General features: G+C 67.1%; 57 protein-coding genes and 2 pseudogenes (1 of these 59 running past the window's edge). 15 read left to right on the top strand and 44 right to left on the bottom strand.

Translation table 11 applies throughout. The features are described 5' to 3' along the window. Nucleotides 1-260: 260 nt before the first annotated feature. Entirely contained in the window at nt 261-1502 is a 1242-nt protein-coding gene (locus tag ACWEKR_RS31595; protein ID WP_452357581.1) for a radical SAM protein, read from the top strand. Then, nucleotides 1499-2875, top strand: coding sequence for a radical SAM protein (locus ACWEKR_RS31600; protein ID WP_452357582.1), 1377 nt, complete (start codon nt 1499-1501; stop codon nt 2873-2875). The genes ACWEKR_RS31595 and ACWEKR_RS31600 overlap by 4 nt, the downstream gene beginning before the upstream one ends. An 893-nt stretch (nt 2876-3768) precedes the next feature. Here the strand turns inward: ACWEKR_RS31600 and ACWEKR_RS31605 are convergent. The 11 genes from ACWEKR_RS31605 to ACWEKR_RS31655 form a co-directional block, all read right to left on the bottom strand. Continuing rightward, on the bottom strand, nt 3769-4641 hold the full coding sequence (locus ACWEKR_RS31605; protein ID WP_452357583.1) for a glycosyltransferase family 2 protein: 873 nt from the start codon (nt 4639-4641) through the stop codon (nt 3769-3771). A gap of 199 nt (nt 4642-4840) precedes the next feature. Next, nucleotides 4841-5710, bottom strand: a complete 870-nt coding sequence (locus ACWEKR_RS31610; RefSeq protein WP_452357584.1) for an SAM-dependent methyltransferase — start codon at nt 5708-5710, stop codon at nt 4841-4843. Between the two features lie 172 nt (nt 5711-5882). Continuing rightward, a complete protein-coding gene (locus ACWEKR_RS31615; protein WP_452357585.1) occupies nt 5883-6503 on the bottom strand; it encodes a TetR/AcrR family transcriptional regulator in 621 nt (206 codons plus the stop codon). Next, nucleotides 6500-6700, bottom strand: a complete 201-nt coding sequence (locus ACWEKR_RS31620; protein WP_452357586.1) for a cold-shock protein — start codon at nt 6698-6700, stop codon at nt 6500-6502. Before ACWEKR_RS31620 ends, ACWEKR_RS31615 begins: the two co-directional genes overlap by 4 nt. Before the next feature lie 88 nt (nt 6701-6788). Beyond that, complete coding sequence (locus ACWEKR_RS31625; RefSeq protein ID WP_452357587.1) at nt 6789-6956, bottom strand: hypothetical protein; 168 nt, start codon at nt 6954-6956, stop codon at nt 6789-6791. Nucleotides 6957-7005: 49 nt separating this feature from the next. After that, nucleotides 7006-7878: a nucleoside hydrolase gene (locus tag ACWEKR_RS31630; protein ID WP_452357588.1), complete on the bottom strand. Its 873-nt coding sequence runs from the start codon at nt 7876-7878 to the stop codon at nt 7006-7008. A 176-nt stretch (nt 7879-8054) separates the two neighbouring features. Further along, the gene (locus ACWEKR_RS31635; RefSeq protein WP_452357589.1) at nt 8055-8648 is read right to left on the bottom strand and encodes a hypothetical protein; all 594 of its coding nucleotides are present in this window, start codon (nt 8646-8648) and stop codon (nt 8055-8057) included. Then, nucleotides 8645-8962 (bottom strand): hypothetical protein, encoded by a 318-nt coding sequence (locus ACWEKR_RS31640; RefSeq protein WP_452357590.1) that lies wholly within the window; start codon nt 8960-8962, stop codon nt 8645-8647. The genes ACWEKR_RS31635 and ACWEKR_RS31640 overlap by 4 nt, the downstream gene beginning before the upstream one ends. A 118-nt stretch (nt 8963-9080) precedes the next feature. Next, a complete protein-coding gene (locus tag ACWEKR_RS31645; protein WP_452357591.1) occupies nt 9081-9599 on the bottom strand; it encodes a hypothetical protein in 519 nt (172 codons plus the stop codon). Nucleotides 9600-9625: 26 nt separating this feature from the next. Further along, complete coding sequence (locus tag ACWEKR_RS31650) at nt 9626-10087, bottom strand: hypothetical protein (RefSeq protein ID WP_452357592.1); 462 nt, start codon at nt 10085-10087, stop codon at nt 9626-9628. A 71-nt stretch (nt 10088-10158) separates the two neighbouring features. Then, nucleotides 10159-11013 carry a hypothetical protein gene (locus tag ACWEKR_RS31655; protein ID WP_452357593.1) on the bottom strand — a complete coding sequence of 285 codons (855 nt, stop codon included), beginning with the start codon at nt 11011-11013 and terminating at the stop codon, nt 10159-10161. A 380-nt stretch (nt 11014-11393) separates the two neighbouring features. On the opposite strand from ACWEKR_RS31655, the gene ACWEKR_RS31660 reads away from it, so the two are divergent. Continuing rightward, nucleotides 11394-12728 carry a serine hydrolase domain-containing protein gene (locus tag ACWEKR_RS31660; protein ID WP_452357594.1) on the top strand — a complete coding sequence of 445 codons (1335 nt, stop codon included), beginning with the start codon at nt 11394-11396 and terminating at the stop codon, nt 12726-12728. Here ACWEKR_RS31660 and ACWEKR_RS31665 read toward each other — a convergent pair. From ACWEKR_RS31665 to ACWEKR_RS31765, 21 genes are all read right to left on the bottom strand, one after another. Further along, nucleotides 12709-13896 carry a helix-turn-helix domain-containing protein gene (locus ACWEKR_RS31665; RefSeq protein ID WP_452357595.1) on the bottom strand — a complete coding sequence of 396 codons (1188 nt, stop codon included), beginning with the start codon at nt 13894-13896 and terminating at the stop codon, nt 12709-12711. The genes ACWEKR_RS31660 and ACWEKR_RS31665 overlap by 20 nt on opposite strands. 100 nt (nt 13897-13996) lie before the next feature. Beyond that, on the bottom strand, nt 13997-20020 hold the full coding sequence (mobF, locus tag ACWEKR_RS31670; protein WP_452357596.1) for a MobF family relaxase: 6024 nt from the start codon (nt 20018-20020) through the stop codon (nt 13997-13999). A 281-nt stretch (nt 20021-20301) separates the two neighbouring features. Beyond that, nucleotides 20302-20706 carry a DUF4326 domain-containing protein gene (locus ACWEKR_RS31675; RefSeq protein WP_452357597.1) on the bottom strand — a complete coding sequence of 135 codons (405 nt, stop codon included), beginning with the start codon at nt 20704-20706 and terminating at the stop codon, nt 20302-20304. A gap of 438 nt (nt 20707-21144) precedes the next feature. Beyond that, entirely contained in the window at nt 21145-22737 is a 1593-nt protein-coding gene (locus ACWEKR_RS31680) for a hypothetical protein (RefSeq protein WP_452357598.1), read from the bottom strand. A gap of 408 nt (nt 22738-23145) precedes the next feature. Continuing rightward, nucleotides 23146-23694 (bottom strand): single-stranded DNA-binding protein, encoded by a 549-nt coding sequence (locus ACWEKR_RS31685; protein ID WP_452357599.1) that lies wholly within the window; start codon nt 23692-23694, stop codon nt 23146-23148. A 130-nt stretch (nt 23695-23824) separates the two neighbouring features. Next, on the bottom strand, nt 23825-25519 hold the full coding sequence (locus tag ACWEKR_RS31690) for a ParB/RepB/Spo0J family partition protein (protein ID WP_452357600.1): 1695 nt from the start codon (nt 25517-25519) through the stop codon (nt 23825-23827). Nucleotides 25520-25634: 115 nt separating this feature from the next. Continuing rightward, nucleotides 25635-25874 carry a hypothetical protein gene (locus tag ACWEKR_RS31695; protein WP_452357601.1) on the bottom strand — a complete coding sequence of 80 codons (240 nt, stop codon included), beginning with the start codon at nt 25872-25874 and terminating at the stop codon, nt 25635-25637. Between the two features lie 110 nt (nt 25875-25984). Next, the gene (gene dprA / locus ACWEKR_RS31700) at nt 25985-26917 is read right to left on the bottom strand and encodes a DNA-processing protein DprA (RefSeq protein ID WP_452357602.1); all 933 of its coding nucleotides are present in this window, start codon (nt 26915-26917) and stop codon (nt 25985-25987) included. A gap of 34 nt (nt 26918-26951) precedes the next feature. Then, complete coding sequence (locus ACWEKR_RS31705) at nt 26952-27929, bottom strand: DUF4192 family protein (protein WP_452357603.1); 978 nt, start codon at nt 27927-27929, stop codon at nt 26952-26954. Between the two features lie 307 nt (nt 27930-28236). Beyond that, on the bottom strand, nt 28237-28872 hold the full coding sequence (locus tag ACWEKR_RS31710) for a hypothetical protein (protein ID WP_452357604.1): 636 nt from the start codon (nt 28870-28872) through the stop codon (nt 28237-28239). Nucleotides 28873-28984: 112 nt separating this feature from the next. Further along, complete coding sequence (locus tag ACWEKR_RS31715; RefSeq protein ID WP_452357605.1) at nt 28985-29194, bottom strand: hypothetical protein; 210 nt, start codon at nt 29192-29194, stop codon at nt 28985-28987. Further along, a complete protein-coding gene (locus ACWEKR_RS31720) occupies nt 29191-29688 on the bottom strand; it encodes a hypothetical protein (protein WP_452357606.1) in 498 nt (165 codons plus the stop codon). Before ACWEKR_RS31720 ends, ACWEKR_RS31715 begins: the two co-directional genes overlap by 4 nt. 5 nt (nt 29689-29693) lie before the next feature. Further along, a complete protein-coding gene (locus ACWEKR_RS31725) occupies nt 29694-30170 on the bottom strand; it encodes a DUF3085 domain-containing protein (RefSeq protein ID WP_452357607.1) in 477 nt (158 codons plus the stop codon). A 2-nt stretch (nt 30171-30172) separates the two neighbouring features. Continuing rightward, a complete protein-coding gene (locus ACWEKR_RS31730) occupies nt 30173-30625 on the bottom strand; it encodes a hypothetical protein (RefSeq protein ID WP_452357608.1) in 453 nt (150 codons plus the stop codon). Further along, the gene (locus ACWEKR_RS31735) at nt 30622-30879 is read right to left on the bottom strand and encodes a hypothetical protein (protein ID WP_452357609.1); all 258 of its coding nucleotides are present in this window, start codon (nt 30877-30879) and stop codon (nt 30622-30624) included. Before ACWEKR_RS31735 ends, ACWEKR_RS31730 begins: the two co-directional genes overlap by 4 nt. 68 nt (nt 30880-30947) lie before the next feature. Then, entirely contained in the window at nt 30948-31706 is a 759-nt protein-coding gene (locus ACWEKR_RS31740; protein WP_452357610.1) for a class II glutamine amidotransferase, read from the bottom strand. Continuing rightward, nucleotides 31694-32920 carry a hypothetical protein gene (locus ACWEKR_RS31745; RefSeq protein WP_452357611.1) on the bottom strand — a complete coding sequence of 409 codons (1227 nt, stop codon included), beginning with the start codon at nt 32918-32920 and terminating at the stop codon, nt 31694-31696. The genes ACWEKR_RS31740 and ACWEKR_RS31745 overlap by 13 nt, the downstream gene beginning before the upstream one ends. Nucleotides 32921-33033: 113 nt before the next feature. After that, nucleotides 33034-33822, bottom strand: a complete 789-nt coding sequence (locus ACWEKR_RS31750) for a class II glutamine amidotransferase (RefSeq protein WP_452357612.1) — start codon at nt 33820-33822, stop codon at nt 33034-33036. Beyond that, the gene (locus ACWEKR_RS31755) at nt 33810-34763 is read right to left on the bottom strand and encodes a hypothetical protein (protein WP_452357613.1); all 954 of its coding nucleotides are present in this window, start codon (nt 34761-34763) and stop codon (nt 33810-33812) included. Before ACWEKR_RS31755 ends, ACWEKR_RS31750 begins: the two co-directional genes overlap by 13 nt. A gap of 428 nt (nt 34764-35191) precedes the next feature. Continuing rightward, complete coding sequence (locus ACWEKR_RS31760; RefSeq protein WP_452357614.1) at nt 35192-36445, bottom strand: hypothetical protein; 1254 nt, start codon at nt 36443-36445, stop codon at nt 35192-35194. A 137-nt stretch (nt 36446-36582) separates the two neighbouring features. Beyond that, nucleotides 36583-37452, bottom strand: coding sequence for a phosphoadenosine phosphosulfate reductase domain-containing protein (locus ACWEKR_RS31765; protein ID WP_452357615.1), 870 nt, complete (start codon nt 37450-37452; stop codon nt 36583-36585). A gap of 232 nt (nt 37453-37684) precedes the next feature. On the opposite strand from ACWEKR_RS31765, the gene ACWEKR_RS31770 reads away from it, so the two are divergent. Next, complete coding sequence (locus ACWEKR_RS31770) at nt 37685-38254, top strand: hypothetical protein (RefSeq protein WP_452357616.1); 570 nt, start codon at nt 37685-37687, stop codon at nt 38252-38254. A 46-nt stretch (nt 38255-38300) separates the two neighbouring features. Here ACWEKR_RS31770 and ACWEKR_RS31775 read toward each other — a convergent pair whose 3' ends face one another. Further along, nucleotides 38301-38483 carry a hypothetical protein gene (locus ACWEKR_RS31775; RefSeq protein WP_452357617.1) on the bottom strand — a complete coding sequence of 61 codons (183 nt, stop codon included), beginning with the start codon at nt 38481-38483 and terminating at the stop codon, nt 38301-38303. 61 nt (nt 38484-38544) lie between these two features. Here ACWEKR_RS31775 and ACWEKR_RS31780 point away from each other — a divergent pair, with 61 nt between their 5' ends. From ACWEKR_RS31780 to ACWEKR_RS31805, 6 genes are all read left to right on the top strand, one after another. Beyond that, nucleotides 38545-39174, top strand: coding sequence for an ATP-dependent DNA ligase (locus ACWEKR_RS31780; protein WP_452357618.1), 630 nt, complete (start codon nt 38545-38547; stop codon nt 39172-39174). Next, nucleotides 39122-39433, top strand: a complete 312-nt coding sequence (locus tag ACWEKR_RS31785) for a hypothetical protein (protein WP_452357619.1) — start codon at nt 39122-39124, stop codon at nt 39431-39433. Before ACWEKR_RS31780 ends, ACWEKR_RS31785 begins: the two co-directional genes overlap by 53 nt. A gap of 168 nt (nt 39434-39601) precedes the next feature. Beyond that, the gene (locus ACWEKR_RS31790) at nt 39602-40615 is read left to right on the top strand and encodes a site-specific integrase (protein WP_452357620.1); all 1014 of its coding nucleotides are present in this window, start codon (nt 39602-39604) and stop codon (nt 40613-40615) included. 233 nt (nt 40616-40848) lie between these two features. After that, complete coding sequence (locus tag ACWEKR_RS31795) at nt 40849-42381, top strand: hypothetical protein (protein ID WP_452357621.1); 1533 nt, start codon at nt 40849-40851, stop codon at nt 42379-42381. Beyond that, nucleotides 42378-44483, top strand: coding sequence for an integrase (locus ACWEKR_RS31800; protein ID WP_452357622.1), 2106 nt, complete (start codon nt 42378-42380; stop codon nt 44481-44483). The genes ACWEKR_RS31795 and ACWEKR_RS31800 overlap by 4 nt, the downstream gene beginning before the upstream one ends. Before the next feature lie 15 nt (nt 44484-44498). Beyond that, a complete protein-coding gene (locus ACWEKR_RS31805; protein WP_452357623.1) occupies nt 44499-44927 on the top strand; it encodes a hypothetical protein in 429 nt (142 codons plus the stop codon). On the opposite strand, the gene ACWEKR_RS31810 is transcribed toward ACWEKR_RS31805, so the two are convergent. The 8 genes from ACWEKR_RS31810 to ACWEKR_RS31845 form a co-directional block, all read right to left on the bottom strand. Beyond that, nucleotides 44898-45164 (bottom strand): ATP dependent DNA ligase, encoded by a 267-nt coding sequence (locus ACWEKR_RS31810; protein ID WP_452357624.1) that lies wholly within the window; start codon nt 45162-45164, stop codon nt 44898-44900. The two genes, ACWEKR_RS31805 and ACWEKR_RS31810, sit on opposite strands and share 30 nt — an antisense overlap. A gap of 23 nt (nt 45165-45187) precedes the next feature. Continuing rightward, complete coding sequence (locus ACWEKR_RS31815; protein WP_452357647.1) at nt 45188-45853, bottom strand: ATP-dependent DNA ligase; 666 nt, start codon at nt 45851-45853, stop codon at nt 45188-45190. Nucleotides 45854-46087: 234 nt separating this feature from the next. After that, a complete protein-coding gene (locus tag ACWEKR_RS31820) occupies nt 46088-47311 on the bottom strand; it encodes a hypothetical protein (RefSeq protein ID WP_452357625.1) in 1224 nt (407 codons plus the stop codon). 254 nt (nt 47312-47565) lie between these two features. Continuing rightward, nucleotides 47566-48231 (bottom strand): maleylpyruvate isomerase family mycothiol-dependent enzyme, encoded by a 666-nt coding sequence (locus ACWEKR_RS31825; protein ID WP_452357626.1) that lies wholly within the window; start codon nt 48229-48231, stop codon nt 47566-47568. After that, nucleotides 48228-48713 (bottom strand): SRPBCC family protein, encoded by a 486-nt coding sequence (locus ACWEKR_RS31830; protein ID WP_452357627.1) that lies wholly within the window; start codon nt 48711-48713, stop codon nt 48228-48230. The genes ACWEKR_RS31825 and ACWEKR_RS31830 overlap by 4 nt, the downstream gene beginning before the upstream one ends. Next, on the bottom strand, nt 48710-49048 hold the full coding sequence (locus tag ACWEKR_RS31835; RefSeq protein ID WP_452357628.1) for an ArsR/SmtB family transcription factor: 339 nt from the start codon (nt 49046-49048) through the stop codon (nt 48710-48712). The genes ACWEKR_RS31830 and ACWEKR_RS31835 overlap by 4 nt, the downstream gene beginning before the upstream one ends. Nucleotides 49049-49190: 142 nt before the next feature. Continuing rightward, the gene (locus ACWEKR_RS31840; RefSeq protein ID WP_452357629.1) at nt 49191-50411 is read right to left on the bottom strand and encodes a cysteine desulfurase family protein; all 1221 of its coding nucleotides are present in this window, start codon (nt 50409-50411) and stop codon (nt 49191-49193) included. Next, nucleotides 50408-51082 (bottom strand): ArsR/SmtB family transcription factor, encoded by a 675-nt coding sequence (locus tag ACWEKR_RS31845; RefSeq protein ID WP_452357630.1) that lies wholly within the window; start codon nt 51080-51082, stop codon nt 50408-50410. Before ACWEKR_RS31845 ends, ACWEKR_RS31840 begins: the two co-directional genes overlap by 4 nt. A 213-nt stretch (nt 51083-51295) precedes the next feature. Here ACWEKR_RS31845 and ACWEKR_RS31850 point away from each other — a divergent pair, with 213 nt between their 5' ends. The 4 genes from ACWEKR_RS31850 (at nt 51296) to ACWEKR_RS31865 (ending at nt 55198) form a co-directional block, all read left to right on the top strand. After that, nucleotides 51296-52666: an MBL fold metallo-hydrolase gene (locus tag ACWEKR_RS31850; protein WP_452357631.1), complete on the top strand. Its 1371-nt coding sequence runs from the start codon at nt 51296-51298 to the stop codon at nt 52664-52666. After that, complete coding sequence (locus ACWEKR_RS31855; protein WP_452357632.1) at nt 52663-54081, top strand: MFS transporter; 1419 nt, start codon at nt 52663-52665, stop codon at nt 54079-54081. The genes ACWEKR_RS31850 and ACWEKR_RS31855 overlap by 4 nt, the downstream gene beginning before the upstream one ends. A 77-nt stretch (nt 54082-54158) precedes the next feature. After that, nucleotides 54159-54488, top strand: coding sequence for an ArsR/SmtB family transcription factor (locus ACWEKR_RS31860; protein ID WP_452357633.1), 330 nt, complete (start codon nt 54159-54161; stop codon nt 54486-54488). Further along, on the top strand, nt 54485-55198 hold the full coding sequence (locus ACWEKR_RS31865) for a cation transporter (protein ID WP_452357648.1): 714 nt from the start codon (nt 54485-54487) through the stop codon (nt 55196-55198). Before ACWEKR_RS31860 ends, ACWEKR_RS31865 begins: the two co-directional genes overlap by 4 nt. Nucleotides 55199-55643: 445 nt before the next feature. Here ACWEKR_RS31865 and ACWEKR_RS31870 read toward each other — a convergent pair whose 3' ends face one another. Together ACWEKR_RS31870 and ACWEKR_RS31875 are read right to left on the bottom strand one after the other, a co-directional pair. Beyond that, nucleotides 55644-56372 (bottom strand): hypothetical protein, encoded by a 729-nt coding sequence (locus tag ACWEKR_RS31870; RefSeq protein ID WP_452357634.1) that lies wholly within the window; start codon nt 56370-56372, stop codon nt 55644-55646. Between the two features lie 34 nt (nt 56373-56406). After that, nucleotides 56407-56505, bottom strand: a pseudogene (locus ACWEKR_RS31875) (hypothetical protein); the annotation flags it as partial. Between the two features lie 68 nt (nt 56506-56573). Here ACWEKR_RS31875 and ACWEKR_RS31880 point away from each other — a divergent pair. Beyond that, nucleotides 56574-57071, top strand: a pseudogene (locus ACWEKR_RS31880) (ATP dependent DNA ligase). Nucleotides 57072-57091: 20 nt separating this feature from the next. Here ACWEKR_RS31880 and ACWEKR_RS31885 read toward each other — a convergent pair. Continuing rightward, nucleotides 57092-57671: the 3' portion of a hypothetical protein gene (locus ACWEKR_RS31885; protein WP_452357635.1), read on the bottom strand. 29 nt of this gene lie beyond the right edge of the window; 580 of the gene's 609 nt are visible here — the last part of the coding sequence; its start codon lies off the right edge, out of view — the gene reads right to left on this strand; the stop codon is at nt 57092-57094.

Here is a 57671-nt window from a genome sequence, read left to right on the forward strand (position 1 = left end):
CAAAGCCACACACTTCCTCGCGTTCCTCACCCTCGCCGCGGCGCTGACCTGCTTCAAGAAGCTGACGAAACGCACCACATGAGACGTGGTCTAAGGGACCACGCTTTCGGTGAATCTATGCCATTGCTCCGCGCATTTCGTGAAACGACAGTGCCCAATCAAAATAGGAATCGACTGCTTTGGAAAAATGGAAATCTGCTTCGGTCATTTCCGTCGCTACGGGTCCGATCGAGCCTGTCGGTTGCCCCTTACGTCTGGTCGTGGATGCGGTCAACGAGTGCAACCTTCGATGCAACTACTGCCATCCTGGGAAAGTGTGGCTCGAGCAGCAACTCCCGGCTGCGGTGGTCATCGACGCGCTTGCTGCCGCCGAGGATGCGGGGATCCTCGAGATCGTCTTGACGGGTGGCGAAGTAACGCTGCATAAGAACCTGCCTGAGCTTCTCGACGCCACGCACGGGCTTGAGCGGTGCGCATCCACGCTGATTACGAACGCAACGAAGCTGACTGAGCAGATACTACGAAATCTCGCAGCATCGAATCTGACGCGCATATGCACCAGCGTCGACGGGATCACCAACGAACTGCATGGGTCCGCGCGAGGGAAAAACCTGCCGATTGTACTTGAAGGTCTGCAGCGCCTGCACGACACCGGTAAACCGATCACCGTGATCACGGTGGTCCACCAGGGCAACTGGCGGCGAGTGATCGAGTTGAGCGACTACCTAGCCGAATCGGGACTGGCGACCCAGCATCACCTGTGCGCTCCAAGCTTTTCCGGCCAAGCCCGGCGACACTATCCGCGGCTCGCTCTGCGAGAGAACGACTTCCATGAAGTACAAGCCCTCGTCGATCGCCACCACCATCGCCTGCTCCACCAGGGGCTGTACCTGACGTTCAACTCCATGTGGCCGGCCACTGGTATCCGGCCCCTAACGGTCAACCCGGGCCGGACCATCACCCTGCAGCAGCTGTCCGAACAGGTCAAAGACACCCTCTGCAACATCCGCCCGAACGGAGAGTTCCGGCTGCAGGCCGCGACATGGGGCCGCGAGATGGTTGGAAACGCCGTAATCGGCTCGATCCACGATCGACCGGTCTCAGACCTCTTGGCTGCTGCGCAGTCGCTGCTGACCGACGGCGACGCCTGGCAACTGCCACGCACCGTCGAGGCGCAGCACAAGTTCCAACTCGGCGTCGCCGCCGACGAAGACATCACCGATCAGCTCATCGGACGCACCGACAATGCGCCGCCGAACATCGAGATGACCCCGATCACGAGCGTCGACCAGCACTGGCTCATGAGTAACCCGCTGAATACCTCGGCAGTTGCAGCGCAGCTGCGCACCGACCCATCCAACAAGCGCATCGTGCAACACCCCACCGGCACCGTGCTCGTCTTCGACCGACAACGATCGCTGATCACGCTGCTCAGGCCCTCCGAATGGCAGGCGGTCCGCGACGAACTTGCGACGGCCATCACCGAAGCGAGCCCAGCATGACCACCCCTCTGCGAACGGCGTTCCAGGTGCTGCACGCCGATGAGCGACTCGCCCAACTCACCGACAACGCGATCAACTCGGCGCCCCGCGACGAAGCCGTTCGGGCAGCGATCCTGCGGCACCTCGCCGAACCCTCAACGCCGGCGGCCGCCGTAGCCGCAGGCGTGGACACCGGGTTGGACACAGTACGTGCGGCATACCGCTTCTGCCGGGAAGCGCCGGCCATCAGGCAGCTCGTCGACTCCATGTACTACCCGCACCGGCTGCGATGGGCCTTCGCTGCGGCAACGGTCAAGCAGTGGCGACAAGCCCCCGAACGTCCCGGCCTCATCCGTGCCAGGCAACCAGTCCTGTCGGACACTGTCGAAATTCACCCGACCCGGGGCACCTGCAACTACGGCTGCGTGATGTGCCTGTGGTCAGATCAACAGAAACTCACCTACGCCACGAAAAAACTCGACACCGACGGCCTGATGACCACCGCTGAGTGGAGCCGTGTGCTACGCGAATTGCGGGACAACAATGTGAGTCGACTTGTCGTCTCTGGCGGTGGCGAAGCACTGCTTAACCCCGATCTACCGCACCTTCTCGATAACGCAGCCGAGCTAGGATTCGAAATCCACGTTTACTCCACTGGATTCAGCATCCGACCGGGCACGCATCTCTTTCATGCGTTGCTGCGGTGCCAGCGTGTCCGGTTCAGCATCCATTCCCCAGACGCCGCCACATATGACCGCGTCGCCCGCATACGGCCCAAACTGCGCGCCCTCGAGCGCGTCACCGGTAATCTCGCAGCCCTACTTGGCGAGCGCGATAACCGCCTTGCTGTCGGAATCGGATTTGTGGTTCAGCCGATCAACCACCACCAGATCACCGCCATGGCTGAGTTCGCAGACGAACTCGGCGCCGACTGGCTGGACATACGCAAGGATGAGGTCGACGTCACTGACGGACTCACCATCGACCAACTCGCCAACGTCCGCGACCAGCTGCGCACGATCCGAAGCAACCCGCCACCACACACCCGAATCGACATCGCCGACGAACTTGTCGCCCTCGCGAACGGACAAATGCCCGACCGCACTCGCACCGACGAATGCCTCGCCCGCTACTTCCGACCCACCATTGGCGCCTACGGCCACCTCACACCCTGCGATCTCAAAGCCGAACCCCGCTTCGCGCAATCCGGCTATGACCTCGGGTCGGTTAAACGGACACGAATCCTGGATGTCGTATCGACATCAGCGCAACATCCAGTCCCCGACGACTGCGACCAATGCATGCCCTCTTCGCGAACCGGGAACCACATCTTGCACAAGCTGCTTGCCGACCTCGACACCGGAATTCAACTAATAGAGCAGGCATTCGCCTGACAAGCAGGTGCGAGATGTCAGAGCGGTCCACTTCAGTCTGATGGTTACGGCAACCCCATCACCCCGCAGCACACCTACCAGATGCTGGCTAAAGCGCCCGTCCGGGCGCGCCGCTAGCTGTATGCGGAGTGATGTTCCGGCCAAACCTGTGACTGGCCACTAGCGTCGAGAACGGCGTGGTCACCCACCGCAGGATGGTCGTGCTCGCCACACTCGCCGCGGTGCGGTCCTGTCGTGCGAACCACTGCTGGCCGGTCGACCTCGACCGATTCGTTCACTCGCACCTGCCCCGGCGGCCGCGGCCGCCGCTGGCGTGATGACGCGGACCGGTTCGAATGCGCATGCGGCGGCGAATGCGCCGACTGGCGACCCGAGACGACGATCGGCAGCGCCGCTACTCTCCCGCCGGAGTGTGCGACGGCCCCCGGGAGCATGCCGCCGGGGGCCGTGCTGGGGTGTTGGACTCGAAGGCTGCGGCTGCTCAGCGGTCGACGAGTGTTCGGTGGGGGTGGGAGCCCCGAACGATGCGGTGCAACAGGACCTGGGCGTGCTGCACCGGAACTTATTGCCGCCGTCATTTCTTCATCGACGGGACTTTATAGCCCGGCCGGGACCAGCCAGTGGTGGCTGGCGCGCTGACCGGCACACGCCATCGCCATGCAACCCGGAGTTTCTCAATCTGACCACGGTGCTGATGCGCTTCGGGACGGTGACTCTGGCCTGGTCCAGCGCATCCGACAGCGCACGCCGGTGGGCAGCCAGCGTGTTCTCCTATCACTACGGGTGGGTAGCCACCCTTGATAACCATCCCGAGGCGTTACGCGACGCGCTCGATGCGGCTGGGTTTGAGCGGGTCTTTCCGGACGATATTTGCGGCAAGCCTCGCGTCCGGCCTAGTGGGTCAGGCGCTGTGTGATCGCGGTCCGCAACACCGACAGCGCGCCCCGGACGATTAGTCCTGCTGCGACGACCGGAGCGAAGAGCAGCCAGGGAGAGCCTTGGTGGTAGTCGCAGTAGAAGCGCAGTGCGCTGCGGTGGTGGCTGCGGATCTTGCGGAATGGAGCGGAGCGCATGCTGCCGCCTTCGCGGTGCCGAATCTCGACGCTAGGGTCGAGTACGACTCGCCACCCGGCACGGTGCATGTCGAGCGCGACTTTGGTTTCTTCGAAGTAGAGGAAGTAGCGGGTGTCGAATCCGCCGATCGCGTCGAAGGCTTCGCGTCGAAACAGCATGCAGCAGCCGGAGATCCAGTCGACGTCACTGACCGCTGTTACCGGTTCACCGAAATACCTTCGGGTTGCTGGGTTTTCTGGCCACACTCCCCCCAGCAAGGCGTGCACGATTCCCATCGCGAGTGACGGGAATCGGCGGCCGGTCGGATAGGGAGTGCCGTCGAGCCGGGCTACCCTCGGTCCGATCATGCCGATCCGGTCGTCGGTCGCGGCCGTGTCGACGAGCGCGGCGACGGACCCCGGCGCCAAGCGGGTGTCGGGGTTGGCCACCAGGATCCAGCCTGCGTTGGTCGCGGCCGCGCCTTGGTTGATGGCGGCGGCCAAGCCGACATTTTTACTGTTGCGGATGACCGTGCCGCCGAATGCTTCGACGAGGTCGGCACTGCTGTCGGTGGAGGTGTTGTCGACACCGACGACATCGAGGGTGTAGGGCTCCACTGCCGCCGGTAGTGACTCCAGGAACGGCGGCAGGTCCTCCGCGCTCTGGTAGGTGACCAGTACGAGGCCGACGGTCTTGTCGTCGCGAGCAGGCATGCCCGCGAACTTAGCAGGTGCGCCACTGCCTCGCCGACTGCCGTCCAAATGTGGGTCGTGCAATGTTGTTATCCTCTCTGACCTGCGGAAATGTGACAAGCCGTGCGGTGTCGATGCTCTTCCCGCCGTCACGTCTTGGATTCGCCCATCGGGAGACCAGGTGCGCGGGCGCGGTAGGCCGGATGCCGGTCTTCCGGCTTTACCGGGTGACCATCCTGATGAGCTGGCGTGGGCGCGGTTTGTGCGCCAGACCGCCGAGGATGAGCCGCTCCTCGAGCAAGCGGGGCCGCTGCGCTGGCCCGGTGGGCCACCAGTCGTCGAGTTCGACCAGCCCCGGTTCGACGATTTCGAGGTTGGCGAAGTAGTCGAGGATCTGGCGGCGCGTGCGGGACCAGCCCGAGCCCAGCCCGGCCTCGGTATACCGGCGTTGCAGTTCGCGGGCCAGGTCGTGGGCTTCGGAGCCGTCGTCCGGGTCCCAGAAGTGGGTGATCGCCAGATACGAGCCGGGTGAGAGTGCGTCGATGTACTCGCGGGTGATGGCGGCCGGGCCGAGGGCGTCATCGACGTGGTGGAGGATGCCGCCGAGGATCAGAGCGATCGGCCGGTCGAGATCGAGGTGTTCGGTGATTTCCGGCTGCTGGAGCAGTGTCTTGGGCACGGTGAGGTCCGCGCGGACGTAACGGGTCCTGGGGTTGGTTTCGAGTAGCGCTTGGCCGCAGGCGTAGCAGACGGGGTCGTTGTCGACGTAGACGACGCGAGCGTCGGGATTCTCCGTTTGGACGATGGTATGGGTGGTGAGGGCGGCAGGGAGCCCGGCGCCAAGGTCGAGAAACTGATCGATGCCCACGGTGGTGAGGTAGCGGACGACCCTGTGCACCCAGCGACGATGCATACGAGCGGCGTCGGCGAGGTTGGGTGCGACTTCGCGCAGTTTGTCGAAGACGTAGCGGTCGACGGCGTAGTTGTCCGTGCCGCCGAGGCTGTAGTCGTAGACGCGAGCGATGCTCGCGCGGGTGGTGTCGATACCGGTCCGCGTGCGAACACCGGTGATCGGTAGGAGATCGGGCATATGGAACCTCCCCAGGAGGACTGCGGGCGTGTGGTCGGCAGCTCGTGCGTCTGTTCGAACGTGATTGCGTGTTGCTTTGTGGTGGTGACGGAGTCCGCATGGCGGTGATCGTTCGGTGGCGCGTCCCGGATGGGAGCCCATGCATGTGGGTGAACCCGGAGCTGGGATGGTTTCAGGCGATTCCGGCGGTACGCAGAACGAACTCGACCTTGTCTCGGCTTGTGGCCCGTGCCACCTGGAGGTCGCCGGTGTTTTCGGCAGCCATGCCGACGATCGCCGAGAGTAGAAACGGGATTGTGAGATCGAGATCGATGCATGGGTCAGGCTGGTGAGTGCTGCTGGCGAGTAGATCGCGGACTTCGTTGCGCAGCTGGTTGAGCCGCCAGATGACTTGGGCGCGACTGGCTGAGCTGAGGGCAGCGAGTTCGAGTTCCAGACGGATCCACCCCGGGCGGGTGATGAGGATGCACGCCCACAGGGCCAGTGTCGTGACGAGCTGGTCGTCGCTGCGTGGCTGGAAACATCCGATTCTTCGGATGGCGTGGCGGGTCAGCCGGTCTGCGGCGTCATGGCCGATCTGCTGCAGGTGATCGAAGTGGCCGAAGAATTCGCTGCGCGCGAATCCGGCGTGCTCGGCGATCCGGTCGATGGAGGTGGCGGTGTAGCCGTCGGTGAGCAATAGCTTCGTGGCTGACCGCAGCAACTGTTGACGGGTGTGGTGCTTGCGCACAGCGCGTGGTGGCGGCGTGATGGTGTCGGTGATGCCGGTGTGGGACGGGTTGGTGGCGGTCACAGCGGTTGAACCTGTTGCGCGGCGGGTCCTTTTCTGCCTTTGCCGATCGTGAATTGGACGCGCTGATCGGCGTCGAGGCTGCGGTAACCGTCTACGAGGATCGCCGAGTAGTGGACGAAGACGTCACTGCCACTGTCGCAGGCGATGAATCCATAGCCTTTTGATTTGTCGAACCATTTGACGGTTCCTTGTTCCATCGTCGGATTCCTTGTAGTTGAGTGTATTTGGAGGAAGCGTTGTTCTGAACTGGACCGGGGCAGTCGAGGTGCTCACGGGATTGCGGGCTCAGTTGTGGGTTGCGTCGGGGGTGGTGTCGTGGTCGGTGCCGTAGTGGGTGAGCACGTCGTGGGTGGTGGCAGCGGCGCGCCGATGCGCGAGGGTGGTGATGGCGTCGTAGAGGTAGAGCGCGGCGAGCGAGTAGAGGATGGTGGTGAGGGCGGTGCGGAGGGTCATGATGTGGAGATTCCTTCCGAAGCTGTCGTCGTGGTTCCAGGCGGGTGGGTCACTCTGCTGGTGGATGGAGGGGCAGGACTTCGGCCAGCCAGGTGCGGGCGGCGGGGTAGTCGATGCGGGTGGAGACTTCGATGCGGCGTCCGGCGGGGTCGCGAGTGATGCGGCCGTCGGCGGCGATCCGCACGGTTTCGGCACCGAATTCGACGGCCGGAACGCCGAGGGCAGCGGCGAGGGTGACCGGGTCGTTCATCCAACTGGAGGGCCGGTGGGTGAACCATTCGGTGGCGTTGGCGGCGACGAGTTGAGCCCATGGTGGCGCGTCGGGGCCGGTCAGCGACGCGTACAGGTGGGAGTCGGGGCCGACGGCCAGTTCGGGGGCGTTGGTGTGGGTGGACAGCACGCATCGGGGCCGGTGAGCGGTGCGCAGGACCAGCCCGAACGCGGCGGGGTCCATACGCGGGTTGTGTGACGCTTTGCTGGGGTTGCGGTAGCGGTCGAGCCAGCCGCCCTGCATGGTGAACTCGATTTGCTCGATGTGGTGGGGGCAGGTGATGAAGAACTCGGCGAGGTTGGAGACGGGCCCGCACCCGACCCAGATGATTTGGCGGGTGGAGGTCTCGCACACGCTGGAGAGGAAGTCGGTGACATCGGTGGGCACCGGCCGCGCCTCGGGCAGGTGGCCGTGCATGACGAACCGGTCGGCGGAACCGTCGAGTGTGCGGCCGGCGACGACGGGGACGTCCCGGCGGCCGATGCGGTCGAGAAAGGCGCGGGCGTAGCGGGCGCGGTCGTGGTTGGGGGTTTCGTCGTTGGTGACCACGATCAGGTTCGCGACGAGTTCGGCGGCGACCCATAGCGTCAGTGCGTCATCGAGGTCGTGACCGAGGTCGGTGTCCAATACAACGGTCTGGTGTTCGAACACGGCGGAACCAGACGGCCGCGCGACCGGCCAAGGCGATGGCGCGGCGGGCGCGCCGAGGGAGCCGTGGTGGGGTGGCGGATGCAAGAGAGAATCCCTTCGGGTGTGGTCGGGTTTGACTCAGCGGCGGTGCCTGCGCGACGTCGTTGAGTCGGGTGACGGGTTGCAGATGTGGTTGGTCAGTGCGAGTCAGGCGCGGGCGAACGCAACCCGCCTTGATCTCGGCCGCCGTCGCGGTGGGGCACGGCTATCAGCTCGATGCGCCGCGGTCGCTGGACAGGTGGCATGCCGTCGGCTCGGCGGCGGGGCTGGCGGCGACTACCCGTGAGAAGGCCGGTGATCAACGCGTCGTAGCGTCGACCGAACTCGGCGATGGCCGGTGTGAACGGGCAGTCACCCAGTTGGGGAGGCCATGTGGCGGAGATCGCGATCCACATGGAGAGTCGATCGATCAATTGCCCGGCGGTCACGATCTCGGGGAAGTCGTCATCGACAAAGACCACCGATCCCGGCCGGTTCCCCAGGTACCAGGTCACTTCGTCGTCGATCAGACGGATGACGGTGTGGTCCGGATCAGCCTCCACCCCTTTGAGGAGTCGGTCCTGGACGTCGCCGGGGTTGGAGAGTTCCACCCCGTCGAGACAGGTCATCCACAGCGTGACCGCGACTCGAGCGGCGTGTTCAAGATTCGTCACCGGGTTCGCTACGCCGTCCCAGAGCGCGACCAGTCGGTTCATGTCGGGCAACGGCGGCGTGGGCGGGTGTGTGGTCACAGGAGTCCTTCGAAGGTGTCCTCGCGTGTGGGGCCGGTGAGGAGGGCGAGTATGGAGCCACCGGGAACAGGGGTGGGGCGGTGCAGGGTGGCGCCGTCGTCGGTATCGGCGGTGACGATGCGGATGACCATGGTGCGGGTGGTCAGCAGCCGACGACCGCCGGGTAGATGGGTGGCGTCGGGGACGACGATCAGCCAGACATCGGGCTCGCGGCTGGCGTGCTGAGCCAGGGCGGCGATCGTGTGGCCGTGGGTGTGGTGGTCGAGATGTGTTCCGCCCCAGCGGTATCCCCAGCTCTGTGCGCGGTATCGCATGAGCGCACCGACACGGTCGGGTTCTGCCAGAAGCGGGACCTGCATGTAACCGAGGGCGATCGGCGCATCAGCAGACAACGGTGCGTCCGGGGGTCTCACAAAGCGCTCCCGGGATGGCTCACGACGCACCGCTGCGTGGGAGCGTCGAAAGCTGCTCGACCCGGGCGTTGTAGGCGCGCTGCGCGGCGAGTACCTCCACCAGCGTGGTTTCGTCTTGCGGATGGTGGGCGTAGGCCACCCACTGTTGCGCCATCGCGGACACCAGCTGACCCACCGCGATCTGCCCGGCGGGCACATCGAGCAGACCCGCGAGCTTCGCGTCGATCGTCCTCACACACCAGGTGATCTCGCTGTCGATCGCGTCGCGAGCCGCCCCGCTGGCCTGAGCCCGTCGGTGATGAGTGTCGATGATCGACACAGACAGCATCGCCACCCACTCGAAGCTGTGGCCCATTGCGGTAGCAGTGCCGGTGCGGGATGCGCGACCGCGCAACCATGTCTTCGCTCGCCAGCCCGGGGTTGTGAAGACGGCCCGCAGTTTCCGGTATTTGTGCTGGGCGGGTAGTTGTGCGGCGAAGTGAGTGATCCATTCCTTCGCCTGTGGCAGCCCGGCCAGGCTCGGCACACGCGAGTCCATGGGTCGTGTCGCTCCTGTTCTCGTTGTCATGGTGTGGGTCGGATGCCGCGCCATCCCAGGGGCAGCTCCACACGGCGGGCATGGATATCGGCCAGCAGATCGGCGTAGCCTTCCCGGACTTCAGCGAGGTGGAACCACGCATCGTGGCGCAGCTGCTCGTCGTCGCTGTGGCGAACGGTCCACCAAGCCGAGGCGTATGTCTGGGCGACATGATTGATCACCTCGCCGAAGGAATGGGTGTGCCTGCGTGCACCGTTTGGGCGTGGCAGGTGAAACACCGCCCACGAGTTGATCTCGCCCACGACCGCCATGACCTGCTCGTGCACGTCGACCGGGCTGAAACCGGCGGACTGATGCCGGCGATTGAGGCGCGAGGGCAGCAGCGTGGCGTGCAGATCGGCGAGGTCACGGGCGAACCCGATCAGCGGCGACGAGTTATCGGGGTCGAGGTGGCCGGAGATCGCGGCCAGCAGCTGCTCGGGCGTCAACAACGCTTCCGCGCCGACACTGCAGGCGACCGTGGGCTGTTTGTGGGCCGTTCGCTCCGACGGCGCGCGGTTCACGACAGCCTGCCCACGCGTTCGGCGGCCGGTATCGGTGGTGACGCAAGTTGTGAGGACAGTGTGCATCGGGTGAACGTGTGACCGCGCGCGGTGTAGCGGTCGATGTGCGCGCACAGCGCCGCCAGGGCTGCGGTCGGCGCGTCGTCACGGTGGCGAGACTCCTGCAACTCGACCATCAACTGGCCGTCGTCACACTGCAACAGGCGGATAACGCCTTGGTGGCCGAACGGACTGATACCGAGTTCACCGGCAGCCATCGCGGCGGCATTGGCGTCATCCGCCAACGCCATATACAACGCGTCCACCGGCTCGATCAACTCCGACCACTCCAGCCGAGTCAACTCCGCGATGATGTCGAACCGGGTCACCGTCGGAATCGCACCCACCTTCGACTCCGCCAACACGCGCACGTCCACCCGAGGTTCCACGGAACTCACGGACTCCGGCTCTGCCCTCCTCCCGCGGTCGCGATCGGTGGTGCTCTGCAGGTAGTAGATGTGTGCCTGCGGCATGCGCGTGAGCCGTTGGATAACCGCCTTACCGGACGGCCCGAGACCGGTCAGATGCTCGCGCGACGGCACGATGAGATGGCCACCGCCTTGGCCCTCGATCTCCTCCATCACCCGCCACAGCGACTGCGTGCGCGGCGAGCCGGGGTCGAACAGCCGCTCCAGATCCACGTTCCACGCTGCGGCGACGTACTCCAACCGCCGCATCACCGCGAGAGCAGGATCCTGACGATCGACCTCCGCGACAATTGCCCGCAGCATCCGCTCTGGCGTCATCGGCTCGATGACCACCTCGCCAGGGCCGAACGCGAACGAGACGGCGTACTCGTGTATCGCCCGCACGACGGCATCATGAGCCTGTGGAGTTGTCAGAAGTTCCTCTCGTGCGTATCCGAACCACATGGCATTGACTCCTCGGTAGTCATGGGACTTGGCTGGCGGAAGCGATACAGCCCGCCCTTTGCCACTGCGACGACGCACGGCATGAGGCTGCGGTGGCTCGCTTGATTGCGTGCTCTGCATCCCAGGCCCTCCTTGATCGGGGCACTCGGAGGACGGCTGACAAAATCTGGAAGCCAGCTCGCCCAGCCGTCGAGGTTAGGCGGAGGAAACCGGGACGGCGTGCTGAGTGCTGCTCCTACCCTGGCCTGCGGGAATGCGCTGTGGAAGGCTTTTGCTGTTGACAAAATGGTTGTCCACAAAGCGCGGTGATGACTTGTGGGATGCTGGTGCTCAATCGAGAGGAGTTCATGGATAGCGACTTCCAAGCGGCACTGTCGGCACGTGTAGTCGAGGCACAGTCCACTGCGCGGGTGCCCAGCTTGACGGTGTGTGTCGGCGCGAGGGGGGTTCAGTTGGCTGCCGCGTCCGTCGGTTACGCGGACGTCGAGAGTTCGATTCCCGCCACTGGTGAGAGCAGTTATCGCATCGGGTCGATCACGAAGACTTTCACTGCAGCCCTTGCTCTACTGCTCGTCGAACGGGGGGAGCTGGTTCTGGATAGTCCGGTAGGTCGGTATCTCCCGGGCACGCCCTTCGGTCATATTCCAGTTCGCATGTTGTTGTCGCATAGCAGCGGCCTGCAGCGCGAAGCGCCCTCCGACATGTGGCGGAGCATGCACGGACCGTCGCGAATCGAACTCCGCGATCTGTTCGAGCGTGTGGAATTGATCGCGGCCCCTGGAGAGCGCTGGCATTACTCCAACCTCGGCTATGCAGTTCTCGGCCAGATCATCGAAGAGATCACCCATCAGCCGTGCGACATCTCGATCACGGAAACTCTGCTCAACCCGTTGGGACTGAGTCAAACCAGCTGGGCTCCACCGTCGAATGCTGTGGTCGGCTACCGGCTCGACCCGCACGTCGATGCCGTGCAGCGCGAGCCAGTCATGGACCAGGGTGCGATTGGTGTCGGGGGCCAATTGTGGTCTACGCCTGGTGATTTGCTGCGTTGGGGTCAGGTATTAGGGGGCGGCGACGTGGCTGTGCTGCCCCTAGCGGTAGTTGAAAAGATGCACACGCTTCAGGTCATGGTCGATACGGTCGGCTGGACGAGAGGTTGGGGGCTGGGCTTGATATTGGAGCGGCGGGACGACCGCATCGTCGCTGGGCATACCGGCGCGATGCCCGGCTTCCAGTCTGCGCTGATGCTAGATCGTGCTACCGAGCTCACAGTGGTGGTCTTATCCAATGCCACCCGAGGAATCAGAGCCGCTGACCTGGCCCTCGAAATTCTGGAAAGGGCCGCAGAAGTACACCATCCGACACCAGCGCTGCCCTGGACCCCTGCAGCGCCTTGCCCGCAGCACATCCAACCGATTCTGGGTAGCTGGTGGTCGGAAGCTGACGAAGTCGTATTCCGCTGGGAGCGAGATGGGCTGCATGCGGCCCTTCTCAGCGACCCTGTAGCAGGTAGGACTCACTTCGTCGAAGAAGGACCAGGGCGGTTCCGTGCGGTCGAAGGCAGACTGCAGGGGGAGTTGCTGGAGGTTGATCGAAAATCAGGCGGGATTGAAATGCGCTGGGCGACCTACCCCCTCACTCGAACTCCGCGATGAAGGTCGCCAAGCGTTCCTTGACTGGCGATACCGTGGGACCTTGACAGGTGCGTAAACGCAGTTCGGCGGACCGAAACATGTGCAAGACCCGTGGCGTAACCGAACCGGCGGCTACCCCGCTGATCGCCTCTTCGATTGAAGATGCTGCGGCTTCCTGGTCGCCAATCCGCAGCTGGGCGTCGGCTCGCTCGAGCTGCCAGATAGTTCGGTTGCGCACGAAGACCGCCGGGCTAGCCGAATCCTGTTCCCGCAGGGAATTGATTGCGGACCGGAGTTGGCCCAGGTCCAACAGGGACGATCCTCGATGTCCAGCCAGGGCGGAATCATCGAACACCTCGAGCCAGACTGGGTCGGGCTCGGTCGGACGATGCCGCGACAACTCCGCCTCAGCGGTGACCAGCATTTGTGCGCACAGGTCGGCCTCACCCAACCTCGCGTGAGCGCGCGCTGCCATTGTGGAGACGAATGCGTTCAGTCGGTGATTGCCACTTCTCCGCGCCCAGGCCAGAGACGCATAGGCTCGCTCAGCACCGCGCGCGGGATCGCCAGTCCACGTGCTCATGAAGCTCGCGTTCGGCCCTCCGATGAATGCAAGCAGGTCCAACGCGCCGGCCTGTTCGGCGACGCGTTTAGCCGCAACGAAAGACTTGTCGGCCAGCGCGACACTACCGCGGTCAAACAGCATCCAACCCGCCAGTTGATGTGCCTCGGCGATGACGCGGAGCAAGGAACTTCGATGGGACTTGGCAAGCTGCGGAACGACCTTCTTCGCTGCGTCGGCGCAAGCGACTACCTCGTTAAGGTGTTCAGCGGCCATCGTGTGGTCCGCTGCGCGCACCCGCGTGATGAGATCGCGGAGCGTAGTCTCTGCCGAATCTGGCTCGACCACAAGGTGGCGTGTGGCCAGTACGCCAGATTCGGTGAACGGGGCCGCAAGACGACTCAACCGACCGCCTGCTTCCAGGACAGCGTCAAGCCGGACCACCAAATCAGCCTGCGCGCGTCGCTCCGCTTTCTCGATCCGCGCCAGCAGGTCATGGCTGACATGTACCAGCGGTGCCAGCTGTCGTAGCGATAACCCAGCAGCAACCCGCAGAGCACGAAGCTCGGCACCGAACAGTGTTTCCGCTGTGGCATGCGGTTTGAAGGAGCGAGGGGCTGGTCCCACCGGGCAATTATTGCGCGTGCCAAGCCCGGCGCACCAGCAAGGAAGGTGCTTCGTTCGTTACTCCGGCGTCGGGCGACGGTTTCGAAGGAGTTCGGGCACGTCATAAGCCCAGTTCGTCATCGTGCTGCCGATGATAGTCGGCAAGCGGACCGCTGAATTCTCGGTCGAAGTTGTTGTCTGGTGGAGCAGGTGGATGATGCTGTTCGTGCGCGAGTTGCGTCGCGTCAAAAGTGCGACGCCGGTGTTGTTCTGCACAGTATTCGTCTAGCTCCTGGTGAAGTTCGTTAATGCGCCGCATGTGAGCTTCGGCCGCGGTGCCGGTGTGCGTGTCGATCGGGCTTCGGCGATCGGAGAGAGCTGCTGGCTGGGTGCGCAGTAGGCGGTCCCAGTTGTCGGAGGTTCCCGCTAGGAGGATGGCTTCGCGGTTGGCTTGGCGTGCGGCATGGCGTGCAGTGGTGCGTTCGCGGCTGCGTTCGATTTGGTCGCTGACGAGTGTGTCGATTCGGGTTTGAAGTATGCGTCGTTGGCTGCGGCGGTAGCTGGGTGTGGCCTCGAGGGTGGCGCGTGCGTCGGCGAGTTCGGCTTCGGTGGCGTGGAAGGCTCTGGCGGTGGTGTGGAGCTGTTGGTCGGCGGTGCGGGCGTCGCGGATGGCTTGTTGCGCTGCGGTATGGCGTCGGATCAGTTCGTCGGTGTCTTGTGCGTGATCGGTAATCTGCTGGGCGGGGCCGTACAGGAAGTTGTCGGTGTCGGCGAGTGCGAGGCTCTGGCGAAGTTGTTCGGTGCGTTCATCGAGTTGGGCGTCGGTGAGCGCGAACAGTGGATTGTTCACGGCTGGGTCAGCGACGACTGCGTCGTCGGAGGGGGACCGCGACGCGGCGTCGGGTAGCGGGTGGTCACGCAGCCAGGCTTCGATCGCGGCGCGATGAGCTGGGTTTCGTGTCGCGCGCCAGTCGCGGCGAAGCATCGCGAGGGCGGCGGGTGCGGGGTTGGTGGTGGTGATGTGATGGCAGCGGGCGGTGATGTGGTGGGTGGGGTCGTGGTCAGGGATGCCGGGTTGGTTGTTGTCGCGGCATTCCCCGCACAGTCCGTCGTCCGCGCGGCGCGGTGGTACGGGGGTGGCGTCGGTGCGGGTGCGTTCCAGGCCGCAGGCCACACATCCGAGCCAGCGGGTGTTAGGGACGGCGGCGAGGTCGTAGTCCAGCGCATAATAGTTCGGGCGGTCGTCGGGTAGCGCCTCACGGTAGTAGTGATGCACGACGCCGTCGGGAATGATGCGGTCGTAGGGCTGGTCGTCGACATCGCCGCGGGTATCGACGTAGTCCTGCTCGGAGCGGCGGGCAACGATCTGTGGATCGGTGAGTGGGTCGCGGCGCTGTGCGGGGTTGATGTATTCGTGGTGATCGCGGGCTGCTTCGAGGCGTCGCTCGCGCCGATACGCCGGTGTGGTGGGTGTGGTGCTGGGTTGGTGGACGTGCGGGTCGGTGTCTGGTGTGCAGGCTTCGATGAGTGCGCGATGTTGGGGGTAACGCTCGCCGGCCCACCGAAGTCGCGCGCGGGCGACGGGGAAGCTGTTGCGGTAGAGCGTTTCTGCGATGTCGGCGAGGACGGCGCGTTGTTCGTCGGTGGCGATATCGCTGAAGTCGGCGAGCGCTTCGGCCGCGGCGGTGATCTGGCCGGTGTGCATCAGCTGCGCCACCGTGCGGAGGTGTTCGGGAAGCTCGGTCCCGGGTGCGTTCTCGGCGGCGGGCTCGGGACCCGGGGTTTGTGCCGCTTCGGCCTTGAGGCGTGGGTTGTCGTTCCGGGCGTGTTCGAGGTCGGAATCGTGCTGTGGGATGGGGTGATTGACGGGTTCGGGCATGGTCGCGGGGTGGGGTTGGTGGCTGGTGGTGCCGTTGGCTGGGGCAGGGTTGTGGTGGAGGAGGGCGTCGATGCGCCAGGCCAGGGCGTTGGCGAGCTGGTCCGGTCGCAGGCCGGTCGCGTTGTCCGGTTGGGCGCTGAGCAGTAGTTCGTGGGCGGTGGAGAGGATTTGGTGTGGTGCCCAGCCGGTGGCGGTGGCGCGGTCGATCGCGGCGACGACGCGGGGCCACGCAGAGTCGGTGAGGACGCGCGCGGCGGTCTCATCGCCGAGGACGGCGTGCAGATCGGTGATCCATTCGGGTCGCAGGTTGCGGTGGCCGGTGGCGGTGTCGAGTGCGGAGGGTTCCAGTTCCAGGCGTGACCACAGTGCGGCGGCGGGCATCTCGTCGGGCAGCGGCCGCAGTCTCGCGGCGTTGGTGAGGAGGGTTTCGATGTCGAGTCCGGCGCGGGCAGCGACGTCGATTTTGTCGGCGAGTACCGGCCAATACGGGTCCGCCACGATCCGGGCGTCGAGGTGTTGGAGGCTCGGCGCCCATCGGTTGACCGGTCGATGGACGTCACCGATCGCGTCGGTGACCCGCGCGTCGAGCAGCTGCTGGTACTCACGTTCGAGCACGCTGTATCGGGTTGGGCCGGTGGGACGTATGTCGCGGTCGTCGACGTGCAGGCTGGCGCGCCAGACTGCGAGTTCACCGAGCAGGTCGGGGTCGGCGCCGATGAGGGGCCGCGCCCAGTGCGGTGCCGTGCTCGGGGTCCACGACTGGGCGTCGGTGCGGATTTGTGTGGCGAGGTCGGTGATGATGCGGGCGCGGGCGGTGAGTTGAGTGGAGTCCAGCGCATCGCGCAGACCGCGGGGGATGCCGTGTGCCCACGGCAGCGGTCCGGTGCCGGTGGAGTGGGTGCCGGTGGGGTCAAGGCGCCAGTCCAAGACGGCGGCGACGTCGTCGGCGGTGTCGAGTTCCCGCGCTCCGGCGGCGGTATACAGGGCGGCGACCGGGTCGCGGCCGGACACGGCGAGCACGGCCAGATGCTGGCGCAGCACCGGGTAGGCGGGGCTATCGGTCAGGTGTGGACGCAACGCGTCGGCCGCCCCGTCGATGCGTTCGACCCCGTCGGGACCGAGAGTCGTTTCGGCTGCGACGCCGATCACGTCGAGGTAGATGTCGAGCGCGCGGCCGATTCGGGTGTGGGGATCGAGGACGTCGCGCAGTTGTGTGTGCGCGGACTTCTGCGCACCGTCGCGCCCGAGTATGCGCACCAACCCCTCAACCGCGGTGCGCGGGAACACCGCCGGTTCGCTCCAGAACGAGCCCTCGGAACCGTCCAGCGCGGTGGGGATGTAGGCGTGGTTGGCGTGCACACCGCGGGTCATCGCGACATACAACTGTTGGCGTGACTCGCCTCCGGTGAGCGCGACGTGGCACGTTTCGGCGGTGATTCCTTGCGCTGAATCGATCGTCGCCGCGTACCCGAGCCGTACATGCGCGGCAACGTAGTCGGCGGGCAACCGCACCCGGGCGCTCGGTTCTTGGTCCCTGGAGTGGACGCGGGTGGCGGTGAGACTGCCGTCGTCGTGGACGGCGGAGACGGTCCAGGTGTCGCCGTTGCGCACCCAATCGCGGGTGCCGACGCGCAGTCGCCTGTTGTTGCGGCGGGTGCGGATCGTGTCACCCACCGATGCGGCGAGACCGTCGGCAAGGGCGCATTCCGCTTCCACGGTGCTGCCCGCGCGGGCGAGCCTGTCGGCGCGGGCGCGGGCGTTCAACGCGGTGACGACCTCGTGGTTGGCGGCCAGCATGATCGCCGTGCGCCCGGCGAGGTGGTCGTTCATCCACGCGGTGAAGGCGTCATCGTGGGTGGCGCCGTGATGGCCGCCGTGCACGCGCCCGTTGTCCAGATACCAGCCCAGCGCTGCCGGATCACCCTCGCGCAGTTGCAAACTGGCGGTCGCTTCCGCTGCGGAGGCGAACCGCACCACGTGGGTGAGTGTCAGGGTTTGGTCGGGGGCGGCGGCGTGCATATCGGTGTCGGCGCCGCCGGCCTCGATCGCGGGCAGCTGGTGATCGTCGCCGATGCACCGCACCGTCGCGCCGCGTCCGGTCACGAACTGGAGCAGACGTAGGCGTTTGACGTTACCGAGTTTGACGTGCTCGTCGACGATCACCAACGTGCCGGAGTCGATCTGCAACACCCACTCCGGCAACGCGGGCGGCACCTCCCGCTCCAGGGCGGGGTCGTCTGGGTGCGGGGTGTGGCGGGACAAAATGTCGAGCAGTTTGTCGACGGTCTCCACGCGCGCGCCGATGGATGCGCCGAGTTCCGCGGCCGCCGCGGCGGTAGGCGCCAGGCCGAGGACCTGTCCGCCGCTGGCATGCCAGGCGTCGGTGAGTACCCGCATGGCGGTGGTTTTGCCGGAGCCGGCGGGGGAATTGGCGGTGTGCACCCGCAGACCGGAGGTGGCGAACCCCTCGACCGCGCTGACCTGCCCGGCATTCAACGGCCGCTCCGGGTGCGCGGCGTTGTAGGCGCGCACCGCATCTCCGACCGTTTCCGGCGAGAGCCGTCGGGCGCCGGACTGCACCGACAGCTCGATCAACGCGTGTTCCACCGACAGAACCCGCTTCGAGCTGTACAGCTGTGAATTCGCCGCGGTGTACACGCTCGCACCGTCACGGCGGCGCAAAAGCTCCGGCACATCGCCCAGTTCGGGCGCGTCGGCGATGTCGGGGTCACCGCGCGCGATCGAGTGGGCAGTCGAGAGCGCGTCAGCGACCACGGCCTCGGTCACCTGTTCCCACTCTCCGGCACGGACATGTCCGCGCACCTGCCGTTCGACTTCGGCACGGACATTGTTCGCCCGCCAGGTCGAGCGGTGCCCGGCGACCACCTCGAGCACCCGTTCGGCGGTGCGAGCGATCCACTGCGCCGAGACCGCAACCCGCGGCGTGCGCACAGGATTCAAGGCCGCGACGACTATCCGTGACAGCGCTTCCCGGCCACCCAGCATGCTCAGGGCCTCGGTTCGCCAGTCGGCGCGTTGCTGGGCCACTGAACGCAGGTGGTGTTTGGGCGCGCGGGTTTCCAGGGTGGCGCGCTGCGCCAACTCATACATCTCCGCCGGGACAGGTTCGCGCCCGAACCGCTGCTGGAAATCCGCTGCAAGCTCACCCACGCGCGCCTTGATCGCTGTTTCCCGCCGCGACCACGCTTCGATCAATCGTGCCGGAACGCCGACTATCTCGCGGACCGGGCGCTTGGCCGGATCCGCCGACGGTCGTTCAGCGAACTCCACGCCAACCAGGTCGTCCATGTGGTGCTCGAGACGGGTGTTGTAGATCTCCGACACCGTGACCACGGCCTGGTAGATCGCGACTCCGTCGAGGGTGCGCCACTTACCGTCCAGCGTCCGCACCCTGTTGGGAATCAGCACGTGCGTGTGCAGGTCCGGATCCCCGGCGCGGGAGTCGCGGTGGGTGAAACACGCCGCGACGATGCCCTCGACGTCGACCTGGCGCACCCCGTTGCGGCCCAACCGCGTGAAGACGGCATGCTGTTCGAGCCACCGCAAAGCGTCGCGCACCGCACGCTGATGCGCGAGTTCGATCTTGTCCGCGACCGCCCGCGGTGCGACAGCCCAGAGCGCCGACACGGATTTGACGGGCGAGAAAGTGATGTCGAAACCCGCGACCGCGGTCGTGTTCGGCCGCGAGTTCTTGGCCACCCACCCCGACAATTCCCGCGCATCACAGGGCGCGCGCCCATACTCTTCGCTGAACATTTCCGATGCGATATGGGTGCGTATTCTTGCTCGTTCTGCATCAGGAATGGCGGCGTGCGGGTCTGCTCCGTGCGCGACATTGTGTTGCTCGAACGCTTTCGCGCATCGTTTTCGGAACGCGGAAACCTCGGCGTAAATGCGATAGGGGTTGCCCAAACGTGACGCTTTGTCGGCCGCGTGTGCCGCATCCTTGTGCTTGGCACCGAGGCGTATCTGCTCGTCGTAGACCTCGGTTTCGACCAGTTCGGCGTTCGGGTGGCGCCCCAGTCCGAACAGGGATTTCATCTGCTCTTCGGTGACTTCCGCGCCATCGGCGATGCCGAATGTGCCCAATCCGGTGCCGTGCCACACGCCGGGTGCTTCTCCGTGCGCGGAGTAGTAGTCGGCCAAGCTGTCACGGCCACGAGAAGTGGCGTCGTGCGCGGCGACATTACGCAGGTAATACTGATAGCCATTGCCTGCCACGACTTTATGAATGGTCGCGGTCATATATCTATCAAGCGCTCGCGACGCCAATATCGCCAGTGCTGAATTTGACTATTTCTCAGCCAGTTGAACGTTTCCGCTGGTCGTTATCGAATCGTTATCCTAGATGCAAGAGGTGTGCTTGAGGAATGAGGTGAAGGAGACGGGTGCGGTTGGTGTGCGGGTATGAGGGGAGCAAAAAGTGGGTGCGAATGGTGGTGCGTAGGTGGACGGGGTGGGAGTCGGTGCGGCGGGGGTGGTTCGGTCGCTGTGGGTGATCGGTCGTCGGGTCTGGGTGTTCAGTCTCATGGCCGCCACAGGTGCAGGGCGTCGAGCGGGGCGAGGTCGGGGTCGAGGGTGACGGCGGTGAGGGTGTCGCCGTGGCACGGCTGTGGTGCGCACCAGCAGCCAAGGACGTGCCCGGCGAGTTCACCGCGTCGCAGGCGGATGAGTAGGTCGACGCGTTGGGCGAGGTGGTGGGCGTGGGTGGTGATGACGTCGTCGCGGTTGCCGTCGCGTCCGATGATGTAGGGGTTGCCCCAGTCGCTGGTCCGGTCGATGCGGACGAACACTTCGTGGCGTCGCGCCCAGTCGATCAGGTGCGCGTGTCCGCTGTCGGCGCGCATCGACACCACGACCGGGGTTCCGGCGGCGAGCAGCTGTTCGAGTTCGGTGATGCCCAGCTGTGCGGGATCGATGTAGTGAGCCATGGTGAGGTCTCCTTCCGGTTCGGGGTGCCCGGATCGGTGCAGTGTTGCCTGCGCGGGTGCGGTGGGGATATGTCCTCGTCGGGACCGCGCTACCCCTTGGCCTGGCCCCGATCACTCGAAGCGGGCCGCAATGACGGTGAGTCAGACGGGCGGGGTGGGGACGGGCGACCATCCGACCGATGCGCAGGCGTAGTGGCGGTCGTCGAGACCGACAGGGTCGCCGACCGACAGTGACCGAAGCCCGTTGCCGCACCTGGACTCGGGTCGGGCGGGTTGCGAGCGCGGCGTCGCGCAGCGCTGAGAGGGCGCGGCGCGCTCGGTTCGGGAGTCGATGCACGTGGTGGTCTTGTCTGGTCGGGGGTGGTGGACCGGTCCGCCGCGGGAGGGTGACACCGCGGCGGACCGGCGAACACAGGGAGGGAGCCGAGCAGGGGCGGGTCAGGCCACCGCTGCGGTGCGGCGGGTGGCGGGCACGAGTCCGAGGACGATGCGGCAGTCGGTGCAGTAGTTGTCGGCGTGCACGATGCCGTTTCGGGCGCAGGCGTCGCAGCGTCCGATGCGCTGCCCGGCCCCGAGCGCGGAACCACTTCGGCGCGGCCGTCGCGCGGCGGCGGGGCGGGGTGCGCGTTCGGGCTGTTCGAGGTTTATCGCCATCCACCGGGTGATCAGCCGCCAGGTCGGTCCGGTGTTCGCTGCGGCGGCCCGCACCCGATCCAACAAGGCCCGCACCTGGGTGGGATGGGCGGCGGCGATGTAGGCGCAGCGGGATTCGACGAAGGTCCGCATGCCGAACCCGGCGGGCAGTACGGGGATGCCGGGATGGCCGTCGGCGCGGCAGACATCGCAGAGCCCGTCGTCACTGACCGCCACCCCGTCGCGGGCGTGCAGGGGGCGACGGTCGCTGGCAGGCCGGTCGATCCAGCAACCGACGCACGGCCACCCGAGATACGGGGTCATCGCGGCGAGGTCGTAGTCCAGGCCCGAGCCCTGCCAGGTGGACTCGCGGACGTCGAGTTCGCTGTAGGGCAGATATTCGTCGCGGTCGCTGGGGACCGGGAGTCTGGTGCGGCGTTCGGCGAAGCGCGACTGGTCGGCAGGGGTGATCCGCGGAGGGAACTGCGGCCGGGTGCGGCGGGCACGCGCCCCGCGCGACCGCGACGACGGCCCGGGCTCGCTGCCGTGCTCGCGCAGGAACTCCCGGGCCGCGTCCTCGAGACCTGCGTGACGGCGCTCGACCGCGATGTGGCGTTCGGGGAGCTCGGGGGCGAGCAGGTGCCGGTCGGCTTCGGTGTAGCACTCGGCGACGTGCAGGAAGTAGGAGCGGTCCCACAACTCGGCCTGCACGTGCGCCCACAGCAGCCCGGCCTTCTTCCGGGGCTCGGGCACCGGCGGGGTGCGGTCGCCATCGACAGCGGTGTCGATGGCGTAGAGCCGCCCCGCCGCATAGCCCGCGTATTCGCGGTGGCGGCGTTCGGCCACCGCGAGGTCACGCTCGCGGTGGCGCAGACTCACGGCCTCGGTGGTGGGGGCGGGGATGCGGGCACGGCGCGCGGCGATCGCGGCGGGCTGGTAGCGGGCGGCGTCGGTCGCGGCGCTGGGGGTGGCGGTGTAGCGGTCGCGGGATCGGCGGTCGCGGATGGAGCGGCGCACCCATTCGGCGGCCTCGATCGACAGATCGGACTGGGCGGGCAGTGCGGGCCGGTACAGACCCGGGTCACTCTCGGCGGTGTGATCAAGGATCAGCGACCGGAGTTCGGGGCGGGACTTGGCCATCCATCCGAGCTGACGCGCGGCGGTCTTCCACGGCGCGCGGGTCAGCATCTCGGCCGCGCGGTCGAGAAAGGCACGCTCGGCCGGAGAGGCCAGGGCCAGCACGGCGGTGAAGCGTTCCCGCGCGGCGTCGGGATCGGTGTCGAGCAGGGATTCGATCTCTGTGAGCGCGGCGGTGAAGGGGGAAACGGTCTGTGCGGCTTCGGTGACGTTCTCGGTGACAGAGTCGGTGATCTCGGGTGCGTTCAACGTTGCGGTCATCACTGATTCCTGTTCTGTCGTAGAAACAGCCCAGCCCCGCACCGGACGCACGCACACGCGTACGTAACCCCGGCACGGGGCTGGGCGGCTGGTCGTCTGGCCCGCCTGAGTGCGGCCGACCAGGGTGGGAGCCCGACACGGCGGAGGGAACGCGCCCACGCGGGCGGCGGCGAATTCGTGCGCTGAGCACACCGACCAGCGCGCACGGTGGGACGCCGCGCGGGCGAATTCGGTGACGTCCGGGCGCGGGCCCGCAGCCGTGGCGGGATCACGGCCTGGTAGCACTCAGCACGGCGGGGCAGACGACCAGACGATCAGCCCTCACCCACGGAAAACCCGACGGCTCGAGCGATCAGCCGTGGCGGCACAGCGGATCTCCGGCCACCACGACTGGCGTGGACTCGGGGATCAGAACGCCGGATCTTCCACCCTGGAGCCACCGACGAAGGAGCCCGCGCCGTTGAACGCCCACGGGTTGTCCCTCCCGGTTCCCGCTGCCGCGCCCACGAGGTCTCGGGCCCGGTCATCGCTGTCGGAGCGACCAGCTGCCGAGCGGCTATAGCCATTGCCATCGCCGTCGGCACCAGAATGGCGAGAGACGCGGTTGACCTTGGCGGTGGCGTATCGCAGCGACGGTCCGATCTCCTCGACCTCGAGTTCGACCCGGCTGCGCTTGTCGCCTTCGGCGGTCTGCCAGCTGCGTTGCTTCAACCGGCCGGACACGATCACGCGCGCACCGCGGGTCAGCGACTCCGCGACGTTCTCTGCGGCCTCGCGCCAGATGCTGCACGGCATGAACAACGCCTCGGCGTCTTTCCACTCGTTGGCGTTGCGGTCGAAGTACCGCGGGGTGGACGCGACAGTGAAATTCGCGACAGCGTGACCAGCGGGGGTGAACTTCAACTCTGGATCGGCGGTCAGGTTCCCGATCACCGTCAGCACAGTGTCTCCGGCCATGAGCATGCTCCTTCACAAGGTGTGGACGGGTGAGGGGTGAATCGGTGGCCGTGCTGGCACCGGGCAGTGACCGCGGCGCCAGCACGGCGGACCGGATCGCCTCACCTGCCGGGCGAATCAGAGGTGATTGTTAGGAGGCGAGGTCGATGTCGTGGTAGTCGATGTCTCCGGCGGCGGCCTGTTCGACATCGACCAGCGCGAAGTCGTACTCGGTTCCGGCTGTGGCCTTGGCGAGGAAATGCAGATACCGCTTCGTAGCCGCGGAGCTGTCGCGCCAGAAGCTTTTGCCGATCGGTGCTTCGGCGGCGGCGATCTGCATGGCCAGCACGATCATCCACGCCCGGCTGGGTGCCGCCGCGTGGATCGCTTCGACCAACTTCTGGGTGGAGCCGCCGACACCGAGCAGCTTGGTCACCTTCTGCAACACCGCCGGATCCAGGGTGTGGGCTATGGATTCGGCGACGAACGCCGCCGCCTGCCTCGGTGGAGTGCGCCCGGCCAGCAGGCGCGGCAGGAACTCTTGCCGCCGCGCGTTGGCCGCGTCCCCGCGTTTGTTCAGCTCGATCACCCGCCGCCGGTCCTGGCGCGCCTGCTCCCGCTCGGCTGCCGCCTTCGCGGCGGCTTCTTCGGAGCCGTCACCGGTGTCGGGGACGATCTGTTGCAGGCCGCTTTCGGGCAGCGCGCTGGCGGGCAGGAAGTAGGTGGGGATCCAGCGGTCGCGCCGCTGCACCTGCTCGGCGTGCACCCGCCCGTCGGCGGGTTCGGCGGACAGATCACCGCGGGTGCTCCAGTCGACGGTGTCGGGGTCGATGATCGCGCCGGTGTCCTTGTCGACCAGCAGCCCGTTCTCCTGCACCTCGAGGTACACCACCCAGCGGGCCGGGTCGGTGTAGATCTGTTCCTCGCTGACCGGCTCACCGTCGGCGGTGACCAGCTCGCTGGCCGGGATGTAGGCCGCGTCCGGTTCGCTGGTGTTGGGTTCGATGGCGAGGATCCCGAATCCGTACGCGCCGTAGAGCAGTGATTCCTGCAGGCGGGCTCGGGTTTCGGCGCGGTCGTGCTCTATCCGTTTGGCAGTGGAGGCGAAGCTCCACCGGCCCGCTGTCGCCAGCCGCTGCACCGCGTCGGTGTCGCCGAGATTGTCGTAGTGGGCGATCACCGCGAGCTCATCGAGGGTGTACTGGCGCTGTTCAAGCAGCCGTTTGGCGGTGTCGGAGCCGCCGACCGCGGCGGTCTTCTGAATCTCCGACCGCTTGCGCTGCAACCCTTTCGCCACGCGGGTGGCGGAGGCCCCGAGGTCGAGCATCAACGCGATGCCGGTGGCGCGGTCGGCGTCGGTGAGCGGGACGCGGCGGTCGTTGAGGTTGATCTGGGTCAACGTCCGCGCGATCCGCCGTTCCTTCGGGTCGATGTCGGTGGGGGCGTCGGTGACCCACACCGGCACCCGCGCCAGCCCGACCTCGCGGGCGATCAGCGTGCGGATCTGCCCGTCGACGACATGCACCGAACCGTCGGGCTCGCGCTCGGCACGGATCGGGTTGCCGACACCGAACTCCCTAATCGACGCCGCTTCCTCCGGGTGCGCGGTGAGATCAAAACTCTTGCGGACGTTCTCGGCGATCACCAACTCCGCCGGATCCAGATACTCCGCCTTGGCCTCGGGCACATCGAGCACCGCGGGCTCCTCGATGACCGGGGATTCCTCGACCGCAGGTGCGGTCTGATCGGCAGACACCGACGTGGTCTCCTCGACAGCCACCGGGTCGGTGCCAGGACCGGGATCGGCGGCAGGGTCGGCAACGGCGGTCAGGGTGGAAGTAGTCAACACGACTCCTTGACGACAAGCGGCGCGGCGACACCACCAGTCACAGGTGAGGCCGCCGCGCCAGAAGACGGATACAGGCATGACAGGACGGGCGTGCGCCTGCCTGGATGAGAGGTCAGGCGGCTCGCTGGGCGCTGTGGCGAGCGACGTTGATCGGGCGCAACCGCAGCACGCCGTGTTCGCCGTCGTCGAGGAACGCCCAGTAGCGGCCCCGCCAGGCCGGGTAGTCGCCACGCCAGCGATCCAGCACCGCCGAATCAGCGATGGTCGGTGTGGCTCCGGCATAGCCCAGGTGCTCGAGACGCTCGAACTCGCCACGAGTCAGGGACTGCACAGCAGCGGTGGACGCGGACATGAAGCAACCTCCTACGAATCGGCCGACGGACGATTGCCCGCCGGAGCGGATGGGTGACGCAGGGGAGAACTACGGCCGGACTGTCAGACGAGTGGAGGAGCGCCAGATGGTTATGCGGTGTGCTGGTCGGCCAGGTGCGGCGGGACGGGGGTCGAGGTGATGTCGTCGATGACCTGTTGGGCATCGGTGACCAGGCGAGCGTGACCAGCGCGGATCAGCTCGTGACAGCCCCTTGAGGCCGCCGAATAGATCGGCCCCGGAACTGCGAGCACCGGGCGGTTGAGCTGGCGCGCCCAGTTGGCGGTGTTGCGGGTGCCGCCCCGAAAGACGCATTCGGGAATGACAACGGCGCTCGACAGCGCGGCGACGAGCCGATTGCGCTGCAGGAACTGGTGTTTGGCCGCCGGGGTATCGGGCGGGTACTCCGAGAGAAGCAAACCGGTCTGGGCGATCCGGTCGAACAGCTCGCGATGCGCGGCCGGGTAGGCGCGCCCCAGACCGGTCGCGACGACGGCGATCGTGCGACCGCCCCGGTTGAGCGCCGCGCGATGCGCGGCGGCATCGATCCCGAACGCGCCACCACTGATGACCGTCCAACCACGCTCGGCCAGATCACCGGCCAGGTCATGGGTGACATGCACCCCGTACTCGGAGGCGGCGCGAGCGCCGACGACCGCGACGGTGAAATGCGCCAGCGGAATCAGCCGCGGTGTTCCACGCACCCACAACGCCACCGGACTGCCGTCGGTGATGCCGGGTGCGTCGAGGTCGGACAGTCCCACCTGCCCCGGCCACTCGGCGTCGTCGCGGGTGAGCAGGCGAATGTCGAGCACCTCCGCCCGATCGAGATCCCGCGCGGCCAACCCCCGCAGATCCCGCGGAAGAACGGCCGCCGCATCCTGCCCGGTGGTGAGCCGGGCGGCGGCTTCCTCGACTCCGAGGGTGTGTAGCAGCTCGCGCACGACCGGCGCGGCGGTCAGCGCGGCGCGGGCGAGGATCGCCCACGCCAGCCGGCGCGAGGGGGAGGGCGATGCGGGAATCATGAAGCCTCCACGAGGGTTGGGTCGGGTGCGGGGTTCAGTCGATGTCGATGCCGAGTTCAGCGGCACCTGCGCGTCCGGCACTGAGCGCGGCGCGGAAGATCGAGATCGGGATGCTGCGGTGAATTCCGGCGGCCATCGCCTGCACCGTCGGATTGTCGGGGTCATCGGCGACCGCGATCCCGATCGCCGCACGGGCCCGGTCACCCTCGCCATGGACGTAGGCGGTGACCGCGCACAGCATCGCCGCCGCGGTGCGGTGTGATGCGGGCAGCGCCCGCACCAGCAGCGCCCACAACCGGTGTCCGCGTGGTCCTTTCGCGCCGACGGCGAAGGCATACAGGCTGTCGCGGACCAACCCGTCGGTGAGTGCGTCGGCGAGCTCGGCGACCTCCGCAGCCGACAGCACACCCTCGTCCCGGACCGCCTCGACCTGCATCAAGGCCAGCCGCAGCCGTTCCCGCGACAGCTCACGGTCACCGCCACGCACCGTCACCAGCGCCGCGACCTCGGCAGCCAGACCGGCATCCGGCACCAGGTCGGGTGGAAGGTCGGCGACGCTGCCGCCGCGCGGCGCGGCGTAAGGCAGCAGACCGCGGTCGCTGCCGAACAGACTCGCCCACGGGTGACCCGGGTCGCGGCCGGTGACCGACCACGCCGCGAACATCCCGACACCCAGTTCGGTGAGTTGATCGCGGAACCGGGCCACCAATGCGCGGTGCTCGTCACGGGGAAACGGTGTGCCGGGGGTTGGGTCGTCGACCACGACCACGGTGACGGTGTCCGGGCGATACTCCGCGCACCAACGGCGGGTGTGGGCCAGGATCGGGCTGGTGGCCAGGTAATGGCCGGTTCGAGCCAGGTCTTCGTGGCGGAAGCGTTCCACTCCGATATACCCGTCCGACCCGGACGCCGGTTCCCGCAATGTCATCACCACCAGTGACCGGTGTGGCGGCTCCGGCAACCGGGCCAACGACTCGGCGACGAACCGGCCGGGATCATCAACGAACGACACGACAAACCTCCTCGATCACTAGGGCAGGAGCGCGCCCGACCCAGAGCGGGTCAGACACAGCAGAGAAGACACGCGCACCGAACGGCGCGGGCCACGCGACAGTGGCGGAATCGCTGAAGGGCGTGGGGCAGGGAAGGTGGATGCGCCCTGGAGGGGGATGGGCGCATCCACCATCGCGCCTCGGCGCCGGGTGCACCAGCGGGCAACATCCCGCCGCGGGCAGCATGGGGCTTCGACCGACGGGAAACGCGAAAGTCGGGCGTGCGTGGCAGTGCGCCGGTGCGGGCAAGCGTCCTGCCCGTGGCCGTCACAGCCGCAGGCCCCCGTAGCCGAACATGGCTGCGAACGCGAGAAGAGCGCACAGCAGGTCGACCGGGTGAGACGTCCCGTCGGCGGCGGGTGCGGCGTCGCGGACCTTCCGGATCTTCAGCAGTTTCGCGCCACGCAGCTTGATACCGGTCACTGGTGGTGCGGTGTCGGTGCCGGGATCGTGGACGGTGGTGTAGTCCGAGATAGGAATCCACACCTCGTACCAGGCGTCAGCGGGCTGGCCTTCGCGCGGCGCCTCCCGGGAATTCCGTTCGTTGGCCTGCCATCGCCGACAGGGACAGGCCGGGTCGTCGCAGCGGGCGAACTTCTCGGGCGGGTGCGGGTTGTAGCGGGTCTGCCGTCCCGCCAGCATCGGGCACGCCTGGCGCGAGTAGTGCCCGCATTCGGGATGCACGCCCGGTTCCGGGGCGATTCCGCGCAGGTGGTCGGCGGGCCGGATGTAGAGCACGACCCGATCCTCCAACGGCTGCCCGCAAACCTGGCATAGCTTGCGGGCCAGCGTCTCTCGTAGTCGTCGGTGGTCGATTTTGCCCCAGACCGGACGGGTGCGGTCGCGGTGGGCGAGGGTGATGTGCGGGACCACCAGCCCCTGCGCCAGCGGTGCGTGCGCCAACCGTACAGGGATCGGCGGCCGCGCAGGTACTGGTACTACGGGATCGGTCAACGACGATCACCTCGAATCACTCGGAGGATGCGCCCACCTGCAGTGGCAGACGGGCGGAGTGTCAGGACTCGGTGGGCTGGATCGGTGCCGCCGAGACCTCGAGACGGATCACCCGCTCGGCGGTCCCGGGGCCGTGGATGCGGACCTCGATTACCGCGTGCAGGGCGCCCGGGACGGGCGGTTCGGCGACCCAGGGGTCGAACCGGTCGGGGTCGCGGTAGGGAAGGTTGGTTTCGATCCAGGTCACCAGTTCGGCGGCATTGGTGATCACCACGGCCAGCGGCGGCCGGTGTGGGGATCGAGGTCGTGCACCGCGACCGCGACGGGTGCGCCGGGCACCTGGGTGCTGACCGACCGCGGCAGCAACGCCTGGAGGCCGCTGGCAGCGAGATTGCCGCGCGCGACCACCCACCGGCCACGCTCATCGAGCTGGGCGGGCAGCAGCCTCCACCCGTACCCGCTCGGCAATCGATCGAACAGCTGTCGCTGCCAGATGTCTGGGCTGCCGCCGTCCTCATCGACGGTGACGTGGGTTGCGTACTCGATGCGCACCAACGCCATCACGACCCCCACCCTCGCCCCGGCCTTGGGAGGGTCCACGCCGGGGAACACGCCGATCGAGGCGCCCGGTCGGGGCGGGGTGGAGAACGCGGCGTGATAGCCCGCGACGAGCACCTGTGCGGTGGGGGCGAGGTCGGGCAGGACCGAGCGGTATCGAGGATCGGTTTGCAGGCGGGCGAGGTAGCGGCTCGAGTCGATTCCCATCGCGATCACCTCTGGCCGTGGGGCGGGTGCTGGTCAGCGCCGGAAGATGGCGTGGGGGTGGGGGCGGTTGGGCTGAACATCATGGCGAAGCTGCTGGTTGAGACGGTGATGGACAACCACCCGTTCACCGCGGCGTAGGCGCGGATCAGCTCGATGAGCGTGTGGCCGTCGAAGTTTTCGGTGAGATCGAGGTATTCGACGAAGTCGTCACCGAGCGGGTCGCCGTGGATCCAATGGGTTCCGGGGCCGTGGTCGAGGGCGTAGACCACCCGGGCTTGGTAGTCGGGGCTGTCGGGTTCGCCGGGCTGGTGGGGGATGCCGTTGCTCATCAGGTAGATGCCGTGGTCTTTGACCCAGATCAGCGACGGCACCGCTGGGCCGGGATCGGCATACGGACAGCGGGAATGCTGCGAAGCGGCCATGGCGTGCTCCGCGAGGTCGATCACCTTCGACAGCGGGAACCACAGTGCGACCGAAGCCATGTTCAGCACTCCTTCCGGTGGGACAATGCGGCGGACACCGCATCGGGCGCGCTGTCGCCGAGCGGGCGGACAGATTCGATGAACCTCAGCGGCAGCAGCACCCCGGCGTGCTCGCCGGCGCGGGAGAGGACGGTGTGGTGGCGGTGCACCGCATGGACGCGGACGTGGTCGTGGACGTGGCCGCCGCGGGTGATCACCGTGGCCGCCACCCCGGCGCGGCGGAGCCGATGCAGCTCGGTCGCGATGAGCGCGACCACCGGATCACCACCCTCGCCGTCCCCGGAGGCCGCGGCGGTGCTGGCCAGACGCCTGCGCAGCATGTCGCGGGCGGCACCGAGGTCGTCGAGGTCGGCCTCGGCGTCGAACCAGGCGTCGATGCGCGCGAGGACCAGGCGAAGGAACTGCTGCTCGGATACCTCAGCGATCGGCGCTGGCGGGGTGTGGTGGTCGCTCATCGGCGACCGCCCCGCAGACGGCGCCACCACGTGGCTCGGCGGATCGGGCCGCGCCGGGAGCCAGTGGCCAGCGCCGTGGCGAGGATGTCGCAGGCGTTCGGGCTCAAGTCGGCGTAGCGCCAGTCGGTGACGGGATTGTCGCGGTCGCGCAGCAGCAGCCGCACATGGTGGCCGTCGGTGCTGGCGATGACGCTGTGGCCGTCGACGTCGTGCAGCCGGGTGAGGATCGTGGCCAGATTCGGGTAGTAGGGCACAGAAAGATCCGCCTTTCTCGAGAGGGTGTCGAGGCCGAAGGTCGGCGACCAGGCCGTGATGTGCGTGGTCAGGCGGTTTCGAGTTCGATCAGGTCGGCGTAGCGGTCCATGCCGTCGAACGCCTCACAGTCGCAGCGGGGAAACGGGCGCAGGCATTCGGCGCAGAAACCGCACGCGGTGCAGTGCGGGCCGGGCTGTTCGGGGTCGAATTCGCCACAGCCCAGGCAGTACTCCCAGTCCCCGGCGGCGCTGTAGCCCCAGGTGTGCGACTGGTAGGTGCGGTTGGAGTACCAGATCCCGCCGTCCCAGTGCCCGTAGCGCTCGTTGAAGATGTAGGCGGAATGTTTGTAGGCGGGGTCGACGGTCAAGATCACCATCTTGTCGCCGCCCAGCCACCGCTCCAGCCGCTCCCGCCCGGACCAGGAGTCCAGTGGCCCGAACGGCAGGGTCGGCAGGAAGTCCTCGGCGGCGATGCGGGTGTCGCTTCGTCTGTCCCCCTTCGCGGGGTGGACGTTGTCGGGCAGAATCCCGTTGTGCGCGAGCACGGTTCGCTCGTCACCGCCGACGAGGAACGGATGACAGTTGTCCACCGTGAGGTGGCCGTGGGTGGCCAGCCGGGAATGGAACAACGCCGCCCCCTCGGGATGCCGCTCCCGCACGGCGGTGAATTCAGCGATCACTTTCTCGGCGTTCATGCCGCGGCCGACGGTGATGCCGGTATCGGTGAGCACGGCGTAGCCGTGGCCGTGCGGGTTGGCCAACGCCCCACGGGTCAGGGCGTCGAGGTCGGGACTGATACCGGGTTTGACGAATGTCAAGATGCACACGCGAGGGCCTCCATTTCGGCCAGCAGCGGAGAGTACTGAGGGTGTGAGCGCACCCAGGTGGTGAAGGCGGTCCATTCCCAGCCGCGTCGTCGCGCGATGTCCGCTGCCGATAGCCCGCGGGTGTATTCGACTGACGCCGCGGCGAAGGCGAGGGCGGCTTGGACTTGCTGGGTGTGCAGGGAGCTGGCGAAGACCCGTAGCTCGAAGGTGTCTTCGGGGCAGACGTTGATGGCTTGGTAGCGGCCGTAGCCGTCGGTGCCGCCCTTGGCGTACTCCTGTGCGTTGGACCGCTGGTGGGAGGAGAACCGTGCCCATTCCGAGTCCCGCCGCCGCGCCAGCGTGGTGACGGAGCGTTCGTTGCGGTAGACGAACTTCAACCACCGGTAGGCGTGGGCGGGGTTGGTGAACCCGGCGCGGGAGAGGTGGACATGGATACCGACGCCGTCGTCGGTGTAGCAGCCCAGCAACCGCAGCCGACCCAGTAGCTGCCACGGAAACCGTTGCAGCGCGAACTCATATGACATGGGGTGGGTGACGAGTTCGAATCCGCAGGAGATCGAGCCGTCTTCCTTCAGATACGCCAGGTCCCGGATGTGCGCTACGGCGGTGTCGACCGCGTCGCGGTAGCTGCGGTCGGGGGTTTTGATCTCCAGTTCCATCCCGAGGTACAGCGGGCCGTCACCGTGGAACCGCAGTGCGGGGGTGTAGTAGGAGTCGTGGACGGCGTGATGGGTGGGGGAGTAGGTGTCGGCGCAGTTGTCGCAGTAGGTGGTGTCGACCGGGACGAGGGTGAAGCAGTCGCAGCATTCGTGGTAGTCCTCGTCCGCGCACCGCTCGCACACCCGGTTGCCGCTGTCGACGCAATAGAGGTCGTGGGCGAGTCCGGCGCAGTCGTCGCAGGTGTCGTAGCCGGACGCGCACTCGGCGCAGACTTCTGTGCTGGTGCCGACGACGCTGCGGATGTCGCGGGTGTAGACGTCGCATTCCCCGCACCGCTGCCAGCCGGTCAGGCATTCCCGGCACAGCAGGGCGTCGGAGACGGTGCGGGCCAGGGTGTCGGCGCGGGCGTGGCCGGCGCAGCCGTCGCAGCGCGACAGGCCGTCCGCGCAACCCGGGCACACCCGATCGCCGTCGACGGTGGCGATGAGGTCCTCGCCGAGGACCGGGCTGGAGCATTCCTCGCACGACGCGTCGGGGAGTGTGGAGGCGGGCATGACGAATCAGGTCCCTTCTCGTGAAATGGAAAGAACCCCGCACCCGGGCCCAGGAAGCAGGCGGTGTGCGGGGTTCTTAATCAGAGGCAGGTAGTGGTGGCGCGCTCGGTGGTTCAGGGGGCGCTGGCGTGCTGGCGGGGCTGGTGATGCGCCGAGGGCAGCGCGCGGAGCCCCCGATAACCGGAAGCGGTGGGTGTGGTGTGGCAGGTGCAGTCGGGGAAGGCGGTTTCGCAGTCGAAGCACCAGCCGCAATCACCGCAGTAGCGGCTGGCGCGGTGCAGGTCCAATTTCTGGCAGCACCCACACAGGTACCGGCGTCGCTTCGGCCAGCGCAGCGCCAAGGGCAGGTAGCTGTCGTTGGAATACCAAATCTCGTCCTGCCAGTACCCGTTGTGGTGGCCGAACAGGTAAGCGTGATGGGTGTAGGCCGGGTCGACGGTGAGGATCAGCAGTTTGCTCGCCCCCAGCCACGACGCCAGCCCCCGCGCCCCGCGATGGGTGTCGATCGACCCGAACGGCGCCGAGGCCAGGTACTCCTCCGCCGCGATGCGGGTGTCCGAGCGCGGGTCGTAAGGCCCGGGATGTACCCGTTTCGGCAGTGTCCCGTTGTGCGCCAGCACGGTTCGGGGGTCGCCACCGAGGCGGAACGGGTGACAGTTGGCCAGCCCGATGCTGCCGTGGGTGGCGTAGCGGGAATGGAACAACGCTGGACCGCCCGGATGCGCGGCGCGCGCGTTGAGGAACTCGGTGATCACGCGTTCGGCGTTCATCCCGCGCCCGACCAGGATCCGGTGGTCGGTGACGATCGCGAACCCGTGGCCGTGGGGGTTGGCTTGCGCCCCGTAGGCCAACGCGTCCGGGTCCGGTGTCACCTGCGCGGGCAGGTAGGTCAACAGGCACATTCCAGGTCCTCCATCTCCGCCCACAGGGGCTGGTAGTCGGGGTGATCAGCGACCCAGGCGGCGAAGCGGCCCCATTCCCAGCCACCGGCGCGGACATCGGCGATGCGCAGGCCACGGGTGTAGTGGATGGAGGCCGTGGTGAACGCCAGCGCCGCCTGCACCCGCTGGATGTCGAGGGAGCTGGCGAACACCCGCAGTTCGAGGGTTTTGCGGGGGTAGGGGTTGATCGCCTGATACCGCTCCAAACCCAGCGCGTGCTGGGGGCCTTTGGCGGTGTCCTTCGCCCGTGCCCGCGCCCTCCGATCGAACGGCGCGTACCGGGAGCGGCGCCTAGCGATGGTGGAGACGACGGATTCGTTGCGGTACAACAGCTTCATCCACCGATAGATATGCGCGGGGGAATCGAACCCGTCGCGGCTGGCATGCACGTGCAAACCGACAGAGGAGTCCGTTTCGCAGTCGAGGTCTTCCAACGCCTCGAGCAGCGGCCAGGGAAACCGGTCGATGGCATACCGGTAGGACATGGGATGGGTCACCAACTCGAATCCGGTGGGCCGGATCGAGGAATCCTGCTTCAAGTAGCCGAGCCGCCCGAGGTGTTCGGTGGCGAGGGTGACGCATTCGCCGTAGCGGTAGTACGGGACGATGATTTCCAGCTCCAAACCCAGAAACAGCGGGCCCTCGCCGTGGAAGCGGGGGTCGGGTTTGTAGGTGTAGTGCCACACGTGGTCTCGGCCTGTCCGGCAGTCACAGGTGTGACCGCGGCGGGTCAGGGTGTCGCAGTGCGAGCACGGGGTGAGGCGGTGGGCGCAGCGGGGGCAGGCGCGGTACCCGCCGGCGACGTAGCGGCCATCGGCGGTGTAGCGGCTGCACTGGAGGCAGACGTCGAACAACACGGTCGCGCAGCGCAGGCACACCGGCTCGTCGGTGTCGGTCCGCACTGCGGGGCTGGTGAGTTTGCGGCAGGAGACACACGGCCGCAAGCCGCGTACACAGTGGGCGCAGTATTGCTGCTCATCGGCGGTTTCGATCAAGGCGAGCGCGGGCTCGCGGCAGCGATCACACCGCGATATCCGCCCTATGCAGCGAGGACAGACAAATTGGTTCTCGACCGGGTATCGGTCATCGGGGTCACCACTGCCGCAGACCGCGCACAGCGCAACAGGGAGGGTATCGGGCATGAGGGGCCACCTTCCGGAAACGACAGAACGCCAGACCGGAAGGCGTTCTCCGGTCCGGCGTTCAAGGGGCAACAGGGCGTGGGTGATGTGGTGCACCGCGAAGCCGCGGGTCGGGGGCTCGCGCGGACGAGTGGTCACCGCATTTCGTCGGGGCGACAGGACCTCGCGACCAGTCGGGGAGACTGCCGCTATGCCGCGCCGCGGGCTGTCACGGCGTCGTGGGCGGCTTGCTCGAGCGCGAGCAAGCGTTCGTCGGCGTGGCCGTGCCAGCGGGTTTCGAACCCCGCCCGCTGTTTAGGCACCACACAGTCGGGCGCGGCGACGAAGAACTCCTCCAACCGCGGATACGTCGTCTCCTGCTCGGTCAACCACACCCGGGTGTGATCACCATCGAGCGCGCACGGGACCTGCAACCCTGCGGCGATCCGATGCAGCATCTCCACGGTTTCGGCGCGGCTGCCGCGGGCGACCGTGTCGACGGCTCGCCAGGCGCGCGCGGGTGCGGTGTAGCAGCGGCGGACCCGGTAGACCGCCCACCGGCAGCGATCCAGCTCCGCTTCGGCCAGGGCGAGGACGTCGTGGGCGCCGTCGCGGCGCAACCGATCAGTCAGCGACTTGCCGGGCCCGAACAGTCCGGAGTTGCGGTTGAGCGCGACGGCGACGTACTCGTCCACCACATGCTTGAACGCCTCGGCGGGCGCGGCTTGGAATCGCGCCAGCTGCTCGGGCCACCCTGGTACTGACACGAAGCAGCATTGGCGGCAGCAGGATTTGGGCCACCACACCCCGAACAATCCGAACAGGTATCCCTGGCAGCGGGCGCGGGACCAGCCCGCGGCGTGCAGCGGGTAGATCGGGTGACGGCGCCCACCCAACGTCACCGACGAATCCGTGGCGATCCGCCGGGTCTCCTCGGCGTTGTAGCCGACCGCGTGCACATACCGCGCGGAACCCAGATGGGTGGCCCGCCAGCTGTCGAGCGGTACTCCTTTCGCCTTGGCCGAACAGGTGCGGTTGCCGCCGAGGGTGGGCAGCACGCCGTTGCCGCGGTGTTCGTCGCTGAGCGCGTAGAAACCGTACTTCGCCGGATCAGGGTGCAACCGCACCGGTTGCCGGGTGTCCTGCAACACGACAATGCCGTCCGCGGCCGAGGGGCCCTTGCGGGCTACTTCGACCAGGCGAACCGAATGCCGCCGCAGCAACGGCAGGACATGGGCGGTGACCAGGTCGCAGGTGCTGGTCCACTCGTCACCGGTCTGGGCGATCAACACGATCAGGTTCGACAGGTCGCCCCGCAGTTCCGCGGGCCGGAATTGCGGTTCGAGCAGTGTGCGAACCACTCCGCAGGTGCTTTCCACACCCATGCCGTAGGACCAGCACACCGCGACCGCGCCGCCGAACAGATCCGGCACAGCGAACAAGCCCTCAGCGGCATCAACCATGCGGGAACTCCTTTCAGCAAGGGACGGCGGGGATGAGTGGTGGCGATGGGATCGGGTGGATGCCGATGAATGCGCGAAGCCGCTTTCGTGCGATCCCACGGCTGCTGACACTGCGGAATCCGGGCATCGTGCATCGCTCAGGCGGCCCAGTCCTGGATCGGCCGGGATGGGGTGGCGGTGGTGGCTTCGGTGATGATGTCGGCCATCGAGCGGTCGGCGCGGAAGCGGTGGCCGATCGCGTCCTCCACGGCGGCGTATTGCGCGGCCAACTCGGGAAATAGTTGCGCGGCGCGCACGAGCGCGGCGCGGGAGGAAAGGACACAGAAAACGCAGGACGCCCGCGGGAATCCGGCAGCGTAGGCGGGGTGCGGGCGGGTGCCAGCGGAAGCGATACGCGCCCACACATCCTGCACGGTCCAGCCATGGATCGGCAGCCACGTATCGACGTGACGGCGCGTATTGGACACACCGCTCCTGACCGCGCGACCCTCGGCCCGCGCTCTTCGACAGATCGCGCACAGGCAGGTGGCGCCGGGCTCGTGCACGAACGGCGACGAGCGGCGGCGCTGAGGCGATTCCTCAGCGCGGTGGCCCATGATGTTGAGCACCCGCACCTGCCGACCGGTCAGCCCCGCGCCGCGGGACTCGGAGACCAGCGCGGTGATCACCCGCCGGATCGGGCCTCGCTTGAAATCCGACGTGCACCAGCGCCTATCGCGGTCCGGCCACTTGCCGCGTTCGGCGACTCGGTCGAGCAGATCGCAGCCGGTACGGGCCACGAGTTCATGACGCAGCCGATAGTGTTCGGCGTGCTCACGAGCGAGCTCGACCGTGCCCGGCCAATCCGAGCGACCCATGTCGGCATGCACGGTCGTGACCCGCTCGAGCACACCAGTGTTGGAGAACAGTTCTGCGAGGACATCCAGAAGGGCCTGGCTGTCCTTGCCGCCACTGAGACTGATCACGTAGTGGTCGTAGCTGCGCAGGTCCGGGCCCGAAGCCAACACAGCACCACCAGTGCAGGCCAGCAGTTCCCCACCGGGGAGTGGCCCCGTTGTTCGCCGTGCCGGAGGAGCAACTGCTGCCATGACACGGCCTCCTCGATGTCGGATGGACAAGATTGGGGGTGGGCGAGGATGGGCGAGTGCGCCGGGTTCGCGCGCAGGGCAGTAGCCGGGAGCGGGTAGCATCGAGTTCGGGAGAATCGGCAGGCGGGCCCGACATTTCAGGAGGCCGGCCATGTCGTCGCGTCGCCCACCGCGGTCCCCGCGGACCGCTCGATCCCCGGAAGTCGCCGCGCGACTGGAACGCTCACGCGCCCGCAGCAAACAACGCCGAGAACTTGCCCGCCAGCGCGAGCGCGCCATCCATGAAGCGGTCAAACGCTACCTCGCCGACTGGGCAGCGATCACCGCGTGCGAAACCGCCCGCGATCACGACATCGCCGCGCTGCGCCAGCAGATCAGCGATCTCGAAGCGCGCGCCGCCAGCGAGATCGCTCGCTACCGCGCCGACCAGGCCGAGGCCGCTGCTGTCATCCGTGAGCGTGGTGGCTCCGAGGAGGACATCGCCGACCTGCTCGAGATCAGCCTGAAAGAAGTCCGGCAACTGCTCACCGCCGCGCGCACCCACCCCAACCCCACCACACCGCAGCCACCGGTAGCCGCCGCGGCGAGCGAACCGTCCCCGAGCGGCGACCCCGCCGCCGCGTCGGCCCGTCCACGCACACCACCGGTCACCGGCACCGCCGCTCCCGGCGAGCCACCGGTGCCGCGGCATTTCGTGGACGGTGATGAGGGAAGGGGGTGATGTCCGCCGGGCAGGCGGGGACAGCGAGTGCGGATGGGCGGGTGGCTTAGGGCTGGTCGGCGGGCACCGCGTAGGTCAGATCGGTCGTCCACGGGTAGGTGCCGGGGGCGTCGCCGACGGCTTGCACCAACGCTTTGGTCGGGTCGCCGTCGACGCCGAGTTCGACGATGCGGAACACACTCATCCCACCTGCGACCAGATGGATCAGGGAACCTTCCTCGAACTGCACACGCCCGAGCCTAGCGAAACACACCAACGGGTCGGTATTCGCTGGGAATACGCTGACAGGTGTGTCCGTGCCCGCGCCGATGCTCGCGACCGCCGGTCGGCCGCCCGATACCCCAGGCCGGTGGGCGATCGAGATGAAATGGGACGGCATGCGAGCGGTGTGCCGCCTCGCCGGTGAGCGGGTGGAGTTGTTCAGCCGCAACCGCAACAACGTCAGCGCCTGCTACCCGGAGCTGGCCGCCGCGCTCACGCAACGCGCGCACGGCACCGACATGATCGTCGACGGCGAGATCGTCGCCCCCGACCCGGGCACCGGCGCGCCCTCGTTCGCCCGGCTGCAGCAGCGCATGCACCTGACCCGCCCTGCTCGCGAACCGGTCGCGGCGGTGCCGGTGCAACTGTTCGTGTTCGACCTGCTCGAACGCGAGGGTGTCGGCACCATGGGCCTGCCCTATGTCGAGCGGCGCGCCCGCCTGAGCGAACTCGACATCACCGGCAATGGTGTACGTGTCCCGCCGTACTGGACCTTCACTCACCCACCCGACAGTTGTCGGAACTCATGGTTGATCATTGCCCGATTGGTCATGAGATGGACGGTGGGACTTGAACTTCGGATTGTTGTCGGAGCGTGGGTGGACGTTGGGGTTCTACGACTTTCAGCGTCGGTGGGCCAATGTCGATCATCTGGTTGATGGGGTCGGTGATGTCCTGGCGCAGGCGCGGCAGAACGGTGCGGTTGACGGCACGCCGTTCTTCGTGGATCCGTGGGGTCGCGCGGATCCGTTGATCAACGCGTTCTGGCGGGCGCCGAAGCCCGGCGCGATGGGTTTGAAGGTCGACACGCTCCGGCGGTATGCGTTTTCCCTGAAGGTGTGGCTGGACTTCCTACACGTAATCGGCGTCCGGTGGGACGAGGTCGGACGTGATGAGCTTGCGATGTTCAAGCAGTGACGGTTGTCGGCGGAGGAGAACCCGGACGCGGTGATGCCGAGTTCCTTCCAGGTCGATCGCGCGGCGATCCGCCGGTTCTACGAGTGGGCGGCTCGGCACGGCCGGGCGGAGAACCCGGTTCGAGTTCGCGCGATTGTGCGCGGAATTGATGGCAGGGCAGCGCGGGAAGTGCTCGACGGCACGCCCGCAGCGATCCGCCGTGCCGATGTGAAGTGGTTGACGCCCGAGGCGTTTCGGTTGTGGCGCAATGTCGGATTGCGGGGCTTCGCGCTTGACGGGCTGCCGGTCGAGGCGTGGCGAGGGCGTACCGAGGACCGTGATGTTGCCTTCGTCGAGGGGCTGTTCGGCACGGGGTTACGTCTCGGTGAGTGGTCGAGCCAGTTGACTATCGAGTTGCCGTCACCGCATCAGGAGGGGTTGTTCCGGGGGCAGTTGTCGGCGGCGTGTGCGAAGGGATCGGTGGGCCGGCCGTTTTGGATGCGGCGTCGGGTGGCGCAGCTGGTGAGGTTCTATGTCGAGGACGGCGGCCGGAGTGCGTCGATCGCGCGTGCCCAGGCCGCAGGCCGCTACGACAGCGTCGCAGGCCGGTGGTTGCTTCGCGAAGTCCGCAACAGCGGGGTGATCCGGGTAGTTGATGATCTCGATCGTTTGCGTGATATTCGTCTGGACGCGATGGCGCCGCGGCTGCGGATGCGGTTGTTCCGTGAGAGTGTTCGAGGGCTGGAGCCGGTGTGGTTGTGGTTGAACTACGACGGCACGCCGCGGCCGAAGAGTTCCTGGTACAAGACATTCGACCGCGCCAATACCCGGGTGTCGCGGGCGATGGGCGCCGCGGGCGGGGCGCCGCGGTTGTGGTGTCGCCCCCATATGCTGCGGCATTCGTTTGCGCTGCGCTGGTATTGCATCGCCACGTTCGTGGCCTGGCATCGCACCGACTTGCTGAGCAAGAAGGAGCAGCGCGACTTCCGCAATCAGCTGGGTGATGTCTGGTATTTGATGGCGACGCTGTTGGGGCACAGCAGTGCCGAGGTCACCCGCGAGGTGTATCTCGAACCGTTCAAGGCCTTGGAGGTCGAGGCGCTGGTGGGGTTGATGGAAGCCGATGACCGCCGCACCTTGGAGCGGCTGGTCGATGCCTTGACGGTGGGGCAGCCGCGGGTGCTGACCGGAATGAACGCGTGAGCGGCAAGGGGCACGCGGCGGGTCTGCCGCCGCGGGGCTGGCGGCCACCGCCGCGGCAGCGAGGCTTGGTGGTGGAGTTCGTCAGCGAGGACGGCCGCCAGCGCAGGACCTTCGACTTTTCAGTTCTTCCAGGGCAGGTGAAGATTCGGGAAGAGTTCGCTGCTGCGTTCGCAGAGACGATTGGTCCGTTGGGGCCGAGGCGGCGGCTGGGATCGGCGAACAGCGTGTGGACGGTGATCCGCAAAGCGACGCTCTGGCTGGCCGAGAACCGCCCCACCATGGGCGGGCTGGCCCAGCTCACCGTTGCTGATGCCCGGATGATGCTCAACGCAATGCGCTCGCCCAACGGGGATCGGCCGGTGTCGCAATTGCGGACTCTGCTGGGCTACTGCCCAGTGGTGCGGGCGGAGGTCGTGCGGGAGGTTTCCCGGCACATGAATGGTCGACCTCAGGGCGGTGCCCAGCCATACACCGAGCAGGAGTGGCGGTGGATCACCATCGGGCTGCGCCGGATGATCCGGAAGGCCCGCGACCGCATCCTGGCCCACCGTCAGTTGGTGGAGAACTTCCGGGCCGGGCAGTTCGATACACGCCACCGTTTGGATCCGGATCGCTGCCTGGGGGCGGTGCTGGATTACTACTTGCGCACCGGCGAGCTGCCGAAGGCGACCACAAGCGGGTTCAACTCTCCGACGGTCCTGATCGCCGGCTGGGCGGCGGAGCGGCCGCTGAGGTCGCTGGTGCACCTCGAGCCCGGGGAAGTGTGGGCGTTCGGTGCGCTGCTGGTCGGGTTGACGGGGTTGAATCCCTCGACGGTTTTCGAGTTGCCGGTCCCGCGCACGCGAGCTTCAGCCCCGGATGAGCCGGGGATCGTGTTCGTCGATGCGATCAAGTATCGGCGCGGTCCGCGGGCAGCGATGACCGTGGCGCTGACGGATCTGCGCAGCGAACTGCATCCTCTGCCGGAGGATCAGCGGCCGAAGCAGGTGCTGCGCACATCGCTGACCACCGCTTTCGGGGTGTTCATGCTGCTGGTCGAGTTGACCGCATCGGCGCGGGCGATGATGGGCACTGAGTTCGCGTTCGCTTTCTACAACGCCAGTGCCGCTACCGGTCTCAGCGACCGCTCGCCCGGCATCAACAATTCCAGCCGCGCGCTGTGGGTCAGCGACCTGCTCACCGGAGATCCTCACCGCGACGAGGTGATCCGCGGCCTCGGGTTGAGTCGGCTACGCAAAACGCACCTGGAGCGGCATCGGCGACCGGTCGCCCACACCCCGGCCACGCTGAGCCGCTATCTGCGCAACATGCATACCGTCACCGAGGAGGGCTACCAGATCATCCGTGAAGCGCTCGACGCTCAGGTCACCGACGCACTCGCCCGCCGCCGAATCACGGTGCACACCAGCCCCGCCATCGATGCCCCGGACACGGTCGTGGGCGCCTGCGTGGATTACGAACATTCCCCACGCGACGGCGGAAATGGCTGTCGCCAAACGTTTCTGACCTGCCTGGACTGCTCGAACGCACGGGCGTTCCCGCGGCATCTGCCCTTCCAGCTGGCGGTGCTCGACCAGTTGGCGGCCGCGCGGGCCGGAATGCCGATAGCACGCTGGATTGGCGAATTCGCCGGCCGGGTCGCGCAGCTCGAGCAGGTCATCGCCGAATTCGAGCCCGCGCAACGCGACCACGCCCGAGCCCAGATCACCGACACCCACCGGACCACGGCAGTCCGCTTGCTGGCAGGAGACCTCGACTCGTTATGACCAATCCCCACCCTGGCGCCGAGGTCGTCATCGGCGATCTTCTGGTCACCGCGGAAACCCCGGTGCTGGCTCGGCGCCCCATCTATGACCCGACCGCGGTGTTGTCCCGATTCGCGGATCCGGTATGGGACCTGTTCCCGGCGTTGCCCGATCGCCATCATTCCAACGAAATCATCCATTGGGACACTTACCCGGAATCGTTTCGGCTGGCCTGCAAGTTCTATGTCTTCGCGCTGCTCAACATCGTCGAGGACGCGCCGCGGATCTCGACCTCCCGGTCGCGGATGCTGACGATTCCCTCGATCTGGACGGATCTGCGGCACCTTCGGGTCTTTCTGCGGTGGCTGGACAACCGCGGGATCACCGCACTGACCGCGATCACCGAGTCCGATCTGGATTCCTACTACGCCTACATCCTCAGCCAGCCCATCACCTCCTCCCACCAGCGCGCCCGGCTGCTGACCGTCCAGCGTCTGCACCTGTATGCCGACTGGCTTCCCGAGTTTGCTCGGATCACCGTGCCGGTGATCTGGGGTGGGGCCAGCGCTGCGGAGCTGGCCGACGACCCGGACCCGCGCCGCGTCGGCAACCGCACACCCCGCATCCACCCCGACGTGATGGGCACACTGCTCTCAGCGACGTTGCTGGTCGCCGAGACCATCGCCGCCGACATCCTGCCCGCGGCCCGGCGCTTGGTCGCCATGCGCACCCTTGCCGTTCGCGCCACCGAGGATCTGCAGACACAGGACTCTCGTTCCTCGCATGGCTGGCGATCCACCCACCAGCGACTCGAACGCATCCTGCCGGTTTTCGCCGCCGCAGGATTCCCGCTACCGGGCCGCGAAGAGAACGACTGCACAGTCGTCGACTTACTGGGTTTAGCGCATGCCGGCCAGCTGGGGTATCAACATCTGCAACGCAAATGCGGCGCGGCAGCGATCGCCCGCAGCGGACTCCCGGTTGAGCCCGGGCTGCTACGCGTCACCGGTTTCACCAAGGTCGAGGGCAAACCGTGGCGGCATCAGCCGATCGAGGCACCCGAACTGCGTACGCTGATTCGTCACGTCACCACCGCCTGCTACCTGGTCATCGCCTATCTGTCCGGAATGCGAGTCGGGGAGGTCCTCAACCTGCGACGCGGATGCGTCACCCGCGATGAAAAACTCGGCATGATCTTCCTGTCGGGGCGCCAGCTCAAAACCACCCCAGAGCGCGCGCAGCGAACCCCGTCCACCGTTCCCTGGGTCATCAACGAGCACGGGGCTCATGCCATCTCGATCTTGCAAGACCTCGCACCCTCCGCGACGTTGTTTCCATTCGGGAAATTCGGAACCCTCGACTGGACCGAATCCACCCGAACCCGCACCAAAGGACAAATCAACGACGACCTGCGCGACTTCGTCACCTGGTTCAACACCACCCTCGCCGACACCATCGGCCATCCGCACATCCGCGACGACGAGCACGGCCCCGCCACCGGCGGGCGGTTACGGCGCACCCTGGCCTGGCACATCGTGCGCCGCCCAGGCGGCACCATCGCCGCAGCCACTCAATACGGACACCTCTACACCGGCATGACACACGGCTACGCCGGTCAAGCCGACGCCGGATTCCTCGACGAAATCACCTTCGAGCAGTTCCTGCTGCGCACCGAGCAACTCCACGACGACCACCAACGACTGACCCACGGCGAGCACATCTCCGGTCCAGCCGCCGCCCTTTATCGCCACCGGATCGCAGATGCCCACCACTTCCACGGCGTCACCATCACCACCGGCGCCCAAGCCAGGTCCGCATTGGCCAACCCCGACCTCCAAATTCACCACGGAGCACTACTGACATGCGTGTTCCGGCCCGAAACCGCGGCCTGCCACAGCGACATCACCGCCGACACGGGCGAACCGGTCTGGCCACGGTGCCGCCTGAGCTGCGCCAACATCGCCTACACCGACCGCGACATCACCCAGCTGCGCCGCCACGTCAATATCCTCGCCACCGACCTCACCCACCCCGGCCTGCCGATGCCGCTGTATCACCGCATCGCCGAGCGCCTCGCTGAGCACGAAAAGGCCATCACCACACACGAATCCAGCCGACCCTAGATAGGATCCTGCCCCTTGCCTCGCCCCGCCAGCCGCTCTGCCCAACTGACAGAAGAGCGTCGACGCATCCGCGACGCCATCGAGCGCCTACTGACCGGCGCACCACACCGCAGCAACGGCACCCTCACCATCTCCACCCTCGCCACCGAGGCCGCGATGTCTCGGCAACGGCTCTACGAACACCACCCCGAACTCGTCGCCGAATTCAAAACCAAAACCGGCCACGCGCCTGCCCTCGCGAACGCAGTTGCCCTACAGCAACAACTGTCCGACGCACACGACCGGATCCGGGCACTCGAAGACCGCGAACGCGAACACCTCGACCAGATCAAAACCCTCTGCGCGGTCATCACCGAGCTCACCCACAAAACCCAAGCCAGCAACCTGGTACTGCTGTCGCCGCGGCGAGTGGACTCATCCAGGCCAACCGACGTCGTGCGGTGAGCGATCGGGGCGAATCCCCCGGAAACTCGGATGCCGCAAGATGCCCTCGCCGGTCATTTCACGGTATTCGACGTCGGCGACGAACACCGGATCCACCCACCGCGCCCAGCGCTCGACCGCGGCGGGTGCCCGCGCATCGAGCGGGCTGGTCTCGCGGGTGATCTGATCCAGGGCGTTGCGCAGGGCCCGGCGGACCGCGAAGCTGAACCCGGTGCCGACGCAACCGGTGCATCGCAAACTGCCGTGGCTGTCGTGGCCAGCTACGACCAGCGAGCCGAAGGACCGCGCGTTGGCGCCTGATCTTCGGAGAATGTCCAGCCCACGACCACAGCGTCGGTGGTGCGGCGCAGCGGTGTTTTGATCCACCGCGACGAGCGACGGCCCGGTTCATAGACCGAGTCCACGTGTTTGCTGACGATGCCCTCCAAGCCGGCGTCCTGCGCGACTTGCAGCAATCGGTCGGCGCTCACCTCGGTCAGCCGCCAGAACGGTGGCACCCGGACCGGGACACGGTCCAGGCCCAGCTTCTCGAGCAGCCCGCGCCGCGTCAGATACGGCCGATCCATCACCGACTCGTCGCCGAAGGCGAGCACATCGAAGACCATGTATTCCACTCGCACCGCCGCGACCAGCGCGGCCGAGGGCCGCGTCAAGTGCATACGCCGCTGCAATCTGCCGAACACCGGCACACCCGTCGACGGGTCAGGAGCGATCAGCTCACCATCGAGAATGACAGAACGCCCCGCCGCCAGCGCGGCGAGCGCTTCGGTGATCTCAGGGTAGGCGGCGCTGATCTCGCGCATGTTGCGGCTCCAGAACCGGCACGAACCACTCTGGCAGCGCGAAACCGCCCGTATGCCATCCCATTTCAGTTCCGCGGCCCACTCACCCGGCGGCCTGGGCGGCGGCCCGGCACTGGCCAGCATGGGTGCTGGCACGGAGAGCGCCACCCCTGGAGCATATCGCCAGCTAATACAGACCGGTCGTGTCTGATCGGTGGATGGCCGATGCCGCCGACAAGGTGCCGGCAGGTCAATGAGGTGGTCAGATGCGGCGCCTGCTCCCCGCGTCCGGGTCGCTTACGAGGAATCGAGCTGTCTACCGCGTGGCGGGTGCCAGCCCGGTGATGAGGTCCTCTGGCTGTGGAGACCCCGTTGTGGTCAGGTTGTGGGGTTGTTGCCGGGTGTGATCACCACTAGGACCAGGGCAAGGTCGATGTGGCGGGAGGCGTCGGTGGGTGCTCGAAGTACGTAGTCGCGCCGGGTGACGTTTGCGGCTGGCTTGGAGCTGACGTAGCTGCCGTGTCGGGTGAGCTCCTGGTCGGCCTTGAGGAGAATCTCGGTGGGAGCGCCGGACTTGACGAACAGCACGAGCGCTGCTTTGGTGTCACGCCAGGTGACGTAGCCGAGCAGCTGGTCGATCGCTTCTCTGAACTTCTTGGGTCCTTTCCAGATCTTGCACTCACCGATGAAGGCATTTTCGCCCTCCCAGGTCAGCAAGAGGTCGGTCTTCCCTCTCCCGTTGAAGACTTCACCGCGGACGTTGCCCTCGTAGTTGGCGTTGAGCACGAACAGGATGAGGTCGCGGATTTCCTCCTCACCCAGGCGCGCCGCGGTCGGTGTTCGTTCCATCGCTCGGGTCATCTGCTCGATGGTGTGCACGATGTCTCGGTAGACGTCCTCAGCAAGGAACCTTTGCGATGGCGGTGCCGCAACACTCGACGAGATTCGTGGTCGCAGCGGTGTGCGCTTGACCGGCAGCGGAACCTTTTTGGCGGCCTCGACCGCACGGACGGGAATGCCGAGAGCTGCGTCGAGAGCTGTAATGCCGTCGAGGTTCTCGCGCCTGGTCTTTGCGGCTCCCTCGAGTGCAGTGCGCAACTGCGGAAGCCACTGAGCAACATCGCGGTTGATCCAGGAGGCCGTATTTTGAACTTGCTCGATCGCTCGCTCGAGCGCGTCCTCGATCTGCTTGGCGGTGGGATCGACATCAGTGTAGGTAAAGATGAACTTGCCGCTACCCAGGCTCAGATAGTGGAATGCCGCCGTTCGGTATGACTGCGACGCCTTGTAGTTCCAGAGGTGCGCGGGGCCGCTGGTCGGTATGTGAAGGGTGACACACTTACCGTGGACCGTGTAGGTGTCCTCGTAGAACGGATCATTGCGTTCAACTTTGGTCGAGCGGGTTCCTGCGCTCGTGACGTCTTCGCGGCCGCCCACAACGAGTTCGCCCAAAGCGTACTTGTCGAAGATCTGCTGGACGGCGCTGTCGGGATCGGCAAGAAAGTCCGCTTCTGCCACCGCATCCAGCGCTTGAACGGCTGCCGACAGCCGATCCATCAAGTACAGACGCAGCTCCCCATGCTGCCGAATTCCTTGTTGCATCAGCACATCATCGCCGCAACCTCCGACACCGGTGTCGACATCGACATTCCGGCTTCGTTGCGCTTCTGCAGGCACCCCGCGGGTGGCCGCTCCGGTGCGGGTCTGGCCCCTACCCGGCAAGGGCGTAGGGTTCGTCTGAACTACCGCCACATTCCGACCGGGCGACCGCGCCGAAAGCAAGCGTCCACGCGGGAAGCGATCAGCCGCGGCACCATGCCATGCCGAAGGCGCGCGGCGCAGGCGGGGCAACGTGGTCAATCACCGATTCGCGCGGCTAGCCGCGCTCGGCCGGGGCCGGTCAGTTCGTCGGTGATGCCGCGGCGACCGGCCATTGCCATCAACAGTGCCTCACCGGGACCGGAGACCAGCGTTCCTTTCCCGGTGGACCAGTCGAGGTCGGTGGCTTCCAGTCGTAGCCCGCGGATGCGCCACGGCACGCCGAGGCGGGGGTTGGTGCGTATTGCGGTCAGTACCCGGTGCAGGCGCTGCGGGGGGATCTGGCGGGGGATGCCGAGTCCGCGGCGGATGTCCTGGTGGTGGATGGTGCCGTCGACGAGCCCGATCATGCCGCCGAAGCCGGCGGTCAGCCCGCGTGGCCGCACGTGGGCGGTGAACAGTTCGAGCAGTTGATCGGGGGTGTGGGAGGCGAATTCGTCGACGCCGATCTGGTTGGCCCACAGCAGTCGGCCCTTGACGAACCGCCTGGCCAACCCGGCTGCGTCGAGGTCGTCGTAGCTGATCATGTGGGCGACCACGTCTTTGACCTGCCACCGCTCGCACAGCGTCGGCATCTGCCACTGCTGCGGGGTCAACTCGGTCAGGAATGCCGCGAGGTCCTTGCGTTCGGCCTCTGCCATATCCATGTCGTTCATTTCGGCCTGCCTGCTTTCGGATCCGTCGTGCCGGGTGCGGCTGGTCATGCTCGCGCGGTGGCGATCTCGGCGAAGCGTGCCAGCACGGTGCTCCAGCCGCCGCCGCGTTCGACGATGGTGTCGCGCATGGCCTTGCCTTCGATGAGGCGGTCCAGGTGTCGGTGTTCGAGGGTGAGCGCGGTCTGTTCTGGTGATTCGGCGGTGAAGCGGACCTCGATCTCGCTGGCGCGCGTGGGATCGGGGTCGTATTGCCAGTGACCGTTGATCTGCCAGGTCACCACGATCCGGTGCGGCGGGTCCCACACCAGCACGCGCCCCCAGTCGCATTCCGAACCGTCTACTCCGCGTTCGAACCAGCGCCCGCCCACCCGGGGTTCGAGGATCGCCTCGGCCATGTCGGCCTCCCCGATGTGGTAGGCCGGTGGCCACCAGTTGCCGAACGACTCGGTGAAGAACGCGAACGCCTTCTGCAGCGGCAAGCGCACGCTCGCTGTGCCGTGCAGCGCGGCGAGGGGCATGGGTGTGGTCACCGGGGAGGCTCCTGTTCGGTGGTGTCGGTGGCCGCTGCGTCGGCGGCCTTCTGGAAGGCGGCGAGCGACTCGTCCCAGATCCGCTGGAAGTACGCCTGGATTCCGGCCAGCCCGTCCGGGTTGATCCGGTAGATCCGCCGGGTCCCCTCGGCCCTGGCCACGACCAGGCCGCCGTCGCGCAGTACCCGCAGATGCTGCGAGACCGCCTGGCGGGTGATCGGCAACGATTCGGCCAGCTCACCCACCGAGGACGGGCGCCGCGCTACCCGCTCGAAGATCTCTCGCCGCATCGGGTCACCCAGAATCCCCAGATCCACATCTCTGAAAGAGTCCACTTTCGTAAGTGTGCGCTTTCATATCTTGAGATGCAAGCTTGCGCGCATCGGTGATGCCCCACGGAGGCGATCCAACCTCGTGTGGACGCGGTCGGTCCGGCGGCATCGGCGTGGGCGATGTCGGTCGTGGGTCGGCCGGTGATCACATCTGGCGTTCGGCGCTGCCGGCGCTGCTTGCGTTCGATGACGAGGCCGGCGCCGCTGTGACGGCCGCGATGAGCGCGGTGACCGCCTTGTGGATGTCGTCAGGGGTGGTCCAGCGGCCCAGTGACAGCCGTAGCGCGCTCAACGCTCGTGCGGTGTCGAGTCGCATTGCCGCGAGTACCGGGGATGGGGTGTGGGTGCCGCTGTGGCAGGCCGAGCCGGTGGAGGCGGCGATGCCGGTTGCGGCGGTGAGGATTTCGTGGCCGAGGGTGCCGTCGATGCTGATGTTGAGGGTGTTGGGCAGCCGCTGGCGGGTGGGGCCGTTGAGGTGGACCCGCCTGGGCAGCGCGGCGGCCAGACGCTGGTGCAGCTCGTCGCGCAGCCGCGCGAGCCGGTTGGGTGCACCGGTGGCGAGATCGTCGGCAGCCAGTGCGGCGGCGGCACCGAGTCCGACGGTGAAAGCGACGTTTTCGGTGCCGGCGCGCAGGCCGTGCTCTTGGCCGCCGCCGTAGACGACGGGTTCGAGTTCGACTCCGTCGCGGATGTAGAGGGCGCCGATGCCTTTGGGTGCGTACATCTTGTGGCCGACCACCGTGAGCAGGTCCACGTCGAGGGCGGCGACGTCGAGGGCGATCTTGCCCGCGGCCTGGGCGGCGTCGCAGTGGAACAGCGCGCCGTGGTGGTGGGCCAGGGCGGCCAGTTCCCGTATCGGTTGCAGTACACCGGTTTCGTTGTTGGCGGCCATCACCGACACCAGCGTCGCCTCGCTGTCGCGCAGGGCGGCGGCCAGCGTGGCGGGGTCCAGGCGGCCGTCGGTACCGACCGGCAGCACCGTGACCCGCGTGCCGTGCAGCCGGGCCAGGGCCTGGCAGGTCTGTAGTACCGCGGGATGTTCGGTGGCCTGGGTGAGGATGTGGGCTCCGGGCGTGCCTACGGTGGCCCCGCGCAGGGCGAGCAGATTCGCTTCCGACCCCGAGCCGGTGAACACGACCTCGGTCGGCCGGGCACCGATCAGGGCCGCGAGCTGGGCGCGGGCCGTGACGAGCGCGGCGGCGGGATCGGCGCCGTAGGCGTGGCTGCTGGAGGGGTTGCCGAACGATTCGATGAGATAGGGCATCATCGCCGCGACGACGCGGGGATCGACCGGAGTGGTGGCGTTATAGTCCAGATACACCGGCCCATCGATCGGGCCGGGCCGCTCCGCCGCCGGCATGGTCATGCCAGCGACACGGCTTCGACGGGCAGCTCGGCCAGGCGCCATTCGAGCATGCCGTCGTGCAGACGGATCGCGCGACGGCCGTGGCCGGTGAGGAGCCGCACCGCGTCGTAGGCCAGCACGCAGTATTCGCCGCGGCAGTACACCACGATCTCGGTGTCGCCGGGCAACTCCCCGATGCGCTCGGCCAGCTGCTCGACCGGGATGCTCACCGCACCGGGGATGTGCCCGGCCTCGTACTCCGATCCCGGCCGCACATCCAGCACGACGACCTCGTCGGCCGCGGCGCGGGTGAGCAGTTCCTCGCGGGTCATCGCCCGGCCGCCGTCGGGGCGCAGGTAGTTGTCACGAGCCGGTGTGACGGCGGGCTGATGGGCTTCGGCGACCTTGCGCAGCAGCGCGAACAGCCGCGCGACGTCGTCGCCGGCCAGCCGGTAGTGGATGCGCACCCCGTCACGGCGGGTGGCGACGAATCCGGCCTGCTTGAGCGTCTGCAGATGCGCTGAGGCGGTCGTCAGGTTCAACCCTGCCGCGGTGGCGAGCGCTTCCACGGTGCGCTCGCCTTGGGCCAGCAGGTCCAGCAGTTCCAACCGTTTGCCGCTGGCCAGCGCTTTACCACTGGCCGCGAACGCCTCGTACAAGGCTGCCTTCGCGGCGGGCTTGTCACCACCCATCACATACTCCAATCATCCGTGGAATAGCGTATCCCGCCCTGCGGGGCGTGCCGCGCGGCGTTCTCTACCCGGCGGCCCGGGAAGAGTCGCGACGGGCCGCCCCTGCCCTGCGGGCTTGCTCTTCCAAGGAAACGTGGAATAGTCTACTCCCAATATTCCATGGTTGATTGGAATAATTGTTTGCCTGCGGGCCGGCGACATAGGAGTTTTGCGATGCCGACTGATTTCATCCTCGTTCCCGTCATCGACGAGGGGCTGGGCAATTCGACCTACCTGCTGGATCTCGGTGATGGAAGGGCCCTGGTGCTCGACCCCGAACGCGACCTGCGCCAGGTGCGCGCCGAAGCGCGGCGGCGCGGGTTGCGGATCGCGTTCGCTGTCGAAACCCATCTGCACGCGGACTTCATCTCCGGGGCGCGTGAACTGGCCGAGATCGACGGCGCGACCGTCCTGGCTCCCGAGGTGGGGCCGCGCGGATTCGAGGTGACCGCTCTCGGCGACGGCGACACCATCGCTATCGGCGCGTTCACCCTGCAAGCGTGGTTCACCCCTGGCCATTCCCCCGAGCACCTGTCCTACCTGCTGCACCAGAACGACAAGCTGCGCGGGGTGTTCACCGGCGGGTCGTTGATGGTCGGCACCGCCGGGCGCACCGACCTGGTCAGCCCCGACCAGACGATCCCGCTGGCCCGGGCCCAATATCATTCGCTGCAGCGGCTGATGACCCTGCCCGAGGACACCCCGGTGTGGCCGACGCACGGTGCGGGCTCGTTCTGCTCGTCCTCGCTCGGAGGCGAGCGGGTCAGCACCATCGGCAAGGAGCGCGCGGCCAACCCGCTGCTGCAAGTCGACGGTGAGGACGCCTTCGTCGAGGCTTTGCTGGGTTCGATGGGCAACTTCCCCGACTACTTCCTGCGGTTGGGCGAGATCAACCACAAGGGCCCGGCCGTGCTCGGTTCGACTCCGGCGCTGGCGGCGCTGACCGCCACCGAAGTCACCGACCTGATCGCCGAGGGCGCCCAAATCGTCGACGTGCGCGACCCAGCAGACTTCGCCGCCGGGCACATCCCCGGCGCGCTGGCCATCACGCTGCGTCCGGTGTTCGCCACCTGGCTGGGCTGGCTGGTCGACGCGAACCGGCCGGTGGTCATCGTCCGCGACACCGCACAGAATCCCGACGACATCGTCTGGGAGGCAGCCAAAGTCGGCTTCGACACCCTCGCTGGAGAACTGCACGGCGGCATGACCGCCTGGACCGGTCCGGTCGACACCACATCGGTGAACCTGCTCGACGCCGATCAGCTGACCGCGCAGGCACCGGCGACGGTGCTCGATATCCGCCAGCACGGCGAGTACGCCGCCGGACACGTCCCCAGCGCCCGCAACATCGAACTCGCCGCGCTCGCCGAGCATCTGGTCGATGTCCCGGCCGGGCCGGTGGTGGTCATGTGCGGCCATGGTGAGCGTGCCATGACCGCCGCCAGCATTCTCGAACGCCACGGCCGCACCGATATTCGGGTGTTGGACGGCGGCCCCGCCGACTACGCCCGCGGCATGGGACACGAACTGCAGGCCGGATCATGAGCCTGCGCGCCAGTATGCGCACCCCGGTATTGGGGTTGCGGGAGAACGCCGTCCAGTTCACGCTGCTGGTCGCGGTCAACGCGCTGGTCGGTGGGATGGTCGGCCAGCAGCAGACCGTGCTGCCGCTGCTGGCCGAATCCGAATTCGGGCTCACCGGCTACACCTTCATCTTCACCTACGTCGCCGCGTTCGGAATCACCAAAGCCATCGCCAACTACTTCGCAGGCACCTTCTCCGACCGCTACGGCCGCAAACCCGTACTGCTGGTGGGGTGGCTGTTCGCGATGCCGGTGCCGGTGATGCTCATCGCCGCCCCGAACTGGTGGTGGGTCGTGGCCGCCAACGTACTGCTGGGCATCAACCAGGGACTGACCTGGTCGACCACTGTCGTGATGAAAATCGACCTCATCGGGCCCACCCGCCGCGGACTGGCCATGGGACTGAACGAAGCCGCCGGATACGGCGCCGTCGCCGTCAGCTCCCTGCTCGCGGGCTACCTCGCCGAACACCACGGCCTGCGCCCGGCACCATTCCTGCTCGGCCTGGCCTACACCGCCCTAGCCCTGCTGCTGTCAGGGGTGTTCATCCGAGAAACGCAAGGCCACGCCCACCTGGAAGCAGGCCAGCACACTCCACGCGCCGACGGCCTGCACGACCACCTGCACGCCGAACTCACCGACCGGCAAATCGCCGTCCAGACCAGCCTGAAAGAACCCGCCCTGTCCTCGGCCAGCCTCGCCGGACTGGTCAACAACCTCAACTTCGGCCTGTCGTGGGGGCTGTTCCCACTGCTGTTCGCCACCGCCGAGCTATCCGTCGGACAGATCGGGCTACTGTTCGCCCTCTACCCCGGCGTCTGGGGCGCCGGACAACTGGTCACCGGAGCACTGTCGGACCGCATTGGCCGCAAACACCTCATCACCACCGGCATGGCCACCCAAGCCGCCGCCCTCGCGCTCATCGCCGCCTCACACAGCTTCATCGGCTGGGCGGCGGGCGCCATCCTGCTCGGCGCGGGCACCGCCATGGTCTATCCCACCCTGCTCGCGGTGATCGGCGATGTCGCCCACCCCCTCTGGCGCGGGCGCGCCGTCGGCGTCTACCGCGTCTGGCGCGACCTCGGCTACGCCGTCGGCGCCATCCTCGGCGGCATCGTCGCCGACCTGATGGACCTGCAGGCCGCCGTCTGGGCCGCCGCCGCGGTCAGCGCAGCCACCGCGATAGCTGTTGGGGCACGCATGTACGAAACCCACCAACCCTCCCACGCTGTGGCGCCCTCGCCGACATCGGCCAGCTCCAACGACAGATCGTCCCGTTGGAACAGCAACCGGCCGACCTGCGAGCCCAGCTTGAAGAACGCGGCCAAGAACTCTCCGCCGCCCGCGCCGCCAACAGGGAACTGTTCGCGAACATGAACAAACGCCATACCGCGAACCCAACCGACCAACGATCAAGATCTCGCTGAATACAGAAACAAATGTATTATTGGGTCATGGAGACCGCGCTGCACACCGACGCGCTGGCCCGGTTCGGGCACGCGCTGTCGGACCCGACCCGCACCCAGATCTTGCTGAGCCTGCGCCGGGCACCGGGGTATCCCTCGGAGCTGGCCGAGCAGATCGGGGTCTCGCGCCAGATCCTGTCCAACCACCTGGCGTGCTTGCGGGGGTGCGGACTGGTTGTCGCGGTCCCCGAGGGCCGCCGCGCCCGCTACGAGCTGGCCGACGCTCGCATCGCGGCCGCGCTCGAGGATCTGCTCGGGTTGGTGCTCGCGGTCGATCCGGCCTGCTGCCCGGCGGCGGACGCGGAAGGCTGCTGCTGATGGCCTCGCTCGGGATGCCCTCGATGCCCTCGGCGGTGACGGCCGGCCCCAGCTCGGAGCGCAAAGCCGGGCTGGCGCGGCGGATCCGCTGGTTCGTCGCCGCGACAATCTCCTACAACATCATCGAGGCGATGATCGCACTGACCGAGGGCACGCGCGTGTCCTCGACCGCACTGATCGGGTTCGGGCTCGACTCGGTCATCGAGGTGTCCTCCGCGGCGGCGGTGGCCTGGCAGTTCGCCGGCCGCGATCCCGAGAAGCGAGAGAAGATCGCGTTGCGGATCATCGCGTTCTCCTTCTTCGCCCTCGCGCTTTATGTCGCCATCGACTCCATCCGCGCCCTGCTCGGCATCGGCGAAGCCCGCCATTCCACGGTCGGCATCGGGTTGGCCGCCGCGAGCCTGGTCATTATGCCGGTGCTGTCCTTGGCGCAGCGCCGCGCCGGACGTGAACTCGGCTCCGCCTCCGCGGTCGCCGATTCCAAACAGACCCTGCTGTGCACCTACCTGTCGGCGGTGCTGCTGGTCGGTTTGCTGCTCAACAGTCTGTTCGGCTGGTCGTGGGCCGACCCGATCGCCGCACTGGTGATCGCCGTCATCGCGGTGAAGGAAGGCCTCAACGCCTGGAAGGGCGACACCTGCTGCCCCACACCGGGCGCACTCGCTACCACCGACCGCAGCGCCGGACACGACTGCGACTGCTGCGACTGACCAACCTCCCGCGGCAACTGCCGCACCACACATGCGGTGATCTGTTACGGTCGCCGCGAAGGCCACTGAGCTGCAGAATACTCGTCAGATCCGGCCGGAGAGCACCTCGCGAAACCCCAGAGAAATCACCCTACGCCAGTGGGTGCCGTGGGACGCTGTCCGACTCCAGTGAGTGTTGCCCGGCACCTCGGTGCGGTCCGATCGAGAAGTGCGCAACATGGGGAAATCCGGCACCAGCAATCGTTCGCATACCGCGGATTGAGCCAGTCGACAGCTCGAATCGGTGGATCCGGATGCACAGCCTCGAACAGCAATACGCCCACCTCATCGAGACCGCCAAGCGCCTTGGACGCGATCCCGACCCCAAGCAGATCCGCAAACTTCGCGAGGAACTCGACCAGCTCGACTACGAGTTGCGGATCTCCGTACCCGCTGGTCACCGGTACTACACGCTCAACATGGCAAGCCGCGAAGCCGATGCCTCGCCCGGGTCGACGAACACCGGTGAGGCCAGCAGATCGATGTCGCTGACATCGCCGCGCAGGAAATCGACGATGAATCCCACACGGGCCCGGTCGGCTTCCAGCTGCTGACGCAGCGCGTCCTCACCGTCGAGATAGGCGTGCAGACTGTCCGGGTCGATGCCGTTGTGCCATGCCGAGATCGCTTCTTTTACCGCCGCTTTCGCGGCGTCGGTCAGCGGCAGCGCGGAGACGACGTCGACGGCGGCCGACTTGCGGTCGAACACGGATTCGACTTCGGCGAAGGTTTGGGCGGCGACTGGATCGAAGTCCGGATCGATGCCGACGGTCAGTTCCTCGGCGTCGATGCGCACCCCCCAGTTCGTGGCGTAGTCGCTGGTGATCTGGGTGAGGCGGTCGGCTGCGATGTCCGAGCCGGTCCGGAACCCCAAGGCATCAGCCAGTGGCGCCACCGACGCCGGGTCGTGCTGGGCGGTGTTCGTCGTGAGCCGGTTCTCGGCGTTATCGGTCGCGGCCCGCATCGTGGCTTCGAGCTGGGCGACCGCATCGGGGCCTTGGCGCTCGGCCTCATCGACCGCGGCGTCGAGCTTGTCGAGGCGTTGGCGGGCCTGGTTGACCGCGACCGTCGCCAGCAGATGCGCGATCCGCTGACCATGGCCGGTCGCCGTAGCGAGCTGCTTTCCCGATGCCACGCCCGCGCATCTGCTCGGCCACATACACCGAACTCTCGGCCACGCCCTCGTGGCCCTCATCGCACGAGGCGGGGCGAAGCGCGGCCCAGCCCACGATTTCCCACCCAAGCGACTCCAGATACCGCACGGTCATCTACACTCACACAACGAGTTTCGACACCACTGTCGGGCAGTGAATGGACCGACATCCCGATCGAGACGATGCTCGACACCGCCGCCTCCCACAGCCTGGAAGGTGTGGTCAGCAAGCGTGTGGACTCGGTGTACCGACCCGGGACGCGTACCCGGCTGTGGCTGAAGACGGCGATCCGCCAGACGACAGAGGTGATCATCGCAGGCTGGGTTCCCCGCGGCGGCGCCGAGCGGGGCGCGCTGGGCTCCCTGATCCTGGGTGCCTACGACGAGTCGAACCGTTTGGTCTACATCGGGCACGTCGGCACCGGCTTCACTATGGCCGCGCGGCGGGCACTGCTCGAGCGGTTGAAGGCATTGACCACAACCGACAGCCCGTTCGACCAGTCGGCACCGTCCTAGCGGATGACGGCGGCGAGGTGGGTGAGACCACAGCTGGTGGGCACCGTCGAGTACCGAGAGTTCGTCGGCGCGCTGCGGCATCCGAGCTGGCGCGGGTTGCGCGTTGAGATCGATCCCTCCGGGGTGCGTCTACCGACTCGAGATGTGCCCTTCCCCCGGGCTTGAAGCTGTCATGGCTGGTGAGGTCAGGCGTTGGCGTAGCCACCGGCATTCCACACCAACCAGCGGAACTGCTGCGGGGCGAACGCTTGGCGAGCGGGAACACCCGGGGCCGGGGAGTGGGGCCAGAACGCTACACCGCACCGATGGCAGTAGAAACCGGTTTGCCACACCGCATGCGCGGTGGGGCGCCCCCGAACGATGCGGCCGTTGCGGCGAATACGGCACACCGCAACAGTGAGCAGCACAGCGCCAGGCGCCGCCAACGCCCCAAGAAACATGACCATGGCCAGGGCCGCGATACCGTGCGATACCCCCGGCACGGGATGCGCGATCCCAGCGATCGCCGGAACGATCCCTGACAGCGCTGGCACGAGCAAAATGAGGGCTGCGAAGGTCATCCACCCAGCGGGGGTGCGGGCTGGCTCGCGGGCCAAGCTGTGGGCGAGTGCTGTGGTGTGGGTACGGTCGACGGTGGCCGTGCCGAACACCGGCACCAAACCAGTCGAGGCGACTCCCACACCGGAATAAACGCTTGTCCCGAAGCTGGTCGACACCCCATCGGCATGCAGAGCGGGCACACTCTGCACCCAGTCGAGTTGATGG

It is taken from the genome of Nocardia sp. NPDC004573 (assembly GCF_053602135.1).

Excerpts from the sequence above, each read along its gene's own strand:
- ACWEKR_RS31840 (WP_452357629.1), bottom strand. The coding sequence starts at position 50,411 with ATGACCATGCCGGCGGCGGAGCGGCCCGGCCCGATCGATGGGCCGGTG.
- ACWEKR_RS31685 (WP_452357599.1), bottom strand. The coding sequence starts at position 23,694 with ATGGCCGGAGACACTGTGCTGACGGTGATCGGGAACCTGACCGCCGAT.
- ACWEKR_RS31750 (WP_452357612.1), bottom strand. The coding sequence starts at position 33,822 with ATGTGCCTGTTGACCTACCTGCCCGCGCAGGTGACACCGGACCCGGAC.
- ACWEKR_RS31820 (WP_452357625.1), bottom strand. The coding sequence starts at position 47,311 with ATGCAACAAGGAATTCGGCAGCATGGGGAGCTGCGTCTGTACTTGATG.
- ACWEKR_RS31730 (WP_452357608.1), bottom strand. The coding sequence starts at position 30,625 with ATGAGCGACCACCACACCCCGCCAGCGCCGATCGCTGAGGTATCCGAG.
- mobF (WP_452357596.1), bottom strand. The coding sequence starts at position 20,020 with ATGACCGCGACCATTCATAAAGTCGTGGCAGGCAATGGCTATCAGTAT.
- ACWEKR_RS31850 (WP_452357631.1), top strand. The coding sequence starts at position 51,296 with ATGCCGACTGATTTCATCCTCGTTCCCGTCATCGACGAGGGGCTGGGC.
- ACWEKR_RS31770 (WP_452357616.1), top strand. The coding sequence starts at position 37,685 with ATGTCGTCGCGTCGCCCACCGCGGTCCCCGCGGACCGCTCGATCCCCG.
- ACWEKR_RS31720 (WP_452357606.1), bottom strand. The coding sequence starts at position 29,688 with ATGGGAATCGACTCGAGCCGCTACCTCGCCCGCCTGCAAACCGATCCT.
- ACWEKR_RS31625 (WP_452357587.1), bottom strand. The coding sequence starts at position 6,956 with ATGACCCTCCGCACCGCCCTCACCACCATCCTCTACTCGCTCGCCGCG.
- ACWEKR_RS31605 (WP_452357583.1), bottom strand. The coding sequence starts at position 4,641 with ATGCCTGCTCGCGACGACAAGACCGTCGGCCTCGTACTGGTCACCTAC.
- ACWEKR_RS31845 (WP_452357630.1), bottom strand. The coding sequence starts at position 51,082 with ATGGGTGGTGACAAGCCCGCCGCGAAGGCAGCCTTGTACGAGGCGTTC.
- ACWEKR_RS31600 (WP_452357582.1), top strand. The coding sequence starts at position 1,499 with ATGACCACCCCTCTGCGAACGGCGTTCCAGGTGCTGCACGCCGATGAG.
- ACWEKR_RS31745 (WP_452357611.1), bottom strand. The coding sequence starts at position 32,920 with ATGCCCGCCTCCACACTCCCCGACGCGTCGTGCGAGGAATGCTCCAGC.
- ACWEKR_RS31675 (WP_452357597.1), bottom strand. The coding sequence starts at position 20,706 with ATGGCTCACTACATCGATCCCGCACAGCTGGGCATCACCGAACTCGAA.
- ACWEKR_RS31800 (WP_452357622.1), top strand. The coding sequence starts at position 42,378 with ATGACCAATCCCCACCCTGGCGCCGAGGTCGTCATCGGCGATCTTCTG.
- ACWEKR_RS31860 (WP_452357633.1), top strand. The coding sequence starts at position 54,159 with ATGGAGACCGCGCTGCACACCGACGCGCTGGCCCGGTTCGGGCACGCG.
- ACWEKR_RS31825 (WP_452357626.1), bottom strand. The coding sequence starts at position 48,231 with ATGACCAGCCGCACCCGGCACGACGGATCCGAAAGCAGGCAGGCCGAA.
- ACWEKR_RS31695 (WP_452357601.1), bottom strand. The coding sequence starts at position 25,874 with ATGTCCGCGTCCACCGCTGCTGTGCAGTCCCTGACTCGTGGCGAGTTC.
- ACWEKR_RS31610 (WP_452357584.1), bottom strand. The coding sequence starts at position 5,710 with ATGCCCGATCTCCTACCGATCACCGGTGTTCGCACGCGGACCGGTATC.
- ACWEKR_RS31620 (WP_452357586.1), bottom strand. The coding sequence starts at position 6,700 with ATGGAACAAGGAACCGTCAAATGGTTCGACAAATCAAAAGGCTATGGA.
- ACWEKR_RS31760 (WP_452357614.1), bottom strand. The coding sequence starts at position 36,445 with ATGGTTGATGCCGCTGAGGGCTTGTTCGCTGTGCCGGATCTGTTCGGC.
- ACWEKR_RS31855 (WP_452357632.1), top strand. The coding sequence starts at position 52,663 with ATGAGCCTGCGCGCCAGTATGCGCACCCCGGTATTGGGGTTGCGGGAG.
- ACWEKR_RS31725 (WP_452357607.1), bottom strand. The coding sequence starts at position 30,170 with ATGGCTTCGGTCGCACTGTGGTTCCCGCTGTCGAAGGTGATCGACCTC.
- ACWEKR_RS31645 (WP_452357591.1), bottom strand. The coding sequence starts at position 9,599 with ATGGACTCGCGTGTGCCGAGCCTGGCCGGGCTGCCACAGGCGAAGGAA.
- dprA (WP_452357602.1), bottom strand. The coding sequence starts at position 26,917 with ATGATTCCCGCATCGCCCTCCCCCTCGCGCCGGCTGGCGTGGGCGATC.
- ACWEKR_RS31680 (WP_452357598.1), bottom strand. The coding sequence starts at position 22,737 with ATGACCGCAACGTTGAACGCACCCGAGATCACCGACTCTGTCACCGAG.
- ACWEKR_RS31815 (WP_452357647.1), bottom strand. The coding sequence starts at position 45,853 with ATGCTGGCCAGTGCCGGGCCGCCGCCCAGGCCGCCGGGTGAGTGGGCC.
- ACWEKR_RS31660 (WP_452357594.1), top strand. The coding sequence starts at position 11,394 with ATGCTGGTGCTCAATCGAGAGGAGTTCATGGATAGCGACTTCCAAGCG.
- ACWEKR_RS31640 (WP_452357590.1), bottom strand. The coding sequence starts at position 8,962 with ATGCGATACCGCGCACAGAGCTGGGGATACCGCTGGGGCGGAACACAT.